We start from the raw sequence: 57671 nt of genomic DNA on the forward strand, positions 1-57671 counted from the left end.
CCGACGGCGCGGATCAACGTGCTGATCTGGGTTCTCATCTTCGTGCGTGTCGTGCCCGTGCCGGCAGGGATCGCGCTTGCCGCATGGATCGGTCTGCAATTCGTCAACGCCGCCGGTAACTCCAGCAGCGGCGGCGGGGTCGCCTTCTGGGCCCATGTCGGCGGGGCGGTCGCCGGCATGGTCCTAGTGCCCTTCTTCAAGCGCAAGGACGTTTCGCTACTGGCTGGCATCCGCGGCAGACCGATGCCGTCAACGGCCACGGACAGCCCGAAAATCCGTCTGCGCCGGCCCGAAACCCCACCGGTACGGCGGCCTTGGCGCTAGGTGCCGTGAATTAATCACGGGAATCCCCGCCGTTGGCCCCCTCCGGGCCGATAAAACATTGCCAAACGCCGGGGATTTGCTAAGAAGTCGGCCATGAACGCTCCCCAGAATTCCCCGGAAATCACGCCTGAAATCGTCGCCGAGCACGGCCTGAGCCCTGCCGAGTACGAAAAGGTTCTGGAAATCCTCGGCCGCGCGCCGAACCTGACGGAACTGGGCATCTTTTCCGTCATGTGGTCGGAGCATTGCTCCTACAAATCCTCGAAAAAATGGCTGAAAACCTTGCCGACCGAAGGCAAGCGCGTGATCTGCGGTCCCGGCGAGAACGCAGGCGTGGTCGACATCGGCGACGGCCAGGCCGCCATCTTCAAGATGGAAAGCCATAACCACCCCAGCTTCATCGAACCCTATCAAGGGGCGGCGACAGGCGTGGGCGGCATTCTGCGCGACGTGTTCACCATGGGCGCCAGGCCCGTGGCCAACCTGAACGCGCTGCGTTTCGGATCGCCCGATCACCCCAAGACCCGCCACCTTGTCGCGGGCGTCGTTGCCGGGGTCGGCGGCTACGGCAACTGCGTCGGCGTGCCGACCGTGGGCGGCGAATGCGAATTCCACCCGGGCTACAACGGCAACATCCTGGTCAATGCTATGACCGTGGGCGTCGCCGACCAGGACAAGATTTTCTATTCCGCCGCCACGGGCATCGGCAATCCGATCATCTATGTGGGCTCCAAGACCGGTCGCGACGGCATCCACGGGGCGACCATGGCCTCGGCCGAATTCACGGATGATTCCGATGAAAAGCGCCCGACCGTTCAGGTCGGCGACCCGTTCACGGAAAAGCTGCTGATCGAAGCCTGCCTAGAGTTGATGGCCACGGACATGATCGTCGCCATCCAGGACATGGGGGCGGCAGGGCTGACCTCAAGCAGCTTCGAGATGGCGTCCAAGGGCGGCACCGGGGTCGAACTCGACCTGGATCAGGTGCCGCAGCGCGAACAGGGTATGACGGCCTACGAGATGATGCTGTCGGAAAGCCAGGAGCGCATGCTCATGGTACTGAAGCCCGGGCGCGAGAACGACGCCCGCAAGATTTTCGACAAGTGGGAACTGGACTTTGCCGTGGTCGGCAAGCTGACCGACACGGGCCATATGGTGCTGCGTCACAAGGGAGAGATCGTCGCCGATCTGCCCATCGACCCGCTGGCCTTGGCCAGTCCCGAATACGACCGACCCTGGGTGCCGACGCCGAAACAGGCGGAGATTACCCACGGCGACCTAAAAAAAGACATCGCCCCCTTGGACGCCCTCAAGACCCTGATGGGCTGCCCCCATCTGGCGTCCAAACGCTGGATCTGGGAACAGTACGACCACATGGTCATGGGCGACACGATCGGGCGGCCCGGCGGCGATGCCGGGGTGGTCCGCGTGCACGGCACCAAGAAGGCGCTGGCCATGACCTCCGATTGCACGCCCCGTTATTGCCTGGCCGACCCCGTCGAGGGCGGCCGCCAGGCCGTGGCCGAAGCCTGGCGCAACCTGGTTGCCGTCGGCGCCAAGCCCATCGCCATCACCGACAACATGAACTTCGGCAATCCGGAACGCCCGGAAATCATGGGCCAGTTCGTGGGCTGCGTCGAAGGCATCCGCGAGGCCTGCGTGGCGCTCGACTTCCCCGTCGTCTCGGGCAACGTGTCGCTGTACAACGAAACCAACGGCACGGGCATTCCCCCGACGCCGACCATCGGCGGCGTCGGCCTGTTGCAGGACGCGGCCAAGCGGGTCAGTGCCGCCCTTCCGGGCGAAGGACAAACCCTGGTTCTGATCGGTGCGACCAAGGGGCATCTGGGCCAATCACTGTATCTGCGCGAGATCGAGGGCCGCGAGGCCGGATCCCCGCCCCCGGTCAATCTGGGGATTGAGCGGCGCACCGGCGATTTCGTGCGCTCGCTGATCGAAACGGGACAGATCACCGCCTGCCATGACCTGTCCGACGGCGGGCTGCTGGTGGCGCTGGCGGAAATGGCGCTCTCGGGTGACCTGGGCGCCCAGATCACCCTGCCTGACGGCGTCAATACCACCGCCTTCCTGTTCGGCGAGGACCAGGGACGCTATCTGGTCACCACCAGCGACGCGGCGCAGATTGCCGCCGCCGCCCGCGACACGGGCGTACCGGCGTTGGTCCTCGGCACCTGCGGCGGCGGCGAGATCATCGTTGACGGCCATGGCGGGATTGCCTTGGCGGACCTGCGAACCGTCCATGAAAGCTGGATGCCGGCCTATATGGCTCAGCCCTAAGGCTGCGGCGGCGGAATTTCCGCACACTCGGACTGTTGACCTTGGGCCGCAGGCACGCCATATCTTCACCCAATGGATTGCTGAATTTGGGGACCCAACCATGGCCATGGCCGCAGGCGAGATCGAAACGCTTATCCGGGAAGGAATTCCGGGCGCGGAAGTGACCATTGAAGACCTGCGCGGTGACGGGGATCATTACCTCGCCGTCGTGGTGTCCGAAGCCTTCCGGGGCAAATCCCGCGTTCAGCAGCACCAGATGGTCTATCAGGCGCTTCAGGGCCGCATGGGCAACGAACTGCACGCCCTTGCCCTGCAGACATCGGCCCCGGCCGGCTGAACTTCAGGCCGTCTCAGGAGATTCGCCCGGAAATTTTACGCCGGGCCCAACGAAAGGACACACAGATGAGCGAGAATCCCGTTTTCGCCCAGATCAAGCAGGAAGTAGACGACAACGACGTGGTGCTGTTCATGAAGGGCACGCCCATGTTCCCGCAGTGCGGTTTTTCCGCCGCCGTGGTGCAGGCGCTGTCGACCATCGGCGTCAAGTTCAAGGGCGTCAACGTCCTGGACGACATGGAGATTCGCGAGGGCATCAAGGCCTACACCAACTGGCCGACCATCCCCCAGCTTTACGTGAAGGGCGAATTCGTCGGCGGCTGCGACATCATCCGGGAAATGTATGAAACCGGCGAGCTGAAGCAGCTGTTGGACGAAAAAGGCATTGAAAACGCCGCTTGAATTTCGTCTTATTTGTTCGGGTTTAATCACCCCATAAAAATGAGGCCCCCGAGTTTCCAGGGAGGGCTTGAGGGAAGGGCCGCCGTTTGGCGGTCCTTTTCGTTTGGGTATCCATTCGCGGCTCTCGGGGCCCGCCCAGCTAAAAATCGTTATTTTGTCATTCAAATTTAAATTAATCGTATTTATCGATTTAATTTAATCAGTAAATTCATTTTAATAGTCATTCGCATTTGGCTATCTAGGGGGTGTACCAACAACACCAACCAACGGAGCCGATATGTCTCTCATCAATACCGAAATGAAGCCGTTCAAGGCCGAAGCCTTCAAGGACGGCAAGTTCGTCACCGTCACCGATGCCGACGTGAAAGACAAATGGGCCGTCTTCTTCTTCTATCCGGCCGACTTCACCTTCGTCTGCCCGACCGAGCTCGAAGACCTGGCCGACAATTACGCCGAATTCCAGAAGATGGGCGTCGAGATCTATTCGGTCTCCACCGACACCCATTTCTCGCACAAGGCTTGGCATGATTCCTCGCCCGCCATCGGCAAGATCGCCTTCCCCATGGTCGGCGATCCGACCGGCACCATCACCCGCAACTTCGAGGTGATGCGTGAAGGCCAGGGCCTCGCCGACCGCGGCACCTTCGTGGTCGACCCGGACGGTGTGATCCAGATCGTCGAGGTGACCTCCGAAGGCGTCGGCCGCAACGCGACCGAGCTTCTGCGCAAGATCAAGGCCGCCCAGTACGTGCGCGCCCATCCGGATGAAGTCTGCCCTGCGAAATGGGAAGAAGGCGCCGAAACGCTGGCCCCCTCCCTGCAGCTGGTCGGCAAGATCTAAGCCCGACCCGGCAAGCGGGCGCGTCTCCCTTCTCCTCCCTGGGGCGACGCGCCCCGTCCGCCGGACCCCGCGACACGAAGAAACGACCCCAGACGAAAATTCAAAGAACGAAAGACAGGACCATGTTGGACGATACCCTGAAGACCCAGCTGAAAGGCTATCTGGAGAACCTACGCGCGCCCATCGAGCTCGTCGCGACCCTGAACGACGCCAAGGCGTCAGGGGACCTGGAAACCCTGCTGGGCGACATCGCCCAATTGTCGGACAAAGTCTCCTGGCGGCGCGCCGAAGGTGCGGAAGCCGACGACCGCGTGCCGTCCTTCACGATCCTGCGCGGCGGCGTGGAAACGGGCCTGCGCTTCGCCGGTATCCCGCTGGGCCACGAATTCACGTCCCTGGTGCTGGCCCTGCTGCATTCGGGCGGCCACCCGCCCAAGGTCGCACCCGAGGTTCTGGAACAGGTCAAGGGCCTGAGTGGTGAGTTCCATTTCGAAACCTATTTCTCCCTGTCCTGCCAGAACTGCCCCGACGTGGTCCAGGCGCTGAACGTCATGGCAGTGTTCAACCCAGGCGTCACCCATGTCGCCATCGACGGCGGCCTGTTCAAGGACGAGGTCGAGGCCCGCAAGGTCATGGCCGTGCCCTCGGTCTACCTGAACGGCGAGCCCTTCGCCCAGGGCCGCATGGAACTGGAACAGATCCTGGCCAAGTTGGACACGGGGGCCGCAGACCGCGCCGCCGAAGCCATCGACGCCAAGGACCCGTTCGACATGCTGATTGTCGGCGGTGGGCCGGCCGGTGCCGCGGCCGCGGTCTATGCCGCGCGCAAGGGCATCCGCACGGGCGTTGCGTCGGAACGGTTCGGCGGCCAGGTGCTGGACACCATGGCCATCGAGAACTTCATCTCCGTGCCGCATACGGAAGGCCCCGCCCTGGCGGCGTCACTGGAGGCCCATGTGCGGGATTACGACGTCGACATCATGAACCTGCAGCGCGCGACGGCCCTGACCCCCGCCACGCAGCCGGGCGGCCTGCACCGGATCACCCTGGAAAGCGGCGCCACGCTGGACGCCCGGTCGATCGTGCTGAGCCCGGGAGCCCGCTGGCGGCAGATGAACGTGCCCGGTGAGGACGAATACCGCAACCGTGGTGTCGCCTACTGCCCGCACTGCGACGGCCCCCTGTTCAAGGGCAAGCGCGTGGCCGTGATCGGCGGCGGCAACTCGGGCGTAGAAGCGGCGATCGACCTTGCCGGGATCGTCGCCCATGTCACCCTGATCGAGTTCGACAAGCAACTGCGGGCGGACGAGGTCCTGCAACGCAAATTGCGCAGCCTGAACAACGTCACCGTCATCACCCAGGCCCTGACCACGGAAGTGCGGGGCGACGGCGGCAAGGTCACCGGCCTGACATATCAGGACCGGGCGACCGAGCAGGCGCACACGATCGAACTGGAAGGCATCTTCGTGCAGATCGGCCTGGTGCCCAATACGGAATGGCTGAAGGGTGCGCTGGACCTGAGCCCGCGCGGCGAAATCGAGGTCAACCAGCGGGGCGAGACCTCCGTCCCCGGCATCTTCGCCGCCGGCGACGCGACGACCACGCCGCACAAGCAGATCATCATCGCCATGGGCGAAGGGGCGAAATCAGCCCTCTCCGCCTTCGATTACCTGATCCGCCAGGCGCCCGCCGAAGAAGCGGCCGCAGCCTGACCCAATGGCCCGCCGCCCCCTGCTCCGGGGCGGCGGCGCCCACGGTCACGCCCAAGCGCTTTCCGTCAGGCCCAATTGACGCTTCAGGCCGTCAATATCACCCAGCACCCAGAGGCGCTGAATCTGATCCTCCGATATCTCGAAGAACGCTGCGCCCATCCAGTGCAGCGTTCTTCCCGTGGCCGGCACCCCGAAGAAGTCGTCCTGATGGACGCCTTCAAAGTACATCTGAGCGGCGATACGTCCCCCTGCCGCCACCATGTCGCGGATGGTGCAGGTATAGCCGCCGAGCGCTTTGTGAACGCCTTTGTTGTAATCAATGAAGCCCTCGACGCCCTGACGTTCATCGTCGAGGGAGCCGCGGAATTTAAAGTCCTTGGCGATGATGCGCCTTGCCTGGTCGTAATCCCGGCGGTTCCATACATCGGCATAGAAACTTTCGACGATTTCGGTTGGTGTCATGGCTGGTTTCCTTCCCGTTCCCAAGCAACAAAAAAGGGGCACCCGATGGTGCCCCTTTTCCGGCGCGGAGAAAACCGCGCCAATCCGTGAATCCCCTTAGCGGGAATAGAATTCGATGACCAGGTTCGGTTCCATCTGAACCGGATAGGGCACATCGGCCAGCTTCGGCGTGCGCAGGAAGGTACCGGCCAATTTCTTGTGGTTCACTTCCATGTAGTCGGGCACGTCGCGTTCGGACGATTCGATGGCCAGCAGCACCAGGGGCATTTCCCGGGACTTGTCCTTGACCTCGATAAGATCGCCTTCGCTGACCTGATAGGAGGAGATGTTGACCTTCTTGCCGTTCACCTTCACATGGCCGTGGTTGATGAACTGGCGAGCGGAGAACACCGTCGGCACGAATTTCATGCGATAGACGACGGCGTCCAGGCGGCGCTCCAGCAAGCCGATCAGGTTTTCCGAGGTGTCACCCTTGCGGCGCGAGGCTTCGGCGTAATACTTGCGGAACTTCTTTTCCGAGATATTGCCGTAGTAGCCCTTCAGCTTCTGTTTGGCCATCAGCTGGGTGCCGAAGTCGGACGGCTTCTTGCGCCGCTGACCATGCTGGCCGGGGCCGTATTCGCGGGTGTTGACGGGGCTTTTCGGGCGACCCCAAAGGTTTTCGCCCAAGCGGCGGTTAATCTTGTACTTCGAGGCAAGACGCTTCGACATGACTTATCAGTCCTTTTTGCTTTGCCGGCGGCCGGTTTTTATCGCCGCGGCGGTCTACGTTGTCCCGGTAGGCCTTGATCCCTCCCTGGCCCTTGTGGGCTTCAGGAGGGGGCGGGATGGGCCCGATATGCAGCGACATCCACGTTCCCGGAAAGGAAGCGCGGGAGTATAGGCATTACGCCCCCTTTGTCAACGCATGTGGCGGATTTCCGCGCCCTGTACCCGTTTTCTCCCGGCGGGCGGTTGCGGGGTGCCGCCCGGTCCTCTACCTTGGCCAGGATCACGGCACGTATAATGTTTTAACCGCGGAAACAGACCGTACGGATCGGTATTGAATATTCAACGCAGCAGCGAACCGACAGAGACAATTGCCCCCGCCACCGGCGGCACGGGCGCCAGTGTCCGCTTTGAGAACGTTCAGAAGAGCTATGACGGCGAAACCCTGGTCATCAAGGATCTGAACCTGGACATCGCCCGGGGCGAATTCCTGACCATGCTGGGACCATCGGGATCGGGCAAGACGACCTCCCTGATGATGCTGGCCGGGTTCGAGCCTGCGACCCACGGCGAAATCTACCTGAACGACCAGCCCATCAACGCCGTACCGCCCCACAAGCGGGGCATCGGGATGGTGTTCCAGAACTACGCCCTGTTCCCGCATATGACCGTGGCGGAAAACCTGGCTTTCCCCTTAAGCGTGCGCAAGATGCCCAAGGCCGAGATCGCGGCCAAGGTCGCCCGCGCGCTGGAGATGGTCGAACTGCCCGATTTCGGCAGCCGCCGCCCGGCGCAACTGTCCGGCGGCCAGCAGCAGCGCGTGGCCGTCGCCCGTGCCCTGGTGTTCGAGCCGGACCTGATCCTGATGGACGAGCCCCTGGGCGCGTTGGACAAGCAGCTGCGCGAGCAAATGCAGTACGAGATCAAGCATATCCACGACAATTTGGGCGTCACCGTGGTCTATGTCACCCATGATCAGGCCGAGGCCCTGACCATGGCCGACCGCATCTGCGTGTTCGACCAGGGCGTGGTGCAGCAGTTGTCGACGCCGGACGAACTTTATGAAAAGCCTGCCAATTCCTTCGTCGCCCAGTTCATCGGTGAGAACAACCGCCTGTCCGGGCGTATAACGGACATCCAGGGCGGTGAATGCCGCGTCGATCTGGACGGCGGCGGCAGCGTTACCGCGCTGGCCGTCAATGTCGCCGGCGCCGGCGAACGGGCGACCCTGTCGATCCGCCCGGAACGGGTGGCGCTGGTCGCGCCCGGGGACGACAGCCTGGCCAACCGCCTGATCGGCCGCGTCGAGGAATTGATCTACCTCGGCGACCATATCCGCGTACGCATGACCGTGGCCGGTAACGACGGCTTCGTGGTCAAGCTGCGCAACGACGGGGAACGCCCTTCCGTCAAGATGGGCGACACCGTCGCCATCGGCTGGCAGGCCGCCGATTGCCGCGCGCTCGATCCCATCGACACTTGAAACGAATGACTTAACGGATGCAGGAGAAGACCAAGATGACCGCCTTCAAACCGATTGCCGTCGCTACCCTTGCCGCGGGACTGGTGCTGGCCGGCCAGCCCGCAACCGCCGGAGAAATCACCGTCGTGTCCTGGGGGGGCGCCTATACAAAAAGCCAGGTCGAGGCCTATCACAAACCCTGGATGACCCAGACAGGGCACAAGATCAAATCCGTCGATGCCCCCAACCCGGCCGCCCCCATCAAGGCGCAGGTCAAGGCGGGTAACGTGTCCATCGACGTGGCCGACGTGGAATATTCCGATGCCGTGCGTTACTGCGACGAAGGTCTTTTGGAAACCATCGACCCCTCGGTCCTGCCGCCGGCCCCCGATGGCACGCCCGCGACCGAGGACTTCATCGAAGGTGCCTTGACCGATTGCGCCGTCGCCAACATCGTGTGGTCGACCGTGTTCGCCTATGACGCGGCCAAGTTCAAAGGGGCGGAACCCAAGACCATCGCCGACCTGTTCGACGTCAAGAAATTCCCCGGTAAGCGGGGCCTGCGCAAAGGTGCCAAGCCGAACCTGGAAATGGCATTGATGGCCGACGGCGTGCCGGCGGCCGAGGTCTACAAGCTGCTGACCACGGATGCCGGCGTTGCCCGCGCGTTCAAGAAACTGGACACCATCAAGAAACACGTCGTGTGGTGGGAAGCAGGCGCCCAGCCGCCGCAGCTGCTGGCCGACGGCGAGGTTTCCATGACCACCGCCTATAACGGCCGCATCTTCAACGCCGCCATCGGCGAGGACAAACCCTTCAAGATCGTGTGGGACGGCCAGGTGTTGGACTTCGACCTGTTCGTCATCCCCAAGGGCGCCCCCAACAAGGACCTGGCCCTGGAGTTCATCAAGTTCGCCACGGACACCCAGCGCCTGGCCGATCAGGCCAAATACATCGCCTACGGCCCGGCGCGGAAATCGTCGGGCAAGCTGGTCGGCCTGTACCAGGACGGCAAGACCCAGATGGCCCCGCATATGCCGACGGCGGCGGCCAACATGGGCAATGCGCTGGTCAACAATTTCGAATTCTGGGCTGATCGGGATTCGGAACTGAACGAACGCTTCAACGCCTGGATCGCCTCCAACTAGGCGGCAAGGGCAGGAACCGGGGATGCCGACGGCAACCGACACCGTGGCGGCGGGCGACCTTGGCCCGCTGACCACCGGCGACGGCACGCCGCTGAAGACCGCCCTGGCGCGGGCGACCCGACGCGCGCGCCTGAAGGCCTTGTTCCTGGTCGCGCCCCTGCTGCTGTTCGTGATCGTGACCTTCGCCGTGCCGATCGGCCAGATGCTCTATCTCAGCATCTACAATCCCGTGTTTTCCGACAACATGCCGCGCCTGTCATCCTGGTTGCGCGCCCATGACGTGACGCAGGTGCGGGGGGAAGACGCCTTCAAGGCCCTGGTCCTCGACCTTACGGAAGCGCGCGCCAACCGCACCCATGCCCAGGTCGGCACGCGCATCAATTACGAACGCACGGGCGCCACCAGCCTGTTCAAGTCGACCGCGCGCAAGATCAAGCGGATCAAGGGCCCGCCCTACAAGGATCAGCTTCTCGCCCTCAACGAGGAATGGGGTGAATTGCACCTTTGGACCGTAATGACCCGTGCCGCCGCGCCACATACCGCCGCCTTCTACGCCCAGGCCCTGGACCTTTCCTATGACGCCGAAGGCGATATCGTCCGCGCACCTGAAAACCGGCGCATCTATGGCCACCTGTTTTTGCGCACCCTGCTCCTGTCGGCCCTGGTCGCCGGGCTCTGCCTGATCCTGGGTTATCCGGCAGCGCATCTTCTGGCCAGCCTTCCGCTCAAGTATTCCAACCTGCTGATGGTCATGGTGCTGCTGCCGTTCTGGACGTCTCTGCTGGTGCGCACGACGTCCTGGATCACCTTGCTGCAAAGCCAGGGAGTGCTGAACGACATGCTGGTCTCGGTCGGTATTCTCAGCGACAACGGGCGGCTGGAGCTTATGTACAATCAATGGGGCACGGTCATCGCCATGACCCATATCATGCTGCCGTTCATGATCCTGCCGCTCTATTCGGTGATGAAGACCGTGCCCAAGGACTTCGTGCGCGCCGCGCGGTCGCTGGGCGCCGGGCCGGTGACGGCGTTTCTGCGCGTTTACCTGCCGCAGACCGTGCCCGGCATCGGCGCCGGCATCCTGTTGGTGTTCATCATCAGCGTCGGCTACTACATCACGCCGGCCCTGGTCGGCGGCTCGTCCGGGCAGCTGATTTCCAATCAGATCGCCTTCCACATGCTGCAAAGCCTCAACTGGGGTCTGGCGGCGGCGCTCGGCGCCTTGCTGCTCGGCGGTGTGATCCTGCTGTACTGGCTGTATGACCGGCTGGTCGGCGTCGACAACATGAAGCTGGGATAGGTCCAGAAAATGCCCATGCCTCCGCACGCAACGACGTTCGAGCGCATCTGGCGACGCCTCTACCTGGCGTTCTGCGCCGGGGTGTTCCTGTTCCTGATCGCCCCCATCATCGTCATCGTGCCGCTGTCGTTCAATGCCGAGCCCTATTTCACCTTCACCCGCGACATGCTGGCGCTCGACCCCGACGGCTTTTCCCTGCGTTGGTACGACCGGCTTTTGACCTACGGCATGACCGCGCCCGACGCGGTGCGTGACGGGGCCTGGTGGGCGGACGCCTGGGCCAATTCGCAATGGATCCACGCGGCCAAGAATTCCTTCGTCATCGGCATCTCCTCGACCCTGATCGCGACGGCGCTGGGCACCCTGGCCGCACTCGGCCTGTCGCGCCCGGAAATGCCGTTCCGCCGCGCGATCATGGCGTTGCTGATCTCGCCCATGATCGTGCCGATGATCATTTCCGCGACGGGTCTGTTCTTCTTCTATTCAAAGGCCGGGCTGGCCCATACCTACATCGGCATCGTGTTGGCCCATGCCATGCTGGGCATCCCGTTCGTCATCATCACCGTGACGGCGACCCTGTCCGGCTTCGACCGCTCGCTGATCCATGCCGCGGCCAGCCTGGGGGCATCACCCGTGACGACCTTCCGCAAGGTGATCTTGCCGCTGATCCTGCCTGGGGTGATTTCGGGGGCGCTGTTCGCCTTCGTCACCTCGTTCGACGAGGTTGTCGTGGTCCTGTTCGTCGCATCCTACGATCAGCAGACCATCCCGTTGCAGATGTGGAACGGCATCCGCGAACAGATTTCACCGACCATCCTGGCGGCGGCGACGATCCTGGTCTTGTTCTCGATTGCCTTGCTGACGACGCTGGAACTGCTGCGTCGGCGCACGGAACGCCTGCGCGGGCTGACCGGCTAGACGGTCAGCCGTCTTCCCGCTTGGGCTGAACGCCCAGGGGCAGGGTCGCGTCCCGGTCCCGGCTTTGCTTTTCCGCGGCATCCTCGATCAGGCGGCTTTCCGTGAGTGCGCCCATGCGTTCCAGGATCGGATAGGCGACCGAGGTCAGATGGCTGTTGACCCGTTTGAGGTCGCGCAGCACGTCCAGATGCAGGGCGCTTGAATCCAGGGTATCCGGACGTCGTTCGCCCATGCGGCGGAAATGGTTTTCCACATAGCGGCGTTCCAGATCTCGGATTTCAGTCTTCTCGTGCAGCAGCCGGCGCGCGGCATCCTCATCGGCCGACACGAAAACATGCAACGCCAGATCCAGGTTCTGCATGATGCGGTTGTGGAAGGCTTCCAGCTCCCGATAACCTTCATCGGAAAAGTTGATATGGCCCTTGATCTTCTTACCCGCCAGTTCCATCAGGTTCTTGTCGATGATGTCGCCGACATGTTCCAGATTGGTGGTGAAGCTTAGAATTTCGATGCTACGCTGGCTTTCCGCCTTGTCCATTTCCTCTTCGGTCAGACGGGTCAGGTAAAGCTTGATCGCCTCATGCAATCGGTCGACCACGTCGTCCTGGGCTTCGACCGTCTTGCGCAGGCCCGCGTCGTTGGTGCGCAGTACGTCGCGCGTGGCGGACAGCATGGATTTCACGGCATCGCCCATGCGCAAGGTTTCGCGCGCCGCCCCGGTCAAAGCCACGGAGGGCGTATCGAGCGCCCCCTCGTCGAGATAGCGGGGGCTGCCGGGATCGTCGGTCGCCGGGCGGTCGGGGGCGATGCGCCGGGCAGCCCAATCGACCAGGGCCAGCGCCGGCAGGAACACCACGACCAGGGCCAGGTTGAACCCCGTGTGGAAATTGGCGAGCAGGCGCGCCGGCGTGTCGCCGGCCACCGCCAGATAGGGTTGCAGGTAGGGCACCAAGGGCAACACGGCGAACACGCCGATCATGCGCATCAACAAATTGCCGAGCGGCACGCGGCGCACCGCCGGCAGGGACTTGGCCGTCAACCCGACCGCGGCCAAAGCACCGCCCAGGTTAGCGCCCAGAACCATGGTCATGGCCAGCTGCACGTTCAGGACCTGCATGCCCGCCAACGACAGGATCAACAGCACCACGGCGACGGACGAATGGGACGCCCAGGTCAGGGCCGCCGCGAACACCACGGCCAGCAGCGGTTCGTTGGTCAGGGGATGGACCAGCACCGCCATGGCCTCGCTTTCGCGGAACGGCAGGGAGCCCATGGCGATCAGACGCAGGGACAGCAGCATCAGACCGAGCCCGAGAAGAGCGCGGGCAATGGCGCGACGGCGGCTATTTTCCGTGGACAGGAACAGAAATACGCCGGCCGAAATCAGCACCGGCGACAGCCATTCCAGATCAAGTGACAGGGCCTGCACGATCATGGTCGAGCCGACGTCGGCGCCGAGCATGATGGCCAGCGCCGCGACGCCGCCCAGCAGCCCCTGCCCGGCGAAGGACGAAACGATCAGCGCCGTGGCGGTCGAACTTTGCAGGATGGCGGTGACGCCGAACCCGGCGGCCAGGCCCGTCACCCGGTTGCGGGCCGACGCCGCGAGCGCATGGCGCAGGTCCGCGCCGAACGACCGGGTGATCCCCGTGCGCACCATGCGGATGCCCCACAAAAGCAGGGCGACGCCGCCGACGATGTTGATGATGGTTTCCACGTGCCTTCGCGCTTTCCGGTGCAGGTTTCAGACGCGGGGCCCCGGACGGACTCCTCGCCCGGCGGCCGCCATGATGCTCGCCCACCCCTCAATAGACGCACTGAGTGCGCTTATAATCCGAAAATCCAGCCCCGACAATCGGATGATCTGGGAAAAAGGTCTATCAGCTGAGCCACGGCATGGAGAAGGTCTTCACGTTGGTGAAGCTCTTCATGGCCTCGATCACGCCTTCCTTGTAGCCCAAGCCCGAATCCTTGATCCCGCCGAACGGCGACATTTCGATGCGGAAGCCGGGAACCTCCCAGACGTTGACCGTGCCGACGACCAGATCGTCGATGAACCGGGTGATGTACTCCATGTTGTTGGTGCACACGCCCGACGACAGGCCGAAAGCCGTGGAGTTCGAGATCTTGATGACCTCGGCGATGTCGTCGGGGCAGCGGATGATCGGCACCACGGGGCCGAAGGTTTCCTCGCGCACCAGTTCGCAATCGAAGGGCACGCGGTCGACCAGGGTCGGGGAATAGAGCGCGCCGTCCCGTTTGTTGCCGTAAAGAAGTTCCGCCCCGTTGGCGACGGCGTCGTTGACCCGCCGTTCGAACTGCATGGCCGCCTTCTCGTCGATCACCGTGCCGACGTCCGTCGCCGGGTCCATGGGATCGCCGTACTTGATGGCCTTGACCTTTTCCAGGGCGATCTTGACGAATTCGTCGGCGACCGCGTCGACCACCAGGATGCGTTTCACCGCCGTGCAGCGTTGACCCGAGTTCTTGGTGGCACCCGCGACGGCCAGGGTCGCGGCTTTTTCCAGGTCGGCGTCTTCCATGACGATCAGGGGGTCGTTGCCGCCCAGTTCCAGCACCATGCGGCGATAGCCCGCGTGTTCGGCTATGTACTTGCCGACCGCCACGCCGCCGGTGAAGGTCACCAGGTCGGCATGCTCGTTGGTGATCATCTCGTCGGCGATCTCCGCCGGATCACCGGTGATGACCTGGAACATTTCCGGCGGCAGGCCCGCTTCGTACAGAACGTCGGCCAGAAGCAGCGCCGTCAGCGGCGTCTTTTCCGTCGGCTTCAGGACCATGCAGTTGTTGGTCGCGACCGAGGGTGCGATCTTATGCGCGACCTGGTTGAGCGGATGGTTGAACGGCGTGATGGCGCTGATCGCCCGCAACGGCTGACGCGTGGTGAAAATCTTACGCTTCGGGCCCGAGGGCGAGACGTCGCAGGAAAACACCTCGCCATCGTCCATCAGGGTCAGGGCGGCGGACAGGTTGAACACACTGTTGGAGCGCCCGGCTTCATACATCGAATCCTTTTTCGACAGGCCGCATTCGGCGGTGATCAGGTCGGACACCTGTTCACGGCGGGAATAGAGGATTTCGCCGGTCTTCTTGAGGATTTCCGCGCGCTCGTGACGGGTCAGGGTCGGCTTGTATTCAGCAGCCGTCTTGAACGCCTTCTTGACATCGGCGACCGACGCCTTCGGCACCGTGCCGACGACCTTGTTGGTGTAAGGGTTCATGACCTCGATGCGCTCGTCGCGCACGCCGCTGTCTCCGACAATGCGGAGCTTTTCGTGGATCACTTCGTCCTTGAGGTCGGTAACGGCGCTGTCCATGGAATTATCCTCCAAACGTCCCCTGGCGGGGTGTTGTTTAATGCTGTGTTGTTTCAGGCGGCGTTCATCAGGCCGCGTTTTGGGCGAGCGCCGTGTGATTCAGCGCCACGTCGAAGATGTCGAAATTGCGGAGCCGCCGGTTGTTGTCGACGGAGGCCGTGCGGGTCACGATCAAGGGGACTTTCTGTTCCGTCACCCCGCCGTGGGAGCGCAAGGGCTCCTTCAGTTGGCTGAGGTCGTGACGATCGGACGAGGTGCCCAGAACCTTGGCTTTGTCGGACACCACGATCAGGTCGCCCAGGCGGTCTTCCGGCAGTTCGAACTCGGCGCAGCCGTGTTTCTTGTCGTAGACCTTCTGCACGCCGGAAACCGCGGCCAGCTTGGAGATGACGGTGGATGTATCCGCGTCCGGCGGCAGGTAGACGGTGGCGAAGGAGCCCAAGGCCCCGTGGTGCACGACATAGGGGTCGGTAATCGGCAGGATCACCCGCGCCTTGCCCGCCCCCAGGATACCGTCGAGCACTTCCTGCAGATAAATCACGTCGGGCTGGCCGTCGCTGCCGAACTTGGCGTTCATGCCATGGTCGGCGGTCATCGCCAACACGGCGCCGAGCGCATCCAACTTGGCCCAATAACCGTCCATCATGGCGTAGAAGGCATTGGCCACCGGCGTGCCGGGGGCGTGCTTGTGCTGGATGTAATCCGTTGTCGACAGATACATGATATCGGGGCGCATGGTTTCCATCAGCTTGACGCCCGCATCGAAGATGAATTCGGACAGGTCCGCCGAATAGACATCCGGGATCGGCCGCCCGACCAGGGCTTGCGCGTTGTCGATGCCGTTTTCGGCCTTATTGGTCTGGTCCGCCTTTTCCGACGAGAACGACACGGCGCGGCCCGAGGTAAAGTCGAGGCCATGACCCAACAGGCGGCGCAGCTTGTCCTTGGCGGTGACGATGGCGATCTTGGCGCCGGCGTCGTGGAAGGCCTTGAAGATGGTATCCGTGCGCAGGAACTTGGGATCGTTCATCATCACTTCCTCGCCCGTGTCCGGATCGAGGAAGAAGTTGCCGGAAATGCCGTGCACCTTGGGCGGCACGCCGGTGACGATCGACAGGTTGTTGGGGTTGGTGAAGCTGGGCACCACACATTCGGCGCGCAGGTCGGACCCACCCTTCAGCGCCTTTTCCAGGAACGGCATGTGCCCGCCGGCGATGGCCTGTTCGATGTAATCAGGCTCCGATCCGTCGATGCAGACGACCACCAGGGGCTGGCTGGGCCAGGCATAGGTACGGCTGTTGACGGAAACGCTCTGAGGATGGGATGGGGTCTGGTCCATGATGCTGCTCACCTTTGAAATCGTCCGGCACGCGGGGACGTGCCCTGGTTTCGGGAATTCTCGTGACCAGCCAAGGATATGTCAAATCGCTAATAACTATGTGATTGATAGGTTAAATCAATATGACGACACGCCCGGCCCGGGCCTGGGTCAGGCATCGACTTGACGCATTAACCTGGGAAATCAGCCGCGCAGGCGAGATGACGCGGGATCGTAGAGAGGCTTGAGCGACGCCTGTGCCGGATACCGCACCCCGGCGATCTCAATCTCGTAGGCATGGTCGTCGATCCCCGTCTGGCCGCTGTCCGGTACGCTCACATAGCCCATGCCGACAGCACCACCCAACGTATGGCCGTATATGCCGGAGGTCACTTTGCCGACGATCTCCCCGTCCCGCCAAATCGGCTCGTTGTGATAGAGCAGCGGATCGGGATCACGGACCAGGAACTGCAGCAAGCGGCGCGTGCTCCCCGCCTCCCGCTGCTTCAGCAGCGCCTCGCGGCCGATGAAGCCTCCGGGTTTGTCCCAGGCGACGGCGAAACCGAGACCGGCCTCAAGCACAGTGTCCTCATCGGAAATGTCATGACCCCAATGGCGGTAGGCCTTTTCGATGCGCAGGGAATTCATGGCATGCATGCCCGCGTGGACCAGGCCAAAGTCCCGGCCCGCCGCGGTGACGGCTTCATAGACATGGGCCGCGAATTCGGTCGGCACCATGATTTCCCAGCCCAGTTCGCCCGCATAGGAAATACGGGTCATGCGCGCCATCGCCATCGCGAATTCAACCTCGCGGCTGGCACCGAAGGGAAAGGCGTCGTTGGCGAGGTTTTCCGGCGTCAGCACCGCCAACAGATCACGAGATTTGGGCCCGGCGACGCCGATCACCGCATGGCCCGAGGTCACGTCGGTGACGGTGCAGCGCTCATGAGCCTGCACATGGCCCTTGAGCCAATGAAAATCGCGCACCTGACAGGCACCGGAGGTGACGACCAGGAAGGCATCCTCGGTAAGGCGCGTCACGGTCAGGTCAGCCTCGATCCCGCCCCGGTCGTTCAGCCATTGGGTATAGACGGCGCGGCCCGCGCCGCCCGCGACGTCGTTGGCCGACACCCGCCCCAGAACCTTGGCCGCGTCCGGGCCCTCAACCCGGAACTTGGCGAAAGACGTCAGATCGAACAGGGCGACACCTTCCCGCGCCGCGCGGTGCTCGCCAGCGGAGGCATCGAACCAGTTCTGGCGGCCGTAGCTGTATTCGTATTTGGGCTCCGTCCCTTCCGGCGCGAACCAGTTGGCGCGCTCCCACCCGGCGCTTTCGCCGAAGCAGGCATTGGCCGCCTTCAGGTGTTCGTGGAGCGGCGAGCGGCGCAGGCCGCGCCCCGTCGTGTACTGCTGGAACGGCCAATGGGTGGCGTAGAGCAACCCTAAGCTTTCCGACACCCGATCGCGCAGATAGGCCCGGTTGGCCTGGAACGGCATTTGGCGTCGGATGTCGACTTCCCACAGATCCATGGGGGCATGACCCGACTTGATCCAGTCCGCGACCACGCGGCCGATGCCGCCCGCCGACTGGATGCCGATGGAATTCAGCCCCGCCGCGATCATCAGGCCGTCCAAGCCCGGGGCGGGGCCCAGGTTGTAGCGGACATCCGGCGTGAAGCTTTCCGGGCCGTTGAAGAAAGTCTGGATACCGGCATTTTCCAACGCCGGCAGGCGCGCCATGGCGGCTTCCAAAATCGGCTCGAAATGATCGAAATCGTCAGGCAGTTGATCGAATTCGAAGTCGTCGGGAATACCGTCCATGCCCCAGGGCTTGGCCTTGGGCTCGAACGCGCCGATCAGCATCTTGCCGGCGTCTTCCTTGTAATAGGCGCATTCGTCGTAAACCCGCAGCACCGGCAGGTCCGGCGTCATGCCCTCGAAGGGTTCGGTGACGATGTAGAAATGCTCACACGCATGCAGCGGCAAGGTCACGCCGACCTTTGCCGCCATGTCACGGCCCCACATGCCCGTAGCCAGAACGACCCAGCGGGCGTGGACCTCGCCCGCCTCTGTCCGCACGCCGACGGCGCGGCCGTTCTCGACGATGATGTCATCGACCTTGGTGTCCTCGAACAGACGGGCACCGCCCATGCGCGCCCCCTTGGCCAGGGCCAGGGTGATGTCGGCCGGATTGCCCTGCCCGTCCGACGGAATCCAGGTGCCGCCCAGGACATCGCCGGTTTCCACCAGGGGATGACGTTCCTTGACCTCTGCCGGCGAAATGATGTCGACCTGCAGGCCGAATACCTTGGCCATGGAGGCATTGCGGCGGAATTCCTCCATCCGCCCTTCGTGGAGTGCCACGGAGACGGATCCGTTCTGCTTCAGGCCCGTGGCCTGGCCGGTCTCGCCCTCCAGCTCGCGGTAAAGCTCTGCCGTGTATTTGGCCAGCCGCGTCATGTTGGCGCTACCGCGCAACTGTCCGATCAGCCCGGCCGCATGCCAGGTGGTGCCGGAGGTCAGCTTGCGCCGCTCCAGCAGCACCACGTCGGTGATGCCGATTTTGGTCAGATGATAAGCGATGGAACAGCCGATGACCCCGCCGCCGATGACGACGACCTCACAGGTCGCGGGTGGCATCTTGGCGGCGTCGGTCACCGATGCGGCCTATTCGGCGGCCTGAGGGGCGCCTGTCTTGACCCCCATTTCGGCCAGCACTTCCGACATGGCCTTGAGCGCCGCCTTCATCTCGGCCGCCCCCAAATGCCCGATGCAGCCGACGCGGAAGCTGGGCGCCACGGTCAGCTTGCCGGGATAAAGCACGAAGCCCCTGTCCTTGACCTTGTCGTAGAACACCTGGAAATCGAAGTTCGGGGCCGACGGCATATGGAAGGTGACGATGATCGGCGCCTGCAAGCCCTGGGGCAGCAGGGTTTGGAAGCCCAGTTCGGCCATGCCGTCGATCAGAATTTTGCAGTTGTTGGAATAGCGCTTGAAGCGGCCCGGCTGACCGCCCTCGGCCTCGAACTGCTCAATTGCCTTGGCGAAGGCGAAGATGACATGGGTCGGCGGGGTGAAGCGCCACTGACCGTTGGCCTCCATCGCCTTCCACTGGTCGTAGAGGTCAAGCGCCAGGGAATGAGAATTGCCTTCGCAGGCTTCCAACACCGTCTTGCGGATCAGGGCGAAGCCCATGCCGGGCACGCCTTCCAGGCATTTGTTAGACGACGCCATGACGGCGTCGAAGGGCACCTTGGCGAGATCCAGTTCGATCGCGCCGAACGCGCTCATGGCATCGATGATCAGCGAACGGCCGGCGTCCTTCACCACATGAGCGATGTCGGCGATGGGGTTGAGAATGCCCGAGGTGGTTTCGCAATGAACGACCAGGACATGGGTGATGGCGGTGTCAGCGGCCAATTTGGCGGCCAGGGCGGCGGCGTCCGGCGGCACGTCCTCGGCGGTTTCGGAAATCTCGAACGGACGCCCCGCGTATTCCAAAATCTTGCCCATGCGCTTGCCGTAGGCGCCGTTGGCCAGGATCAGCGCCTTGCCGGTCTTGGGGATCAGGGTGCAGAGCGCCGCCTCGACCACGAAGGTGCCGGAACCCTGCAGGGGCACGCAGACATGGGTCGCGGCGGCATTGGCGATTTCCAAAAGCTTGCGGCGCACGGCGGCATTGGCGTCGATGAAGGCCTGATCGCGCGAGCCCCAATCGTGGCGCATGGCGTCGCGGGTTTCGGCGGCCGTGGTCAGCGGGCCGGGCGTGAGGAGAAGAGGGTCACCGGGTGTCAACGTCATGGTTGGGCCTTTCCAACTTTGTCATTAGGGCCGCGGCCGGGCCGTTCGGGCAGCCGGTCGCGCGGAGTTTCGGGCGGGATGGGTCAATTCGTCAAATCGTTAATTTGGATATCATCCATAGACCTGAGCGATGAAATGCCTGCGGGCGGATTGCCCGCTCAGCGCTTTCGCCAAGCCTGGGTGCGCGAGAGAATACCGCGTGTCAGTCCCGCATGCACCAGCCGAACCGCCGCCGCCGTGCCGACGATCATCATGCCCATGGCGGCGGCCGGCGCGACATCGCCGGCATCGTCCATGTTGAGAATCGCGACCGAGGCCAGGGCCGTGTCCGGCGAATAGAGGAACACCACCGCTGAGACGGTCGTCATGGCGTTGACAAACAGATACATGGAGATGTCCAGGATCGCCGGCATGCAGACCGGCACGGTGATGCGGAAGAAGGTCTTGTAGAACGGCACCTTGAGCGACTGCGACACGCTTTCGAATTCGCCGTCCAATTGCTTCAGCGCCGTCGCCGCCGTCAGATGCGCGACCGTATAGAAATGGGTGACCGTGCAGATCACCAGGATCGGCATGGTGTGATAGAGAAAGCCCAGCGGGTTGTTCGGCGCGTTGAAGAAAAACACATAGGCCAGACCCAGCACCAGCCCCGGCACCGCCATGGGAATCATGCACAACAGCTGCATGGCGGCGCGGCCGGAATGGAAGCCTTTGCTTTTTTCCACCAGATAGGCACCGGTGAACACCATCGCCGTTCCGATCACCGCGGTCCAGGCCGCCAGTTCGATGGAATTCCAATAAGCATCCCAACTGCCGCCGTCCATCAGGTCGAAGTTGTAATGCTTGAGCGACAGGGTCAGGTCATAGGGCCAGAACTTGGCGAAGGAGGCGAAGCAGGCCATGCCCAGGATCGACACCATGATCAGGCCGATCAGGCAGCAGAAGATCAGCATGCCCGTATCAATGACCGTGTTTTTCTTGGGCTGATACGGCACCGCGCGGGCCGACAGCAGGGCGACCTGGCGGCGCTGCACGATGCGGTCGGCGGCAAAAGCGAACAGGGCCGGCAACAGCAGGACCATGGAAACCACCGCCCCCATTTCGAAATCCTGACGCCCGACCACCTGCTTGTAGATGTCGGTGGCCAGCACGTTGTACTTGCCGCCGACGACCTTGGGCACGCCGAAGTCGGTGATGACCAGGGTGAAGCAGACGAAGAAGGCCGAGACCACGCCGTAGCGCACGCTGGGCAGGGTCACCGTGAAGAAGGTCTTGATCCTGGAAGCACCCAGCGCGTCCGACGCCTCATACAGGCGCGCATCCGAATTGGCCATGGCGATCAGCATGATCGTCAGCACATGGGGGAACACATAGAAGCATTCGCCCATGACGATGCCGATGGGGCCGTAGATTTCGTAGCCGAACAGCCAGTCCTTGATGATGCCCTGGTTGCCGAACAGATAGACCAACGCGATCGCCGGCAGCAGCGACGGCATGAGGATCGGCAGCAGCGCCACGCCCTTGAACAGCGACTTGAACGGGATGCAGGTGCGGGTCAGGGCATAGGCATAGATGAAGGCCAGCGTGACCACGATGACGCAGCAGATCAGCGTCACCGTCAGGCTGTTCTCGATCGACCAGAACAGGGCCGGGGTGGAAAAGAAATTGACGTAGTTGGCCAGCCCGACGAACAGGCCGTCGGCGTTCTTGAAGCTTTTCGACAGGATCGCGTAAAGCGGCAGCAGGATCGAGACGGTGAGGTACAGCGCGATGCCGACCAGCACCGCGCGCATGATCCAGTCTTCGCTGCTGACCTTGGGCGTGATCTTGGGCGCTTCGGCGACGACGGCGGCCTCCCGCATGGCTCAGCCTCCGCCCACGGGGCGGTAGATGCGCACGAATTCGGGCGGCAGGGCCGCCTGCACGGCCATGCCCTCGCGGATGCCCAGGTCGCGGGCGCGGCCCGCCGACAGGTCGATCATGAAATCGATGTCCTTGCCGAAGGTCTGCCCCGCACCGTTGACCGGCATCACGTGGCAGCGATGGAAGGAGCCCAGGAATTCAACGTCGGTGATGGTCACCGGAATACCCGCGCCGCCGCCGTCGGTCGACACCTGCACGTCCTCGGGCCGGATGCAGACCGTGACCATGTCGCCGGGGTTGAGCCCGTCCAGGGCCGCACCGCAGTCGATGGCGACACCGGCGACGGAGACCCGCCCGCCGGCCTGAACCTCGCCGTCGACGAAATTGGTCGTGCCGATGAAATCAGCGACGAAGGGCGAGGCCGGGTCGGCGTAAATATCCTCGGGCGAGCCGACCTGTTCGATCACGCCGTGATTCATCACCACGATGCGGTCGGCCATGGCCAGCGCCTCTTCCTGATCGTGGGTCACCATGATGGTGGTGATGCCGATCTTTTCCTGCAGTTCCTTGATCTCGTGGCGCAGGTGAACGCGCACCTTGGCGTCGAGCGCCGACAGCGGTTCATCCAAAAGCAACAGGCCCGGCGAGGTCGCGAGTGCCCGGGCCAGGGCCACGCGCTGCTGCTGGCCGCCCGACAGCTGCGACGGATATTTGGTTGCATGGTCGCGCAGGCCGACGAGGTCCAGAAGGTCGGACACCCGGGCCACGATATCGGCCTTCGGCATGTTCCGGTTTTCCAGGCCATAGCCGATGTTGCGGGTCACGCTCAGGTTCGGGAACAGGGCATAGGACTGGAATACGATGCCGAAATCGCGTTCGTTGGGCGGCAGCGCGGAAATGTCGCGGCCGGCCTGTTCGACCGTGCCCATGGTCTGAATGTCCAGGCCCGCGATGGCGCGCAGCAGGGTCGTCTTGCCGCAACCGGACGGCCCCAGGAAACAGACGAATTCACCCTCGCTGACGTCCAGCGACACGTTCTTCAGCGCCGTGAACTCGCCGAATTTCTTGGTCAGGTTACGGACCCGAAGATAGGCCTCGCCGTTATTGTCGTTCGCCATCCCTGCCCTCCATGGCTGAATTCTATCAGACCGCGGCCCGCGGGCACACGGCCTCAAAGATGCTGAAATAGCAAGCCCCGGCCCCATACGCGGGAGCCGGGGCTTGCCGTTCAGATCAGTCGAGAAAAGATAACCTTACTACTTCGGCTCGGACTTTCCGTCGTAGCGCTTGCGCCACTCGTCCAGGATGCGGATGCGGTTGGCGGCCGCCCACTTGAAGTCGTTCTTGATCATCTTGTCTTCGATGCCGACGGGGAAGTTCTTCACGGGCTTGGCGACGCCGGGCATGGCGACGACCGCGTATTCCTCGTTGTAGATTTCCTGCGCCGTCTTGGACACGGACCAGTCGGCCAGCGCCTGGGCGGCCTTCAGGTTCTTGGTGTTCTTGACGATGCCGAAGGATTCCAGATCCCAGCCCACGCCTTCGGACGGCGCGATGACTTCGAGCGGCGCCCCTTCGTTCTTGGACTTGGCCCCCCGATAGGCGAAGGAAATGCCGATGGCGATTTCACCCTTGGCCGCCAGCTTGCAGGGCTTGGAGCCCGAATGCGTGTAGCGCGCGATGTTTTCGTGCAGGGCATCCATGTACTTCCAGGCCTTTTCCTCGCCCTGGATCTGGATCCACGACGACACGTCGAGGAAGCCCGTGCCCGAAGAGTTCGGGTTCGGCATGATGACATGGCCCTTGTAGACCGGCTTGGTCAGGTCTTCCCAGGTCGCGGGGATCGGCAGCTTGTGCTTTTCGCCTTCGACCGTGTTGAAGCAGACCGACGCGATCCAGGCGCGCTGCCCGACCCACAGCGGCGGGGTGTTGGTGGTGTCGTAATACTTCTTCGACAGCTTATCCAAGCCCTTGGGCGCATAGCCCTGGAAATAATCGTAATCGGCCAGCAGCAGCAGGCTGGTCGCCGCCACGCCCCAGACGATGTCCGCCTTGGGGTTTTCTTTCTCGGCCAGCAGCTTGGAGGTGATGATGCCCGTGGAATCGCGGACCCACTTGATGTTGACGTCCGGATTGTCTTTTTCGAAGGCGGTTTTGAACTTCTTCAGCTCATCCGCCTCGACCGCCGTGTAGACCAGAAGATCGGTCTTCGCCTTGGCGGGCGCGGCACCCAGGATGGCGGCCGTCGCCACCGTCGCCAGCCCCAAGCCGAGGCTGCTGAACCATGTTGATTTCATCGAAATACTCCCTGTTTGATCGCCGGATTATCAGGATGTGCTGTTACCGGCATGTGACAGTTTTAACCAATTCTGCGGTGACGTGACAGGATTTGTTCGGCACTGCACCAAATCCCCCTGGTGTCCGTGCCTTCGTCGGCGCCGACCCTGAACCCCGGGCAAATTCGCCGTTATGCGGGGTTCATGTAGACTCAATCGCATTGGGGAAATATAAGTCAAATCGTCAGTTTATATAGATCGTATAGGCTTCATCTATGTACTATTCGCAACTGCGCGCGTTCCATGCGGTCGCCACGCAGGGCGGCTTCTCCAAGGCCGCCGAACACCTGCATCTGACCCAGCCGACCCTGTCCGACCAGGTCCGCAAGCTGGAAAAGGATTTCGACGTTCTGTTGTTCAACCGCACCTCGCGCTCGGTCGCCCTGACCGATGCCGGGCGGCACCTGCTCGCCATCACCAACCGGATGTTCGAATGCGAGGGCGAGGCGCTGGAATACCTCAAGGAATCGCAGAACCTGCTGGTCGGCTCCCTGACGCTCTCGGCCGACGCGCCCTTTCATGTGCTGCGCATCGTGCGCGCCTTCCGCAACCGCTATCCGGGCGTGACCGTGAACCTGAAGATCGGCAACTCGGAAGACATCCTCAATCAGCTTTACGATTTCGACGCCGACGTCGGCGTGTTTTCCCATGTGCCCGACGACGCCAGGCTCAAGGTGCTCAGCCTGCGCGACGACCCCCTGGTCGCCGTCATCAACCGCGACCACTCCTGGGCCGGGCGCGGCGCGGTCAAATTCAAGGAACTGGCCGGCGAGCCCCTGGTGCTGCGCGAACGGGGCTCGACCACCCGCCGGCTGGTCGAACAGGAATTCGCCCGGCTGGAGCTACAGATGGGCACGGTGATGGAGGTCGAAGGCCGCGAAAGCATCCGCGAGGCCGTCGCCACCGGCAACGGCATCGGCTTCGTCTCCAAACCCGAATTCGGCTTCGACTCGCGCCTCGTGATGATCGAGCTCAAGGACTGCAAACTGCCCATGCACGAATACATGGTCTGCCTGGAAAACCGGGCCGAAACGCGGGTGGTTCGGGCGTTCTGGGAGCTGGCGGTGACGGAGCGGGATTAGATCAGCTTGGACCTTAGCCTTGTTATTGAATGATACGACCGCTAGCAGCCAAAATCCGGGGCTCATTCCTCACGCTTTCTAGCGGCTGGAAATGGGTCGATCCGAGCCCAGCGCACTAGGGAATTCTTTACCTAGCGCTAGGTAAAAAGGTAAAAGCGGTCCGGGAGACAAATATGCGCGGCCAAGACTTCGACATGATTGGGGTGGGGCTCTACACGATCCCTGAGGCTGCCCGCTTAGTTGGGGTAAGTTCTCAACGAGTACGCCGCTGGGTTTCTGGTTATAGATTCCGCACTAGGGACGGTCGCGAAGGTGCGTCCTCTCCAATCTGGAATTCAGATGCACCCTCGACAGACACTACTGTCGGCCTAAGCTTCCTCGATATGATGGAAGTTCGGATGGTCGATGCATTCCGAGCGCATGGCGTGTCATTTAAAGCGATTCGTGAGGCGGCATCTTATGCCTGTCACGTCCTTAACGACCCGCATCCCTTCACGATGAGAGAGTTCTCGACAGACGGTAACCGTATCTTTGCCGAAGCGTTGGAAGGCAAAGACGAGCGGGTGCTCGATATGAACCGGGGGCAGTACGTCAGCAAAACCATCGTACAGCAGAGCCTCTTTAAAGGGATAGAATTTGAACACGGGCAAACAGCCCGGTGGTTCCCGGTTGCGAGCAGAAAGATTGTCATTGACCCTGATCGCAGCTTCGGGCGGCCGGTTCTCGCTCGTTCCGGTGTGCCGACAGAGGCACTGTTCGCAGCGTACGAAGCTGAGGACTCAATTGAGACCGTGGCCAATTGGTACGAGGTTTCAAGAGCTGAAGTCCGCGCTGCCGTCGACTTCGAGAAGAAAGCGGCAGCTTGAGGTTCTTCATCGACAATAACCTACCACCACAATTTGCCAGGGCTCTGGACGCCCTAAGTCACGCTGAGGGGCACAGCGTCCAACATCTTAGAGATCTATTCCCTTCTGACACGCCAGATCATGTCTGGCTTAACGTTCTCGCTGACGAAGGTAATTGGATCATCATCACGCAAGACCGCATCCGAAAAAATGACCTGGAAAAGATGGCTCTCCGGCGCACCGGAATCGTCACCTTCATGCTAAAAAAATCATGGAGTGACCACAAATTCTGGGAGAAAGCACAAAACTTAGTGAAATGGTGGCCACGCATTATGGAGCATGCGGAAGGGGTGACGAATGGTGTGTTTCTCGTCGACTGGCGTATGTCCGGGAAGGGTAAGTTCGAGACCGTCACGGTTTAGTCGAATTCTGAACGTCCCTCATCTTTAGTCCTCATACATAACGACTGTCGCGCTCCCGGCGCTCGGGCCTTGCGCTAAATAATCTCGAAATACCGCTCCATCTCCCAGTCGGTGATGGCGCGGCGGAATTCGCGTTCTTCCCATTCGCGGGTCGCGGCGTAGTGGTCGACGAAGGCGTCGCCGAACAGGCCGCGCGCGGGCTTCGACGTCTTGAGCATCCCGGCCGCGTCCATCAGGGTGCGCGGCAGGTTGAGGCGTTTGGGGAAGGTCTTGTCATAGGCGTTTCCCTCAACCGCCTTGTCGGGCTCGATCTTGTTTTCGATCCCCCACAGCCCGGCCCCGATGCCGGCGGCCAGCGCCAGATAGGGGTTGGCGTCGGCGGCGGCGATGCGGAATTCCACGCGCTGCGATTTTTCCGAGCCGGGGATGATGCGGATCGCGCAGGTCCGGTTGTCGACCCCCCAGGTCGAATCCGTCGGCGCCCAGAAGCCCGGCACCAGGCGGGTGTAGCTGTTGACCGTGCCGGCGATCATGGAAAGGAATTCGGGCAATAATTTCTGCTGCCCGCCGACGAAGTGGCGCATGGTGTCGCTCATGCCGTGCGGCTTTTTCCGGTCCAGGAACACCGGCTTGCCCGCCTTGGTCGTCAGCGACATGTGGATATGGCCCGACTGCCCCGGCCAGTCCGGCGACCAGCGCGCCATGAAGGTCGCCATCAGGCCGCGCTTCTGCGCCATGATCTTGGCAAACGTCTTGAACAGCACGGCCTTGTCGGCGGCCGCGAGCGCCCCGTCGACCTGAATGGCCGCTTCGAGCACGCCCGGCCCCGTTTCCTCGTGCAGGCCCTCCAGCGCCATGTCCATCTTCAGGCAGCCGTCGAGGATGTCGCGGTACAGGTCGCTTTCGACCGTGGAGCGCAGCATGGAATAGCCGAAGAAGCCCGGCTGGATCGGCTTCAAATCGCGGTAGTTCTTTTCGCGCACGGTTTCGGGTGTTTCCTCGAACATGAAGAACTCGTATTCGAGGCCGGCCAGCACCTTGAAGCCCATCTTCTCGGCCTTGGCCAGGGTCCGGCGCAGCACGGCGCGGGGGCAGACTTCTTCATACTTGCCGTCGAATTCGCCCAGGAAGAACAGCATGTCGTCTTCCCAGGCGATCTCGCGGCAGCTTTCGGGGATGACGCGCACGGGGGCATCGGGATAGCCCGTGTGCCAGCCGGTGACGGAGACATTGTCGTACAACTGATCCTTGGAATCCCAGCCCAGCACCACGTCACAGAAGCCGAAGCCCTTATCGAGGGAGGAGATGAACTTGTCGGCCTTCATGTATTTGCCGCGCATGATGCCGTCCATGTCGACCACGCCGACCTTCACGTATTCGCATCCGCGCTCGGCGATGATCTTCTTGGCGTCTGCCGCCGTCTTGACCTGTCTCGGTTTCATCTGCCTGTCCCCCTTATTGGAAATCGTTCGGCCCTAGAATTCCAGACGCCCCCCATGGGCGTCCAGGAACAATGCCGCGTATTGGTCCTTGGTGAATGGGATCGGGTTGCCCCCCGCCGTCGGATCCTCGACCGCCATGGCGCCGACCGTGTCGGCATCGTCGCCGGGAATGTTCATCTCGGCCAGGGTGTGCGGAATGCCGATCTCGGCCCGCAGGTCCAGGATCCAGCGGATCACCCCGGCGGGCGAATGCTCGGCAAGATCGAGGGCGCGGGCCAGGTCCGTCAGGTCCTTTTCAATCGCCGCCTTGTTAGCGTTGACCACATAGGGCATGAGCACGGCGTTCAAGAGCCCGTGGTGGGCGTCGTAAAGTGCCCCCAGCGGATGGGCGAGCGCATGAATGCCGCCGAGGCCGCGCTGAAACGCCGTCGCCCCCGCCATGGCCGCCGCCATCATGTGGGAGCGGGCCTCGATATTCTTGCCGTCCGCAACCGCGGTCGGCAGCCAGTCCTTGACCAGCCGCATGCCCTCCAGCGCCACACCTTTCGCAAACGGGTGATAGAACGGCGCCAGATAGGCTTCTAGATTGTGCGAGAGCGCGTCCATGCCCACCGCCGCCGTGACATGCGCCGGCAGGCCGATGGTCAGGGCCGGATCGGCGATGGTCACGCTCGGCATCATCTTGGGATGAAAGATGACCTTTTTCACGTGGCGGGCACTGTCCGTAATGACCGAGGCGCGGCCCACGTCCGATCCCGTGCCGGACGTGGTTGCGACGCAGACGTTGGGGGCGATCCCGGCCGGGTCGGCGCGGGCCCAGTTGTCGCCCACGTCCTCGAAATCCCACAGCGGCCGGGTCTGACCCGCCTGAAAGGCGATGGCCTTCCCGGCGTCCAGCGCGCTGCCGCCGCCGAAGGCGATGACGCCGTCGTGATTGCCCGCCTTGAACGCGGCGACCCCGGCCTCGACATTCTCCAGCGTCGGGTTGCCCTTGATGGCGGAGAACACCTGGACCGAAAGCCCGGCCCCTTCGACTGCGGATACGGCCTCGGCCACCATGGGCAGGGCCGCCAGGCCCGGGTCCGTCACCAAAAGCGGATTGGCCATGCCCGCCTGGGTGCAGGCCTCGCCCAGTTCCGCGAGGCGCCCGGCGCCGAAGCGGATGGCCGTGGGGTAGTTCCAGTTTCCTTTAAGGGGCATCGTTGTCATGGGGGTCAGACCTGCGTGCGAAGGTGAAAGGACATGGGCCGGGTCAGGTGATCGTAGCCCAGGGGCGACAGGGTGCAGCCCCGGCCCGAATTCTTGACCCCGGTCCAGGCCAGGGCCGGGTCCAGATAGTCGGCCCGGTTCATGAAGAGCGTTCCCGTCTCGACGCGGGCACCCAGCGCCAGGGCCGCGTCCGCATCCGCCGTCCAGATGCTGGCGGTCAGGCCGAAGTCGCTGTCGTTCATCAGGGCCACGGCCTCGTCGTCGCCGGAAACCTTCATCACGCCGACCACGGGGCCGAAGGATTCTTCCGTCATCACCCGCATGCCGTGGTCGACGCCGACCAACACCTGCGGCGCCATGTAGGCGCTGCCCGCCCCGTCGCGCGGAAAGGCCTTGGGATCGATCAGGGCCTGGGCCCCGGTCTGGACAGCGTCGGCGATCTGGCCGCGCACGAAGTCGGCGGCCTTGGGCCGCACCATGGGGCCCAGGGTCGTGGCCGGATCAAGCGGGTCGCCCAGGACATAGCCCTTGGCGATCTCCACCATGCCCTGAACGAAGTCGTCATAGACGTCGGCGTGGACATAGACCCGCTCGATCCCGCAGCAGCTTTGCCCGGAATTGAAGAACGCCCCGTCGGTCACGTTCTCGATGGCGTGGGGCAGGTTGGCGTCGGCCCGCACATAGGCCGGATCCTTGCCGCCCAGTTCCAGCCCGATGCCGATGAAGCGGCCCGCCGCCGCCTGCTCCATGGCCGCCCCGCCGGGGACGGAGCCGGTGAAGGCGACGAAATCGATCTCGGGGGATTCCACCACGCGGGCGGTCTGGTCGTGGGTCAGGTGCAGGACCTGGAACAGGCCATCGGGGGCCCCCGCGGCCTCGAACGCGCGGGCGATGCGCTCCCCACACAGCGGCGTCTGCGTCGCGTGTTTCAGGACCACCGCGTTGCCGGCCATGATCGCCGGGACGATGGCGTTGACCGCCGTGAGGTACGGATAGTTCCAGGGGGCGACGACCAGCACGACGCCCAAAGGCATGCGGCGGATGAAGCGGGTGAAGCCGGGCTTGTCCGGGGCCGGCCGGTCGGCAAGCACGTCTTCCGCAATCGCGATCATGTGCTGTGCCCGTTCCGCGAAGCCGTTGACCTCGCCCGCGCCATAGCGCGCGGGCCGGCCCATCTGGCGGGCCAGTTCCTCGGAAATGTCTTCGGGGTCTTTGATGAAGGCATCGACCATGGCCGTGCACAGCGCCGCCCGCTCGGCGACCGGCACATGGCGCCAGGCGACCTGACAGGCCCGGGCGCGGTCGAGCGTGGTCTGAATATGGGCATCGGCGGCGGCGGGACGTTCGGCGTAAACCGCGCCATCGACGGGAGAAATGCATGTAAGGGTTTCGGTCATGGAGCACTCGGTCTGTGGGCCGGGGAAAGGCGGACGTTAGCCCGCCGGTCCGGCGCGCGCCAGGGTGTTTCTAGCCCTCGAACCGCACGCCCTGAGTCTGAGCGCGCAGGCGCGGGTCGGGCGATTTCACGGTCACGGGCCGTCCCTCCAGAACCTCGCGGCAGCGCTCCAGGGTCTCAAGCTCCAGGCGCTCCATGGCCTCATGGGTGAAGAAGGTCAGATGCGGCAGCAGGATCACGTTGTCCATGCCGAACAGGGGGCTTAGGGGATGGCCTTCGAGCATCAGCGGCTCCTGGCTGTAGACGTCGAGGCCGGCACCCGCGATGCGGCCTTCCAGCAAGGTGCGGACCAGGGCCGCCTCGTCGATGACCGCCCCCCGCGCCACGTTCAAAATGATCGCCGTCGGCTTCATGGCCGCCAATTCCTTGGCCCCGATCAGGCCCCGCGTTTCGTCGTTGAGAACCGAATGGACAGAGACGACATCCGATCGCGCCATCAGGTCCATCAGGTCCGCCACGGGCTCGATCCCGATGCGCATCAATTCGGCGGGCGGGGTATGGGGGCTGTAGGCGATGACATGCGCGCCGAACCCCGCCCCGGCCATCTGCGCGAAGGCGCGGCCGATGCGCCCGGCCCCCACGATGCCCACGGTCTTGCCCGCGATGTCATTGGCCAGCCATTTTTCCTCGGGCCAGGCCCAGCCGTCGGCCCGCATGGCGCGGTCCAGCGGGATCAGCTTTTTCGCCAGCGCCAGCATCAGGGTGAAGGCCCCTTCGGCCACCGTGCGTTCGGCATATTCCGGGATGTTGACCACGGGGATGCCCCGCGCCCACGCGGCCGCCATGTCGATGGCGTCGATACCGACGCCGTATTTGACGATGCCCTTGAGTTTCGGGGCCGCCGCGATCACCCGTTCGGTGATCGGCGTATAGCACATGAGGATCAGGTCCGCGTCGGCGACAGCGTCGAGCAGAACGTTCTCCCCCGCCCCGTCGGGCACCAGAACCAGATCGACGCCCATGTCGCGCAGGCCTGCGTCGATCACTGGGCATTGCAATTCGCGGTCCGTGCGGACGACCTTGACCATCTGTGTTCCTTCCCTTGCCGGGTTGTTGTCGTTCAAGCCAGGCCTGCTTCGCGGGTGGCATCCGTGATGGCGCGTTCCAGCACGTCGAGGGCCTGATCCATCTGGTCCCGCGTCACCACCAGGGGCGGCGTCAGGGTCAGCGTGTTGCCCATGGAGATTTTGAACGACAGGCCGCCGTCCAGGCAACGGTAGAGAACGTCTTCAACAAGATCCGCCGCCGGCGCTTTCCCGGCCTTGTCCATGACCAGTTCGACCCCCATCAGGAACCCCCGCCCGCGCACGTCGCCGATGACGCCGATGCGCCCCTTCATGTCATGCAGGCGGCCGAGAGCATAAGCCCCCAGGGTCGCCGCGTTCTCGACCAGGTTTTCGTCCTCGATGATCTCGATCGTGGTCAGCCCGGCCCGCGTGGTCACCGGGTTTTTCTCGTGCGTGTAATGGCCAAAGGCGTAATCGCCGGCGACGTCCAGGCCCGGCCGGGCGATGACGGCGGCGATGGGCAGGATGCCGCCGCCGAGCCCCTTGCCCATGACCAAGATGTCCGGCACGACATCATCATGGTCACAGGCGAACATGCGCCCGGTCTTGCCCAGGCCCGTGGGGATTTCGTCGAAGATCAGAAGCGCGCCGACGTCGTCGCAGGCCTGGCGCACGGCGGCCCAGAACCCGGGCGGCGGCACGAAGGGCACGGCGCGGGCCGGTTCGGCGATCACGGCGGCGACGTCGCCTTCCTTTTCCAGCACGTAGCGCACCATGTTGGCGCAGGTCATCTTGCACAGGTTCAGGTCCGGCTGGCCGTCCGTTTCGGGATATCCATAGGGGCAGCGGTAGCAGGCGAAGGGGGCGACGTGCTCGGTCCCCGCCAGCAGCGGGCCGACCAAGTTCGATCTGAACAACTGTTCCCCGCCGACCGACGACGCCCCGAATCCGGCGCCGTGAAAAGCGTCCCAGAACGACACGGTCTTGAACCGCCCGGTGGCCGCGCGGGCCAACTTCAGCGCGACCTCGACCGCGTCGGACCCGCCCGTGGTGAACAGCACCTTGGACAAATCGCCCGGCGCGATGTCGGCCAGTTTGCGCGCCAAGGCCGTCGCGGGCGCGCACGCAAACCGGCGGGGCGCGAACGGCAAGGCGTCCATCTGATCGGCGATGGCCTTCTTCAGGCGCGGATGGCCATAGCCGATGTGATGCACGTTGTTGCCGTGGAAATCGAGATAGCGCCGTCCTTCGGCGTCCTCGATCCACGGCCCCTCGGCCTTGGTGATCACCGACAGGCAGGGCGTGGACACGGACTGGTGCAGGAACAGGTCTGCGTCCTCGGCAAGTTGTGTCTGCGACGCCGCCCCCAGGGCCCCCGCCGCCCATTCCCGGCGCCGGGGCGAGGCATTGCTTTCGCCCTCGGACGGGGCCGGAATGGCGGGTTTCTCAATGGGCATGGACAGCACGCGTTCCCCTGGATTGGTCGACGGAGTGTCGCCAGGGGTCCCGGTATACGTCAAATCGTTAATGCCGATAGAATTTATCGGCAGGGCCTATGTAGGAACCATTCGACGACGGCGTGACGGCAGCCCTTGACCTTCCAGTAACTGGAAGCCTTATGTAGAAGGCCATGATGACCGCCGCGGGCCTGCCGCCCGCGCCGAAACCGAAGGTTTTCCGCCATGTCCGCACATTCACACGCTCCTACCGACACACCGAAAAGCGGTGGTTCCTGCTGCGCCGGGGGGCACGATCATGGTGCCGAGACCGCCAAGGACCCGGTCTGCGGCATGACCGTGACCTTGGGTCAGGGCAAGCCGACCTTCGACCACGGGGGGGAGACCTATCATTTCTGTAACCCCGGCTGCCGCACCAAGTTTCAGGCCGACCCCGATCATTACCTGTCGGGTGCCCACAAAAAGCAGGCCGAGGCCATGCCCGCCGGCACCCAATACACCTGCCCCATGCATCCGGAGATCATCACCGACAAGCCCGCCGACTGTCCGATCTGCGGCATGGCTCTGGAACCCATGGGCATCCCCACCGGCGACGCAGGCCCCAATCCCGAACTGGTCGATTTCACGCGCCGCTTCTGGGTCGGCGCGGTGCTGACCCTCCCGCTGCTGGTCCTGACCATGGGTCCCATGCTGGGCCTCGGCATCCGCCAGACGATCGGTGAGGGGACGGCGCAATGGGCCGAACTGATGCTCGCGACCCCGGTCGTGCTGTGGTCGGGCTGGCCGTTTTTCGTGCGCGGCGTGAAGTCCGTCATTACCGGCAATCTGAACATGTTCACCCTGATCGCCATGGGCGTGGGGGCATCCTTCCTGTTCAGCATCGCCGCCGTGCTGGCCCCCGGCATCTTCCCCGACGGCTTCCGCGACGCCGGCGGCCATGTCGGCGTGTATTTCGAGGCCGGGGCCGTAATCGTCGTCCTGGTCCTGCTGGGTCAGCTGATGGAACTGGGAGCCCGCGACCGGACCGGCGCGGCGATCAGGGCATTGCTGGACATGGCCGCCAAGACCGCCCGCGTCATCCGCGCCGACGGCCGGGAAGAGGAAATCCCCCTGGAAGACGTCAAGGTCGGAGACCATCTGCGGGTGCGGCCCGGCGACAAGGTGCCCGTGGACGGCGTGGTCCTGGAAGGGCGCTCGTCAGTCGATGAAGCGATGATTTCCGGCGAACCCCTGCCCGTCGAAAAAACCGCGGGCGACGAACTCACCGGCGCCACGATCAACGGCACCGGCAGCCTGATCATGGAGGCCCGGCGCGTCGGAGCCGACACCATGCTGAGCCGGATCGTCGAAATGGTCGCGAGCGCCCAGCGGTCGCGCGCCCCCATTCAGAAGGTCGCCGACAGCGTCGCCGGCATCTTCGTGCCGGCGGTGGTCGCCGTCGCGGTCATCGCCTTCATCGCCTGGTCGATCTGGGGACCGGCTCCGGCCCTGGCCTATGGGCTGGTCGCCGCCGTGGCTGTGCTGATCATCGCTTGCCCCTGTGCCCTCGGCCTGGCGACACCGATGTCGATCATGACGGCGACGGGCCGGGGGGCGCAGGCAGGCGTGCTGATCAGGAATGCCGAAGCGCTGGAGCGCTTCGCCAAGGTCGACACCCTGATCGTCGACAAGACCGGCACCCTGACCGTCGGCAAGCCGAAACTGGTCGCCGTGCTGCCCGAGCCAGGCCATGACGAGGTCGAGGTGCTGCGCCTGGCCGCCAGTCTGGAGCGGGGATCGGAACACCACCTGGCCGAGGCCATCGTCGCCGGTGCAGAAGACCGCAACATCACCCTTGCCAAGGCTGACGACTTCGCGGCCGTCACCGGCAAGGGCGTCACCGGCGTGATCGACGGCAAGCGGGTCGCCCTCGGCAACGCCCGCCTGGCGGCCGACCTGGGCCTGGACGGCGATGCGTTGTCGGCCACGGCGGACGCCCGGCGCGATCAGGGCGAGACGGTCATGTTCGTGATCATCGACAAGGAAATCGCCGGCCTGATCGCCGTCGCCGACCCGGTCAAGGAGACCACCGCGGATGCCATCAAGGCGCTGCACGCCCAGGGCTTCCGCATCGTCATGGCGACGGGCGACAACGAACGCACGGCCCGCGCCGTGGCGTCGAAGCTCGGCATCGACGAGATCCGCGCCGACGTCCTGCCCGAGGACAAGGCGCGGATCGTCAAGGACCTGCAGACCGAGGGCCGCAAGGTCGCCATGGCGGGCGACGGGGTCAACGACGCGCCCGCCCTGGCCCAGGCCGATGTCGGCATCGCCATGGGCACGGGTGCCGACGTGGCCATCGAAAGTGCGGGCACCACCCTGATCAAGGGGGACCTGAACGGGATCGTCCGCGCGCGGAACCTGGCCCGCGCAACCATGCGCAACATCAAACAGAACCTGTTTTTCGCCCTGGTCTATAACGCGCTGGGCGTGCCGGTGGCGGCAGGGGTTCTTTATCCCGTGTTCGGCATCCTGCTGTCGCCCATGTTCGCCGCCGCCGCCATGAGCCTGAGTTCCGTTTCCGTGATCACCAACGCGCTGCGCCTGCGCAGGGTCAGGATCGAGGAGGAATAAGCCCATGAACATCGGTGAAGCAGCGAAGCATTCCGGCCTGCCGGCCAAGACCATCCGCTATTACGAGGAAATCGCGCTGGTCGTGCCGGGACGCAGCGACAACGGCTACCGCACCTATTCGCCGACCGACGTGCACAAGCTGCAGTTCGTGCAGCGGGCGCGCGGGCTCGGCTTTTCCGTCGAGGACTGCCGCGCCCTGCTGTCACTGTACGAAGACGACCACCGCGCCAGCGCCGATGTGAAGGCGATCGCCACGGAACACCTTTCGGAAATCGAAGCCAAGATCGCCGAGCTCAAGGCCCTGCACAAGACGCTCAAGCATCTGGTCGATCATTGCCACGGCGACGATCGCCCCCATTGCCCGATCATCGACGACCTGGCGGGACCGGACCATTGACCGCGGGGCGCACCAAGATTTTGGGGGCCGGCGCCATCTTGGCCGCCGTCGCGCTCGGCAGTGCCGTCTGGCTCGGCTTGGCCCCAGACGACGGCACGGTCGAACTGCGGCCCGACGACGCGGCGACCGTCGCCACGGGCAAAGGCATTTACGAAGAACATTGCGCAAGCTGCCATGGCGCGAACCTGGAAGGTCAAGTGAACTGGCGCGAGCGCCTGCCCACGGGCCGCCTGCCCGCCCCGCCCCACGACCGCACGGGCCATACCTGGCACCACCCGGACGCCCAACTGTTCGACATCACCAAGCGCGGCCCCGCCGCCGTGGTCGGCGGCAGCTATGAAAGCGACATGCCGGGTTTCGACGGCGTGCTGAGCGACGCCGAAATCATCGCCGTCCTGTCCTATATCAAGAGCACCTGGCCCGCGGGCATCCGCGCCCGCCACGACGACCTGAACCGCCGCGCCCAGGCAGACGGAAAATAAGGCACCTGGAACAAACCGTTTCACCTTGACCTTCCTGCAGGTGGAACCTTTAAAATTCTACGTAATGCCGCAAGACATGAGCCAATCACCGGACCAAAGACCCATGGCGCGCACAAACCCAGGAACAGCAGTTACAGAACGGCGCATGCGCCGCGTGTGCTGTGTGTTTCTGGCCATTGCCGTCCTGTTCTCCGGCTTCGGCGCCGGCCATGCGGCCATGGCGATGTCCGCGGATGGGGCACATCAGGCCCATAACGCCTCGGCCTGGGTGCAGACCGCCGCACCCGACCATCAGAAGTGCCACGATCAGGCACAGCCGCAGGAACAGACCCCGCCGCCGTCACAGCACGACATGGGCGGCTGCTGCGTCAACGCCTGCTTCTCACCGGCCCTTCCCCGCGATGTGCTCAGCTTCACGCCCCCTGCTTTTGAAATTCAGAAGGTACAGCCAAGCACCGATCAAGCCCCCGCGCTGACCGCCCCCGCCGGCCTGTTCCGGCCACCGCGAGATCGCGCCTAGCCTCCGCTCGGCCGATTTCACCTGCACCTGCGCGGACCCCAGGTCCGGTCCACCCAATACGATCCCCGAGCGGAAATCCGACAAGGCGGCGAAGCCTTAAGTCTTCGCCATGGCCGCGTCACAGACGCGATCCCCGATCAAAAGGATATTCCGATGAAAGTCTCTCAAGATTTCACCTTTCCCACGTCCATCCGTTCCGCCGCCGTCGCCCTTGCCGTGTTGGCGGCGGCATCCCCCGCCCTGGCCGGATCCGGCCAACCCGGCCACGGTCACAGCGACATGCCCATGCAGGGCCATATGAAGGAAGGCATGAAAATGGGCGGCCACGGTTCTCCGGGCCACCACCGCGGCATGGCCGCCATCGGCGAACCCGGCAAGGCAGCGGACGTCACCCGCACCATCGACATCACCATGCAGGACAATTTCTATGAGCCGGAGAGCATCTCGGTAACCGCCGGGGAAACCATCCGTTTCAAGATCACCAACAAGGGTGCTTACCTGCACGAATTCGGCCTGGGCACCGCCGCCATGCATGCCGCCCATCAGAAGCAGATGATGACGATGATGGAGCACGGCATGATCGAAGCCGACCGCATCAACCATGAGAAGATGAAGATGGACCATGGCGACGGCCACATGATGAAGCACGACGACCCCAACAGCATCCTGCTGGAGCCGGGCAAGTCGGGCGAGATCATCTGGAAGTTCACCAAGCCGATAAAGCTGGAATTCGCCTGCAACGTCCCGGGGCATTACGAATCCGGGATGATGGGCAAAATCCGGTTCAAGTAGCGGCACAGGGAACGGGAGAGACCCATGCGACATTCAATCCATTCCCTGATCGGGTTGGCGGCCGTCCTGGCCGCCACCCTGGCGGGGGCACCGCCGGCACAGGCCGGCACCTACAACCTGGAAATCGCACGCGGCGCCATCGACGTCGCCGGCCGGCCGCAAGACGCCATGACCATCAACGGCGGCATCCCCGGCCCGGTCCTGCGCTTCACCGAGGGCGAGGACCTGACCATCAACGTCACCAACAAGATGGACGTGGACACCTCGATCCATTGGCACGGCCTGATCCTGCCCTATCAACAGGACGGCGTGCCGGGCATCAGCTTTCCCGGCATCAAGCCGGGCGAGACCTTCACCTATACCTTCCCGGCGCAACAAAGCGGCACCTACTGGTATCACAGCCATTCGGGGCTGCAGGAACAGTCAGGGGTCTACGGCTCGATCATCATCGATCCGAAAACCCGCGAACCCTTCCGTTATGACCGTGAATACGTGGTCGTTCTGTCCGACTGGCACAAAACCGACACGCCCAAGACCATCCTGTCCAACCTGAAGATCATGGCGGACTACTACAACTATCAGCAACGCACCCTCGGCACCCTGCTGGACGACGTCAAAAAGATGGGCTTCGGCGCGGCCCTGGCCGACCGCATGGCCTGGGGCGACATGCGCATGATGCCGTCCGACATCGCCGACGTCTCGGGCTATGTGTTTCTGATGAACGGCCGTAACCCCGACCAGAACTGGACCGGCCTGTTCAAACCCGGCGAGCGCGTCCGCCTGCGCTTCGTCAACGCCGCCGCCATGACGTTCTTCGACGTGCGCATTCCGGGATTGAAAATGACCGTGGTGCAGGCCGACGGCAACAACGTGCGCCCGGTCCCCGTGGACGAATTCCGCATCGCCGTCGCCGAAACCTATGACGTCATCATTCGCCCGACCGAGGACAAGGCCTATACCCTGTTCGCCGAAAGCATGGCCCGTACCGGCCATGCCCGCGGCACCCTGACCCCGGAAATGGGCCGGACGGCGGCGGTCCCCGATGCCCGCCCGAAACAGTTTCTCACCATGGCCGACATGGGCATGGCCCACGGCGACATGCCCGGCATGGATCATGGGGCGATGAAAATGGATCATGGAAAAATGAGCCATGGCGCCATGAAGATGCCCGGGGGCGACCACATGATGCCCGACGGCACCATGATGAAGGGAATGGACCACGGCAAAATGGGCCATGGGGCCATGGCGTCGAACCCCAAGGACGACCCGTTCTATGCCCCCGGCAGCGGGCTGATGCCCAAGGCAGCCGAGGGCGGCAAGTTCCTGTCCTATGCGGACCTGAAGGCGTTCAGGCCGCTGTATCCGGACCGCGAAGCCACACGGGTCATCGAAGTCCGCCTAACCGGCAACATGGAGCGCTACATCTGGTCCATCAACGATGTGAAGTATTCCGATGCCGAGCCGATCAAGCTCAAGTTCGGCGAACGGGTGCGCTTCAAGTTCATCAACGAAACCATGATGACCCATCCCATGCATCTGCACGGCATGTGGCAGATCCTGGACAACGGATCCGGTAAATACAATCCGGCCAAGCACACCATTTCCATTGCGCCGGGCACCACGGTGGAGGCCGATATCGAGGCCGACGCCGAAGGCCAATGGGCCTTTCACTGTCACCTGATGTACCACATGGCGTCGGGCATGTTCCGTAAGGTCGTGGTCGAACGTGAAACGGCGGAGATTGCCCGATGAATTACTCAAACAGCTTCCTCCCTGCCGCCATCCTGGCGACCGCCGTTTTCATCCCGACATCCATCGCTCGGGCGGCGGAGATGGACGATGCGATCTATTGGCAATTTCAGGTCGATCAATTGGAGTCCCGGGCAGGCGACGGTGCCGATGTCGTCGCCTGGGACGCCAACGCCTGGATCGGCAACGACGACCATCGCCTGGCGTTCAAGTCGGAAGGGGAGAACCCCATCGGCAAGCGCCTGGAAAAGGCGGAGCTACAGTTTCTGTACCGCCGACCGATCTCCACGTTCTTCGACCTCAACGCCGGCATCCGCCACGACCTCAGGCCGGACCCGGACCGCACTTATGCTGTGATCGGCGTCCAGGGTTTGGCCAAGCAGTTCGTGGAAACCGACGCCAATCTGTTCCTCAGCGAAACCGGCGACCTGTCGGCCCGGCTGGAAGCCGAGGTCGACTGGCGCCTCACCCAACGCTTGATCCTGCAACCAACGGCGGAGATCAACGTCGCATTCTCCGAGGACCGGCGCATCCATTCCGGGGCCGGGATCAACACCGTCGAGGCGGGCCTGCGTCTGAAGTACGAAATCCGCCGCGAATTCGCCCCCTACGTCGGCCTGCATTATGAACGCAAAGTCGGCGCCACCGCCAATTTTGCCCGCGGAGAGGGCGAGGATACGGACAGCCTGCGCTTCGTCGCGGGTGTCAGCTTTTGGTTTTAAATGGAGGAGACATTCATGCGCCTATACAAAACCCGCGCCGTACTGGTGGCGATCCTGCTTCTTTTCCCCGCCGCCGCCTTCGCCGCTGAAGTCACGGTCTACAAGTCGCCCTACTGCGGCTGCTGCGGCGCTTGGGTCAAACACATGAAAGACCACGGCCACGACGTGAAAACGATCGAGATGGAAGACCTGACGGCGATCAAGAAAATGACCGGCGTCACCGAGCCCCTGCAGTCCTGCCATACGGCGGTGGTCGACGGATACGTCATCGAAGGTCACGTCCCGGCGATGGATGTTGCACGGCTGCTTCAGGAAAAACCCCAGGCCAGGGGGCTTGCCGTTCCCGGCATGCCCATCGGTTCGCCGGGCATGGAAGGACCCGACCCGCAAGCCTATGAAGTGCTGTTGTTTCAGGCCGACGGAACGTCGGCGGTCTATGCCCGTCACCAGGGCAAGCCGACGCCGTAGCCTCTAAGGTTCCAGTTCCGTATCCCAGTACAGGAAATCCCGCCAGCTTTCATGCAGATAGTTCGGCGGGAAAGCGCGGCCGTTTTCCTGCAACAGGAAATTCGACGGCTGTTCCGGTTCGCGCAGGGGCACCATCCCACATTGCCGGGGCAGGCGGTGGCCTTTCTGAAGATTGCAGGGCGAGCAGGCGGTGACCACGTTGGACCAGGACGTGCGCCCGCCCCGCGCGCGCGGGATGACGTGGTCGAAGGTCAGATGGTCAGCCGGAAAATGTTCGCCGCAATACTGGCAGTGGAAGGCGTCGCGCAGGAACACATTGAACCGGGTGAAGGCCGGGCGCCTGCCCATGGATACGTATTCCTTCAGCGCGATGACGCTGGGCAGGCGGAATTCCTGGCTGGGGGAATGGACGATCCGGTCGTATTCGGAGACCACGTTGACCCGGTCGAGGAACACCGCCTTGAGGGTGTCCTGCCAGGACCACAGGGAAAGGGGGAAGTAGCTCAACGGCCGAAAGTCGGCGTTGAGAACGAGAGCGGAACAGCTTTCGGCGGAAGCGCTCACGGGGTCGAAACCTCATATCTCCTACCTGATGGCGCGGAGGATACTACATATTGCGATTCCGCGCCAAATGTTCCCGCCGTGAACCTTTTCTGACAACCGCCTGCATGATCCGGTTACAGATTTGCGGCGTCGGGGCCGGTCCCGAAGATTATTTGTAGAGGTCGGCGACGACACGCACGGTCGTCATGCGTTCCGGCACCTTGGGCCGGTTGGCGGGCTTCAGCGCCTTCAGGTACTGCATCCCGGCGACGACCCGGCCCCAGGCCGTATACTTGCCGTCGAGGGTCCGCGCCGTCGGGCCCAGGGCGAAGAAGAACCGACTGTCGGCGCTGTCGGGATCATTCTTGAGGCGCGACATGCCGACCATCCCTTCGCTAAAGGGGGTGGACGAGAATTCGGCGGCGATGGCCGTGCCGCTGCCCCCCGTTCCGCCCCCGCCGCCCGGCGTGAACGACGGATCCCCGGTTTCTGCGACATAATCCTGACGCACGAAATGAAAGGCGAGACCGTCATAGAATTGCTGCCGCACCAGTTGCTTGATCCGCCGCACATGCACAGGTGCCAGCCCGGGCAGCAGTTCGACATAGACCTTGCCCGCAGGCAGATCCACGACCAGCAGGTTTTCCTTATCCTTGTTCGCCAGGAACGGCGGCAGGATGATCACCCGGGTTTCTTTTTGCGGGTACGGGGCGGCCTGAGGAGCGATGCCGCCACCGTCCGCAAGCATGGTGACCATGAACTCGATGGCTTGGCTCATGCCGGGCGAGCGCGCGTCGGCAAAGGCCGCGCGTCGGGTCGTGACCTGATAGACTTGACCACTGCGCACGTCGGCGATGCCGAACTGGGACTGCACGACGACCACGCCCTCGACCACAGCGACCTCGGTGCTGCCGTCCTTGACCAGGACGTCGAACTGCGTGCCGCGAATGCCGATGGTCGCCGTCGGCGTCTTGATCAGGAAATCCATGGGCACGCCGGCGGAAGCGAAGCGGATGACCCCCGACATCATGCGGAAGGCCCCGGTGACCTTGTTCTGATCGCGGCCGTAGACGAGGTCGTCCAGGATCAGTTCGGAATTTTCGCCGATGCTCAACGACGACTGGTCGGCCAGCCGGATGTCGATGGCGCTGCGGTCTTTTGTAATGACGGTTTCGTTGGCGACCAGGCCGTCGCCGGTCTGCACCGACTGTCCGAACGACCGGGTGACGACGTCATTGACCACGCGTTTCGCCGTGCCGACGTTTTCCGCCGCCATGGCCGTGCCTGGAATGGCCGCCGCCCAGCACAGCGCAAGCGACAGACAAAGAACGGCGAAAAAACGGGAGATGTTCATAAGGCGGTCTTGGGCGCGGGCGACGTCTAGGACGTGCGGCCGGCAACCTCGAGAACGTCTATGCCGAACATTTCGGCCAGGAATTCCATGCCCAGCTGGATGCCCATGTCGTCGAGACCGTGGCCCAGGTTGGGCGACAGATAGGCCGCCACGGGCACACCCGCCGCCTTCAGGGTGTCTTCCGCATGGTACATCAGGTCGGGCGGCACGATAGGATCCGCCTCGCCGTGCATGAGCAGAACCGGCGGCTTGGACTTGATCTCGGACGCCAAAAGCTCATCGCCAACCAAGGCACCGGAATAACCGATGATTCCGGCCAGCGGTTTGACCCGCCGGGGGCCGACATGCAGCGCCATCATGGTGCCCTGGGAAAAGCCGATGATCGCCATCTTGCTTTCGTCCAGGCCCAGTTCGGCCAACAGATGGTCGATCAGCGCGTTCAGGATGGGGGCCGCCATCTTCACGCCCTCAAGTTTCTTTTCCTTGGACGGATCGGCAAGGGAGAACCACTGGAAGCCCATGGGCCCGCCGTCGAATCGGAAAGGCGCGTTGGGCGCGATGAACACCGCCTTGGGCAGCACCCGCCCGAAATAGGTCGCCAGATTGATCAGGTCGTCGCCGTCGGAGCCAACGCCGTGCAGCAGCAGAACCACCTGTTCCGGCTTGGAGCCGTCACGCGGCAGCACCATGGGGCCCGTCAGATGCGGGATATCCTCTTCCTTAGGAAGGTCGGGGGCGAGTTTTGCGGGCTTCTTGATTTTGCTCATGGCGGCGGGCTCGTCTATTCCATTACGTGAACGGTATTATGGCTGGTACCGGTTCACCTTGTTACCCCAGAATGGTTAACGAATGGTGCCATAGGGCGCCAAATCCCGCAGAAAGGGCCGATAGATTCCCCATGTCCGCAGATACCACCGTCACCCGTTTCGCGCCGAGCCCGACCGGCCGCCTGCACCTGGGCCATGTCTATTCGGCCTGGGTCGCCTGGAACCAGGCAGCCGCCGACGGCGGACGGTTTCTGCTGCGGATCGAGGACATCGACCAGGGCCGCTGCCGGCCCGAGTTCGAGGACGGCATTGTCGAGGATCTACGCTGGCTGGGCCTGACCTGGGAAGCCCCGGTGCGCCGCCAGTCGGACCACCTTGAAGACTACGCAACGGCCCTGGGCCGCCTCCGGGACCGGGGGTTGATCTATCCCTGCTTCTGTACCCGCAAGGACATCGCGGCGGAAATCGCCGCTGCCGGGCACGCGCCGCACGGTCCCGATGGGCCGCTTTATCCCGGCACCTGCCGTACCCTCGACCCGGCCCGGGCCGAAGACCGCATGGCCGCGGGCGAGGCCTATGCTCTGCGCCTCAAGATGGATGCCGCGGCGGCGATGGCCGGCCCCCTCACCTGGGTCGATCTGGACCAGGGCGAACAGACCGCCCGGCCCGAATTGTTCGGCGACGTGATCCTCGCGCGCAAGGACACGCCGACCAGCTATCACCTGTCCGTCACCACGGACGACCACATACAGGGCGTGACCTGCGTGACCCGGGGTCAGGACCTGTTCGAGGCGACCCACGTTCACCGCCTGCTGCAGGCGCTGCTCGGCCTGGACACGCCCCTCTACCGCCATCACGGCCTTCTGACGGGGCCGGACGGCAAGCGCTTGGCCAAACGCGATAAGGCCGAAACCATCGAAAGCCTGCGGGCAGGCGGCCATTCACCTGCTAATGTATGGGCCATGGCGGGCGTGTCGGCGGAGGCAATGCCATGAAGTTCACGGCCATCCTGATCGGACTTGTTCTATGGGCCGCCCCGGCGGCGGCGCAGGATTCATTGACCCCCGGCGAACAAGCCGTGGTCACCGCCGTGGTCGACGGCGACACGGTGTTCCTCGACCGGGATATCGTCGGTGCCTCGCAGGTTCGCCTGACCGGCATCCAGGCGCCCAAGCTGCCTTTGGGCCGCGTCGGTTTCAAGGAATGGCCGCTGGCCAAGGAATCCAAAGCCGCACTTGAAGATATTCTGTTGAACCAGCCCGTGCAGCTGTTTTACGGCAATGCCCGAATGGACCGTCATGGGCGGCTTTTGGCCCATCTGATCGGACAGAACGGTATTTGGGCCCAGGGCGAGATGCTGACGCGCGGTATGGCCCGGGTCTATACCTTCCCCGACAATCGGGAACGCGCAGCCGAGATGTACCGCCTGGAAGCCGTCGCCCGCGCCGCCGGGCGCGGCATCTGGGCAGATCCGTACTATGCCGTCCGCGCCGCCGATCCCGAAGCCCTGGCCCGCGACATCGACACCTTTCATGTCGTTGAAGGCCGGATCATCGACGCAGCCGATGTGCGCGGCGTGATCTACCTGAACTTCGGCGCCAACTGGCGCACGGATTTCACGGTGCGCATCGACCGCAAGGCGGCCCGCCGGTTCAAGCGCGCGGGTCTGGGGCCGGATGCCTATCAGGGCCGTGAGGTGCGCGTGCGCGGCTGGCTCAAGAACTGGAACGGCCCGATGATCGAGGCCAGCCATCCGGAACAAATCGAGGTTCTGGCAAAGTAGTGCCGTTCCTCCCTATATTGCTGACATGCGCCCGCTGATTTCCGCCCTCGCCCTGATCGCACCGCTGCTGTTCGCCGCGGCCTGCTCGACCAATCCGGCAACGGGGGAGCAAAGCTTCACCGCCTTCATGTCGGAAACCGACGAGCTTCGCGTCGGCGCCGAGGAACATCCGAAAATCCTCAAGGAAATGGGCGGGACATACAAAAACCCGACGATCCAGACCTATGTCGACTGGGTCGGCGAGAAACTGGCCAAAGCCTCGGACCGACCCGACCTGAAGTTCACCTTCACGGTCCTCAATGATTCGAACATTAACGCCTTCGCCCTGCCCGGCGGCTATGTCTACATCACCCGCGGCCTGATCGCCCTGGCGGAAAACGAAGCGGAAATGGCCGGTGTCCTGGCCCATGAGATCGGCCATATCACCGCGCGCCACACGGCGCAGCGTTATTCGGCCGCCATGGCGACCAACCTGGGATTGATCGGCGCCAGCATCCTGGGATCGGTATTCGGCGTGCCCGGCGACTTTAACCGTCTGGCCGGACAGGTCGGGCAGCTCTACCTGCAGTCCTATTCCCGCGAACAGGAACTGGAGGCCGACATGCTGGCCGTGCGCTACATGTCCAAGGCCGGCTACGATTCCAGAACCCTCGAAACCTTCTTCCGCAAAATGGCGCAGCACACCTCGATCACTCAGCGCGTGCGCGGCCGGCCCGACGAAGACCCTGCGGACAACATCATGTCGACCCACCCGCGCACGTCGGACCGCATCGCCCAGGCCATCACCCTGGCCCGGGTGCCGCCCAACGCCGACCCGCGCGTCGGGCGCGGGGACTATCTGGCCCGCATCGACGGCATGCTGTGGGGCGATTCGCCGGAGGAAGGCGTGGTCCGCGGCCGGGTGTTCGAACACCCGGAACTGCGCATCCACTTCGAGGTACCGCCCGGTTTCTACCTGATCAACTCACCGTCCCAGGTCTCCGCCCACGGCCCGGACCGCACGGTCATCCTGTTCAACCAATTGAACCAGAAGGAAGTTGCCCAGGTCCGCGACATGCGGGGATACGTATCGTCATGGGGCGGCGGGCGCCTGCGCGGGGTCGAACGGATCGACGTCAATGGGCTGGAGGCCGCCACGGGCAGCGCGCGCGTCGATACCTCGGAAGGAGTCCGGGACGTGCGCCTGGTCGCCATCCGCTTTGCAAAGGACCGTATCTATCGCTTCCTGTTCCTGACCCTGCCCGAAGCAACGCCACGTCGCAGCGAAGACCTGCGCCGCGTGACCTACAGTTTTCGCGCCCTGACGGAGGCCGAGGCCAAGGCGGTCAAGACCCTGAAACTGCGCGTGCTGACGGTGAACCCGGGCGACACCCCCGACAAGCTGGCGAACATCATGCCGCTGGAATCCTACAAGCTGGATTGGTTCCTGGCGCTTAATGGTCTCGCGCCGGGGGACAATCTGGCGCCCGGCGCCAAGGTCAAGGTCGTCACACCCTGAGCCGGACTTGCGATCCCGGCTGATCACAGGATCAGATAGAGTGGGTCCGTTTCTGTCCGCACCGATCCGAAAATAACCACACCGATCCCGTAATTGACGGCCTTGCCATCCGGCGAGCAGGGAAAATACAGCGTCGTCGACTGCTTGAAGCGCTCCCTCGGCCCGTCTTGATCGAACACGACCGAGCGGCGGGCGAAAAACGGACGACATTCAGAAATCGCCCGGTAATGAAGCGGGAAATAATGCGCGGCGCCGTCACTGCCGGTGTAGACGTCCTCGACATAGCGGCCCTGAAGAACCTTGCCGTAATGTTCGTCGATGGCGGTGCCGGAAAACTTCACCAGCATGCCTTGCTCGATCCCACCGCGATAATCGTGGACGAAGACATGCGGGGCGAGGTGCGGGACCTTCATCAGGTCGATGGTTTCGTATGCCGGCAACGCACGACCGTCCAGACCCGCGATGATGAAATCGCAGAATTCCCGCACCATGGACAAATCCGTCAACGCCGCAACACGGTCGCGGACGGCGGCAAGCCCTATCCTATCGGGTGGCGTCTCCATCACTGGCAAGCTCTCCCCATTCCCCGGAATGAGCATATCTTTTTATGTCAAAAGGTGGAGAACTTATTGGTCTGTGCACGCGACTTTTCACCGCCGGCATCACCCGGAAACGGAAAACGGCCGGGAATCCGTCTCCGCGAGGAGATCAGAAACTCCGGCCGTTTGCCTTAACGGTCGCCCGACGCGCGGGCAACGCCCTGCCTGAAATCAGGCGGCGCGTAGAACTTTTTCCAGCTTTTCCGTCGCTTTTTCCACGTCCGTCTTGTCGACGGCCGCCAATTCCGCGGCCAGACGGTCGCGGGCGGCTTCGTAGATCTGGCGTTCGGAGAACGACTGGTCAGGCTGGCCCACATTGCGGTGCAGGTCGCGCACGACCTCGGCAATGGACACGGGATTGCCCGAATTGATCTTGGCTTCGTATTCCTGGGCCCGGCGGCTCCACATGGTGCGTTTGACACGCGCCCGGCCTTTGAGGGTGGTCATCGCCTCTTCCATGATCTTGCGCGTCGACAGCTTGCGCAGGCCCGAGGTCGGGGCCTTGGACACGGGCACCCGCAGGGTCATCCGGTCCTTATCAAAGGAAATGACGAAAAGATCGAGCTTGTGGCCCGCAATTTCTTCGGTTTCGACGCCGATGACCTTGCCGACGCCGTGCGTCGGGTAGACGACATAGTCGCCGGTATCGATCTGCAGTTCTTCTGGTTTGGACATAGGTGAGGTCAACTCCGATATTACCCTTCTTGTCATTGGGCGGCCCAGGCCCGCCACGGCCCGCTCTCCCTGACGATTACGGTCCGGCGGCATGCTTCAGAGAGTACAAAAACCGTCCGGCGGCACTGACCGTGGCCGCTGACCGATCCAATCCTGAAGCGGGCGACTGTCTTCCCCGGCAGGCGCTTTGGCGCCTATCCCACGGCCGAATGTTGGCCGTAAAAATCCCCCCGGACGGACAGATGGGCGTTTCCGAGGGGACATAGACCTTAGGGCCAACAATTGACGACTGTAACACAAATGGTGGGTAAAAACCACCCTCAGGTTCGCAAGTGCACAAATCCCGTGCATTCGGCGGGAATCCCCCCGAATTAAAAGCGAACAGCACCGCGCGCCCATTGGGCGCGCGGGGTGTGCCGGATCAGGAACCTTGGCCGGGATTCGGGCTCAGCAGTTCTTTCTTGCCGTCCTTGCCGTTCCAATCGTCGGCATCGGCCGGACAATCACCCTTGGAGGTGATGTTGGGCCATTGGGCCGCGAACTTGGTATTGATCTCCAGCCAGTCCTCGACGCCGGGTTCCGTATCAGGAACGATGGCTTCGGCCGGGCATTCGGGCTCGCAAACGCCGCAGTCGATGCACTCGTCGGGATGGATGACCAGGAAGTTTTCACCTTCGTAGAAGCAATCCACGGGGCAGACTTCCACGCAGTCCTGGAATTTACATTTGATGCAGTTTTCTGTGACGATATAGGTCATTGCGGGCTCCATAAGGTCGATGAGTTCGATAAATCCAGAAAGCCGTTAGGCCAAGCAAGCAATAAGTTTGCGAAATACCGGCAAGGGCATCTACTTACGCCCTATCCACGCCATGCTCAAGGCGCGCCCGGGCGCGTTTGCGGGCGGCGCCGTTGTCGCGGTCGGATACGTGCAGAAGCCCGGCAACCCGGCGTGCCAGGCTCGCCTCGAAGTCGTGAAGTTCACCGTCCGCATAGGCCACGGCCCAGACCATTTCGAGAACCCGGGCCCGATCCTCGGGCGCCATGCGCTCCTTGATGGTGCGGGTCATACCGTAAAATTCGACCGAGGTGTCGGCGTGTGTCTTGGCATCGGCGATCAGGGTATCGGCCTCACCGTCATCCAGATTGAATTCCTCGGTCAACAGGCTGCGGATCGCCGCTTCCTCGCCGGCGTCGAAATCGCCGTCAAGGGACGCCGCCTCGACCAGCAGCAGGGCCGTGGCGGCTTCAAGTTCGCGGGTCTCGGCTGCGGGGGCCGTGGACGCATCCGTGGAAAGGCGGTCGGCCCAGGATTTCAATTTGGCAAGCATGAAAGTCAGTTAGCACGCACGGGCGATCCCCTCAACCACAGCAAAGTTGCGGGTTTTCCTTGCCCCCGCCGATTGCCCCTCCTAAACCTCGGGGCCATGACCTCATCGCCCGACGATCCTCGCCTGAATTTTCCCGCGACCGGCCGCAACCAGGCCGCGATCCTGGAGGTTCTGACCCGCGTGCTCCCGGCCGAAGGCCGGGTGCTGGAGATCGGATCCGGCTCTGGCCAGCATATCGCCGCCTTCGCCCAAGCCCTGCCCCGTCTGGACTGGCAGGCCTCGGACCCGGACCCGGCGTACCGCGCCTCCATCGACGCCTGGGCGCGCCACGCCGGACTGGATCTGCCGCCGGCCTTCGACCTTGACGCGACCCGCCATCCCTGGCCGGTGACCGATGCGGCGGCGGTGATGTCCGTGAACATGATCCATATCGCCCCCTGGGCCGCCTGCCTGGGATTGCTGACCGGCGCCCGGGACATCCTGCCCGAAGGCGGGGTGCTGTACCTGTATGGCCCCTTCACCGTGGGCGACATGCATACGGCCGAAAGCAACGCCCGTTTCGATGCCAATCTGCGCGCCGAAAACCCCGACTGGGGCGTGCGCAACCTGGACGACGTGGCTCTGGAAGCCCGCGGGCGCGGCCTGCATCTGGTCGAAACGGTGCGGATGCCCGCCAACAACCTGTCGGTGATTTTCAAGAAACGCGCAGGCATGGCCTAGGCACCTTTGCGCTCAGGCGTCCGCGTCCTCGCCGCGCAGGCGGTCCGTTTCCCGCCGCTCACGCTTGGTCGGCCGTCCGCTGCCGGCATCCCGCAGGGCGACCTTGCCCGGCCGGTCAATGTCGGTGGCATCCTTCGCCGGCGGCGGGGGTGACAGATCCTCGTACAACGCCTGGGCTTCCGGTGCCGGGCCGCGCCGCGTCCCCAGGTCCAGGACCTTCACGACCTTAACCCCCGCCCGCATGGGAAAGGTCAGCACGTCGCCGATCTTCACGGCATAATGCGGCTTGGCGATGATCGCCGTGTTGACCCGCAATTTGCCCGACTGCACGTACTTAGTCGCCAACGACCGGGTCTTGAAAAACCGCGCGAACCACAGCCATTTGTCCAGGCGCAGATTGCCGCCGCCATCCGTCATGACAGGACCAGATCCTTCAGCTTGGCGAAGGGGGAATGGGGATCGACCTTGGGCGCAGCCGGCGGTGCCGGGGTTTTCGTTTTCGCCCGGCCTTTGGCCTTACCGCCGCCGGGCGCGTTGTGCGCGTCCCGGCGCGCCGCCGGGCGGAACCGCAGGACACCCTCGACCTCCCGGCCCTTGAAGCCAAGGCCCCGGAGAATCTGCGCCATGTCGGCGGCGGTGCAGCCGGCCAGGGACAACAGGTCCGGCGAAATCTCGAACCCGGCCTTGCCGCCCTCCTTGGCCATCTCCCAGGCCTTGGCGGCGATACGTTCCACCATGTCGATGCGCAATGCGACCTTGCCGAACCGCCGGAACCCGACCTGTTCCCAATAGTTCCCGGGCAAGCGCCCGGCGGGCAGGGACACCCGGCCCGGCAGGGGCGGCGGCACGGGCCGGCGTCCCTCGGCCAAACACCACAGGAACCCCCGCATGGACGCCGGCGCCGGGCGCACCAGGGCCGGCAGGAATACCGTTTCGCGGCCGATGCGGATGCCGGCGGCACGCAGATCGCGCCGCACCTCCTTGACGATCAGGGCCAATTGATCGTCGACCGCCGCGCGGGGCAGCGAGCCATGGGGTTCGCGCAGACGGAACGCCAGGCCCTTGGCCGGGCCTGTGAGGACCGCCTTGTCGAGGGCAAGAAGATCACGAAACAGGCTTGCCAGATGATCCGCGATCCAGCGTTCCAACCGCCGGGCAACCCGGTCGCGGCCCTGGGCGTCCAACAGGTCCGACGCCGTCACCCGCACGGCGGGCCGCAACAGGGCCTCACCCTTGATCAGCCGCCCGACCGGAACACCATCCCACAGGATCGTTCCCGCATCAGGACCGTCAAGCGGCGCCAGCGCGATATCCTTATCGGCGGCCTGCTCCAAGGCCTGGACCCGGCGACGGAATTCGCCCTTCAGCGCCCGGCCCGCCGCCGCCGCGATGGCCTTTCCGGCGGCATCCCCCCCGGCCCCGCCGGCGTCGAACAGGAAGCCTTTCAGATGGCCCACGGGATGGCCCTCGACCACCACGTCGCCCGATACCGTAACGGCGGCCATCAGATCCGGCGTGTCCTTCAACTTCATCATCAGATGCGCCGTGCTTTTGTCGACGAAGCGCTGGGTCAGGCGGTCGTGCAGGGCATCAGAAAGCCGGTCCTCGATGGCGCGGGTGCGGTTCTGCCAATGCAGCGCATCGCCGAGCCAATCACCGTGGAACGACACATAAGTCCAGGTGCGGATATGGGCGATGCGCTGGGTCAGGGCATCGATGTCGCCGTCCATGCGGTCCAGGCGCTTGACGTGGCCGGCCATCCAATCCTCGGGAAGGCGACCTTCGGGGCCAGTCAGATATTTGTAAATGGTCGCCAGCAGGTTGGCATGGGCGTCGGTCATCACGCCCTGGAAATCAGGCACCTGGCAGACATCCCACAACAGGCGCACGGCCTCGGGCGTGACCGCCCGATCCTGCACCGTCTCGTCGCGCAGCAACAGGGTCAGGGCCTGTTCATCCTCCGCCGCGCGGGCGCGGATCAACCCGCCCTTGGGCGCCGGGCGAGTCAAGGTGTGCCTCAATGCATGGACCGAGGCGAAATCCAGGTCGCCGTTGCGCCAGTAGATTTTGGTCAGGGGATCGAATTTGTGGCCTTCGATGGCTTCGGCCAGGTCCGGGTCGAGAGGCCGTTGATCCGCCGTCGTGCCGAAGGTGCCGTCGTTCATGGCGCGCCCGGCGCGCCCGGCGATCTGCGCCAGTTCGGCCGGCGCCAGGTTGCGGCGATGGCGGCCGTCGAATTTGGAAATCCCGGCGAAGGCGACATGGTCGATGTCCATGTTGAGGCCCATGCCGATGGCGTCGGTGGCGACCAGGTAATCGACCTCGCCCGCCTGATACATCGCGACCTGGGCGTTGCGGGTGCGCGGGCTGAGCGCCCCCAGCACCACGGCAGCACCCCCCCGCTGCCGGCGCACCAGTTCGGCCAGGCCGTAGACCTGAGCCGCAGAGAAAGCGACGACGGCGGAGCGCGGCGGCAGGCGGGTAACTTTCTTGTGCCCCGAATGACGCAGGACGCTCATGCGTGGGCGGGTCATGAATTCGGCATCGGGCACCAGTTGTTGGATCAGCGGGCGCACGGTCTCCGCCCCCAGAAACATGGTCTCGAACCGTCCCCGCGCCTTCAGCAGCCGTTCCGTGAACATATGCCCCCGGTCCGGATCGGCGCACATCTGGATTTCGTCGACGGCAAGAAAATCGACCGGCCGGTCGAGCGGCATGGCCTCGACCGTGCACAGGAAATAGCGCGCCCCTTCGGGCAGGATCTTTTCCTCGCCGGTGATCAGCGCGACCTGGCCCTTGCCTTTCTGCTTAACCGCGCGGTCGTAATTTTCCCGCGCCAGCAGACGCAGGGGAAAGGCGATGATGCCGGACGGATAGGCCAGCAGGCGGTCCATCGCCAGATGGGTCTTCCCCGTATTGGTCGGGCCAAGGACGGCGATGATGCGCTGGCGCTGTGTGGAAAGTTCCATGGTGCATTAAATGTCGCCCCGTCGGCGGCCCGGCGCAAGAGCGTTAGTCCGGCTGTTTTCCCTTCACCATGGGCACGAAGGCGACGGGCAGGACGCTGTCGACGGTGACCTTGCCGTCCGCGCCCTTGACCACCAGGGTCAGGGTCTGGCGGTCATGGGCGCGGCCGATGGGAACGATCATGCGCCCGCCGGGGCGCAACTGGGTGAGCAACGCTTCGGGGATTCGCTCCGGCGCCGCCGTCACGATGATTGCGTCGAAGGGCGCTTCCTCGGGCCAGCCTTGATAGCCGTCGCCGATGCGCACGAACACGTTCCCGTAATGCAGGTCCTTGAGCCGGTCCGCCGCCGCCCGGCCCAATTCCTCGACGACCTCGATCGTGAATACCCGGGCCGCGGCATGGGCCAGCACGGCCGCCTGATAGCCGGACCCGGTGCCGATCTCCAGCACCTTTTCCGTGCCGTCGAGATCCAACAGGTCGGTCATCAATGCCACGATATAAGGCTGGGAAATGGTCTGGCCGTGGCCGATCGGCTGCGGGCGGTTGATATAGGCCACGACTTCGTCCCCATCCCGCATGAATTCATGGCGGGGTACGGCGGCCATGGCCGCCATGGTTCTGTCTGAAAAAGCTTTGCGCCCGGTCCAGAATGCCGTGTCGCGGGCATCTTGTGCGATTTCGTCCAGCAGGCGCCGGTGCTTTTCCGCGAAGGAATCGTGTTCCGCCATGGTGCCGCCGCCTTCGGGGGTTGCAAACTTCGGCCCAGCGTCACATATCTCGCCCTCCAAGAGCAAGACGCGCCGAAACCGGCGCCCCGCGACCACGAATTGGGGGTAAATGCGCCATGACCACGGAAACCAAAGTCGAAACCCATGCCTTTCAGGCGGAAGTGGGCAAGCTTCTCGATATCGTCGCCCACTCGCTGTACAGCCAGAAGGAAATCTTCCTTCGCGAGCTGATTTCCAATGCGTCCGACGCCTGCGACAAGTTGCGCTACCGGGCGCTGACCGAACCCAAGCTGATCGAGGGCGATCCCGGCTTTCGCATCACGCTTTCGCTGGATGAGAAAGCCAAGACGCTGACCGTTTCCGACAACGGTGTCGGCATGGACAAGGACGAGTTGACCGGCATCCTGGGTACCATCGCGCGGTCGGGCACGCAGGCTTTCGTCGAAGGACTTTCCGGTGACAGCAAGAAAGACAAGGACAAGGCCGTATCGCTGATCGGTCAGTTCGGCGTCGGCTTCTATTCCACCTTCATGGTCGCTGATTTGGTCGAAGTCGTGACCCGCAAGGCCGGCACCGACACGGCCTTCAAATGGGCATCCGACGGGCGCGGCCAGTTCACCATCGAGGATGCGGCGCGCGATACCCGCGGCACCGACGTCATCGTGCATCTGAAGAAAGACGAAAAGGAATATCTGGAACCTGCCCGCATCGAACACATCGTGCGGACCTATTCAGACCATATCGGCATTTCCATCGTTCTGGCCGGCGACGGCAAGGACGCCGCGGAAAAAACCCTGAACACGGCGTCGGCGATCTGGACTCGCGACAAGAAGGACGTGACGGACGAACAGTACACGGAGTTCTACCACCACGCGGCCCATGCCTTCGACGACCCCTGGATGACCCTGCACAACCGGGTCGAAGGCGTGGTCAGCTATACCAACCTGCTGTTCATTCCCTCCATGCGGCCGTTCGACCTGTTCAACCCGGACCGCGCGGGACAGGTGAAGCTGTACGTCAAACGGGTGTTCATCACCGACAACTGCGAGGGACTTTTGCCGCCTTACCTCCGGTTCGTGAAGGGGGTCGTGGACTCGGAAGACCTGGCGCTCAACGTCAGCCGCGAAATGATGCAGCACAATCCCGTGGTCGCGAAAATCTCCCAGGGTCTGACCAAGCGCATCTTCGGCGAACTGAAGAAGTCGGCGGAGAAAAAGCCCGAGGACTATCAAAAATTCTGGGAAACCTTCGGCCCCGTGCTGAAGGAAGGCCTGTACGAAGACGGCGACAACCGCGAGAAGATTTTGGAGCTTGCCCGCTTCAGAAGCTCGGAACGCGACGGCTGGATCAGCCTGGCCGACTACGTCGCCGCCATGAAGGACGGCCAAGACGCGATCTTCTATATCTCCGGCGAAGACCCGGAAGCGGCCCTCGCCAGCCCGCAACTGGAAGGCTTCAAGGCCAAGGGGGTCGAGGTCCTGCTGATGACCGACCCGGTCGATGAATTCTGGCTGTCCCATGTCGGCGCGTTCCAGGAAAAAGCCTTCAAATCGGCAACCCGGGGCGGCGCCGACCTGGCCAAGATCGCCAAGGGCAAGGACGCCGATACGGACGCGGCCAAGGACGATGCGGACAAATCCAAGGATGACGCCCAGAAGCCCGGCATGGATCAGCTGATCGCCGCGTTCAAGGTGGCGCTGGGCGACAAGGTCAAGGACGTGCGCCCGTCGGAACGCCTGACCGACAGCGCGGTCTGCTTGGTCGCCGACGACGGCGACATGGACATCAACCTGGAACGCCTTCTGAAACAGCACAAGCAACTGGACGGGCGGAACCTGTCGCCGCGCATTCTGGAACTCAACCCGGATCACGCCCTGGTCACCAAGCTGGCCAAACTGGCGGAGGACAAGAACGCCAAGGACCCGGCCCTCGACGACGCGGCCTTCCTGCTGCTCGATCAGGCGCGCATCCTGGAAGGCGAGCCGGTGATCGACTCCCAGGCCTTCGCCAAACGGCTCAGCAACCTGATGGCCAAGGGCTTGGCCTAAGACCGAACGACCGACGGCCCGGCGGTTTTCCCGCCGGGCCGCAGGGCCGTGTTCCCAGGGGAGTTTTAGAAGGAACTTTCCGCCGCAAGCATCTGGCGGAACAAAAGACGCGCGCGCGCTGACGACACCACGTCGCGCATGTCGTCCAGGGTCACGCCATCACGCGCCATGACCAGATGGACCAGGGGATCGCTCAGGACATCGTCCATCTGCGGTTCGCGCCGGGGGTTCAGGTAATACCGGGACATCATTGCCACTTCGTTCATCGCGTGGGACTCCTCATTGGCCGCACAGGGGTTTGAGATCGGCGTCAGGCGTCCCGCATCCCCGCGTCCCCCCGGGTCCGGCCGCCATCGCCGCTTGCCGGGACCATAGATTTGCAAGATGAACCGGGGATGACAGGCCGGTGAAGGTCGCACGGCAATTTGATGCCCCCGCCATACGAAAAAGGCCGGCCCAATCGGGCCGGCCTTCTCTGTTCGAAGGATCGAACCCTTAAGCGGCGAGGCGCTTCAGCACGTACTGCAGGATGCCGCCGGCGAGGAAGTAATCGACCTCGTCAACGGTATCGATGCGGCACAGCACCGGCACTTCTTCCGTCGTGCCGTCCTTGCGGTGGATCTTCAAGGTCAGGGTCATGCGCGGCGTGATGCCGGCGTTGAGCCCGACCACGTCATAGGTTTCCGAACCGTCGAGTTTCAGCGTCTGCCGCGTCACGCCCGAGGGGAACTGCAGCGGCAACACGCCCATGCCCACCAGGTTGGAGCGATGGATGCGCTCGAAACTTTCGACGATCACCGCCTGGATGCCCAGAAGGCGCGTGCCCTTGGCCGCCCAGTCGCGGGATGATCCCGTGCCGTATTCTGCCCCGCCGATGACGACCAGCGGAATGCCCATGGCCTTGTAGCCCATGGCGGCCTCGTAGATCGTCGTCGTTTCGCCGGTCGGCTGCAGGGTGGTGAAACCGCCTTCCGTGCCCGGCGCCATCTCGTTCTTGATGCGGATGTTGGCGAAGGTGCCGCGCATCATGACTTCGTGATTGCCGCGGCGGGAGCCATAAGAGTTGAAGTCCATCGGGCGCACCTGATGCTCCATCAAATAGGTCCCGGCCGGACTGTCTTCCTTGATGTTGCCGGCGGGCGAGATGTGGTCGGTGGTCACCGACTGGCCCAGGAGCGCGATCGGGCGGGCGCCGATGATGTCTTCGGCCTTGCCTTCGTCGTCGAGGGAGATGTCTTCGAAGAACGGCGGGTGCTGAACGTAGGTCGAACCTGGGTTCCAGTTGTAGGTCAGCGACTTGGTGGTCTTGATCGCCTTCCAGTTCGCGTCGCCGTCCAGCACGTTGGCATAACGCGCACGGAACATTTCCGGCGTCACGCAAGAATCCATGACCTTCTTGACCTCGGCGTTCGACGGCCAGATGTCCTTCA

The 57671-nt window shown here is 63.6% G+C and carries 53 protein-coding genes (2 of these 53 only partly in view); 26 read left to right on the plus strand and 27 right to left on the minus strand.

Going from position 1 to position 57671, the window contains the following annotated elements; all coding sequences use genetic code 11:
• The 6 genes from KFF05_15035 to ahpF all read left to right on the plus strand — a co-directional run.
• On the plus strand, positions 1–324 hold the 3' portion of the coding sequence (locus KFF05_15035; GenBank protein ID UTW51212.1) for a rhomboid family intramembrane serine protease. The gene continues 465 nt to the left of window position 1, outside the view; 324 of the gene's 789 nt are visible here — the last part of the coding sequence; its start codon lies off the left edge, out of view; its stop codon occupies positions 322–324.
• A gap of 93 nt (positions 325–417) precedes the next feature.
• Positions 418–2622 carry a phosphoribosylformylglycinamidine synthase subunit PurL gene (gene purL, locus KFF05_15040; protein ID UTW51213.1) on the plus strand — a complete coding sequence of 735 codons (2205 nt, stop codon included), beginning with the start codon at positions 418–420 and terminating at the stop codon, positions 2620–2622.
• 100 nt (positions 2623–2722) lie between these two features.
• A complete protein-coding gene (locus tag KFF05_15045) occupies positions 2723–2959 on the plus strand; it encodes a BolA family transcriptional regulator (GenBank protein UTW51214.1) in 237 nt (78 codons plus the stop codon).
• A gap of 65 nt (positions 2960–3024) precedes the next feature.
• The gene (grxD, locus tag KFF05_15050; GenBank protein ID UTW51215.1) at positions 3025–3360 is read left to right on the plus strand and encodes a Grx4 family monothiol glutaredoxin; all 336 of its coding nucleotides are present in this window, start codon (positions 3025–3027) and stop codon (positions 3358–3360) included.
• Between the two features lie 277 nt (positions 3361–3637).
• Positions 3638–4201: an alkyl hydroperoxide reductase subunit C gene (gene ahpC, locus KFF05_15055; protein ID UTW51216.1), complete on the plus strand. Its 564-nt coding sequence runs from the start codon at positions 3638–3640 to the stop codon at positions 4199–4201.
• Between the two features lie 122 nt (positions 4202–4323).
• The gene (gene ahpF, locus KFF05_15060; GenBank protein ID UTW51217.1) at positions 4324–5913 is read left to right on the plus strand and encodes an alkyl hydroperoxide reductase subunit F; all 1590 of its coding nucleotides are present in this window, start codon (positions 4324–4326) and stop codon (positions 5911–5913) included.
• A 45-nt stretch (positions 5914–5958) separates the two neighbouring features.
• Here the strand turns inward: ahpF and KFF05_15065 are convergent, their stop codons facing one another.
• Positions 5959–6375, minus strand: coding sequence for an ester cyclase (locus tag KFF05_15065; GenBank protein UTW51218.1), 417 nt, complete (start codon positions 6373–6375; stop codon positions 5959–5961).
• Between the two features lie 96 nt (positions 6376–6471).
• Positions 6472–7086 carry a 30S ribosomal protein S4 gene (gene rpsD / locus KFF05_15070; GenBank protein ID UTW51219.1) on the minus strand — a complete coding sequence of 205 codons (615 nt, stop codon included), beginning with the start codon at positions 7084–7086 and terminating at the stop codon, positions 6472–6474.
• Between the two features lie 367 nt (positions 7087–7453).
• Here rpsD and KFF05_15075 point away from each other — a divergent pair, with 367 nt between their 5' ends.
• From KFF05_15075 to KFF05_15090, 4 genes are read left to right on the plus strand one after another with little or no spacing between them, the layout of a single operon-like run.
• The gene (locus KFF05_15075) at positions 7454–8566 is read left to right on the plus strand and encodes an ABC transporter ATP-binding protein (protein ID UTW53740.1); all 1113 of its coding nucleotides are present in this window, start codon (positions 7454–7456) and stop codon (positions 8564–8566) included.
• A gap of 17 nt (positions 8567–8583) precedes the next feature.
• On the plus strand, positions 8584–9693 hold the full coding sequence (locus KFF05_15080; GenBank protein UTW51220.1) for an ABC transporter substrate-binding protein: 1110 nt from the start codon (positions 8584–8586) through the stop codon (positions 9691–9693).
• 22 nt (positions 9694–9715) lie between these two features.
• Positions 9716–10993: an ABC transporter permease gene (locus tag KFF05_15085; protein UTW51221.1), complete on the plus strand. Its 1278-nt coding sequence runs from the start codon at positions 9716–9718 to the stop codon at positions 10991–10993.
• 9 nt (positions 10994–11002) lie between these two features.
• A complete protein-coding gene (locus KFF05_15090; protein ID UTW51222.1) occupies positions 11003–11911 on the plus strand; it encodes an ABC transporter permease in 909 nt (302 codons plus the stop codon).
• Between the two features lie 4 nt (positions 11912–11915).
• Here the strand turns inward: KFF05_15090 and KFF05_15095 are convergent, their stop codons facing one another.
• The 8 genes from KFF05_15095 to KFF05_15130 form a co-directional block, all read right to left on the minus strand.
• Positions 11916–13628, minus strand: a complete 1713-nt coding sequence (locus tag KFF05_15095; protein UTW51223.1) for a Na/Pi cotransporter family protein — start codon at positions 13626–13628, stop codon at positions 11916–11918.
• A 163-nt stretch (positions 13629–13791) separates the two neighbouring features.
• Positions 13792–15249 (minus strand): phosphonoacetaldehyde dehydrogenase, encoded by a 1458-nt coding sequence (phnY, locus tag KFF05_15100; GenBank protein UTW51224.1) that lies wholly within the window; start codon positions 15247–15249, stop codon positions 13792–13794.
• 67 nt (positions 15250–15316) lie between these two features.
• Complete coding sequence (gene phnA, locus KFF05_15105; GenBank protein ID UTW51225.1) at positions 15317–16588, minus strand: phosphonoacetate hydrolase; 1272 nt, start codon at positions 16586–16588, stop codon at positions 15317–15319.
• 183 nt (positions 16589–16771) lie between these two features.
• On the minus strand, positions 16772–19207 hold the full coding sequence (locus tag KFF05_15110; protein ID UTW53741.1) for an FAD-dependent oxidoreductase: 2436 nt from the start codon (positions 19205–19207) through the stop codon (positions 16772–16774).
• Between the two features lie 27 nt (positions 19208–19234).
• Entirely contained in the window at positions 19235–20362 is a 1128-nt protein-coding gene (locus KFF05_15115; GenBank protein ID UTW53742.1) for a 2-aminoethylphosphonate--pyruvate transaminase, read from the minus strand.
• Positions 20363–20526: 164 nt separating this feature from the next.
• Positions 20527–22230, minus strand: coding sequence for a putative 2-aminoethylphosphonate ABC transporter permease subunit (locus KFF05_15120; GenBank protein UTW51226.1), 1704 nt, complete (start codon positions 22228–22230; stop codon positions 20527–20529).
• A 3-nt stretch (positions 22231–22233) separates the two neighbouring features.
• Positions 22234–23349, minus strand: a complete 1116-nt coding sequence (locus KFF05_15125; GenBank protein ID UTW51227.1) for a putative 2-aminoethylphosphonate ABC transporter ATP-binding protein — start codon at positions 23347–23349, stop codon at positions 22234–22236.
• A 138-nt stretch (positions 23350–23487) separates the two neighbouring features.
• Complete coding sequence (locus tag KFF05_15130) at positions 23488–24528, minus strand: putative 2-aminoethylphosphonate ABC transporter substrate-binding protein (protein ID UTW51228.1); 1041 nt, start codon at positions 24526–24528, stop codon at positions 23488–23490.
• A 254-nt stretch (positions 24529–24782) separates the two neighbouring features.
• On the opposite strand from KFF05_15130, the gene KFF05_15135 reads away from it, so the two are divergent.
• The 3 genes from KFF05_15135 to KFF05_15145 all read left to right on the plus strand — a co-directional run bounded on the left by KFF05_15135 (position 24783) and on the right by KFF05_15145 (position 26916).
• Entirely contained in the window at positions 24783–25649 is an 867-nt protein-coding gene (locus tag KFF05_15135) for a LysR family transcriptional regulator (GenBank protein UTW51229.1), read from the plus strand.
• Positions 25650–26047: 398 nt separating this feature from the next.
• The gene (locus tag KFF05_15140) at positions 26048–26515 is read left to right on the plus strand and encodes a DUF433 domain-containing protein (GenBank protein UTW51230.1); all 468 of its coding nucleotides are present in this window, start codon (positions 26048–26050) and stop codon (positions 26513–26515) included.
• A complete protein-coding gene (locus KFF05_15145; GenBank protein ID UTW51231.1) occupies positions 26512–26916 on the plus strand; it encodes a DUF5615 family PIN-like protein in 405 nt (134 codons plus the stop codon). The genes KFF05_15140 and KFF05_15145 overlap by 4 nt, the downstream gene beginning before the upstream one ends.
• Before the next feature lie 74 nt (positions 26917–26990).
• Here the strand turns inward: KFF05_15145 and KFF05_15150 are convergent, their stop codons facing one another.
• The 5 genes from KFF05_15150 to KFF05_15170 all read right to left on the minus strand — a co-directional run bounded on the left by KFF05_15150 (position 26991) and on the right by KFF05_15170 (position 33487).
• Positions 26991–28358 carry a glutamine synthetase gene (locus KFF05_15150; protein UTW51232.1) on the minus strand — a complete coding sequence of 456 codons (1368 nt, stop codon included), beginning with the start codon at positions 28356–28358 and terminating at the stop codon, positions 26991–26993.
• Positions 28359–28391: 33 nt separating this feature from the next.
• On the minus strand, positions 28392–29567 hold the full coding sequence (locus KFF05_15155; protein ID UTW51233.1) for an iron-containing alcohol dehydrogenase: 1176 nt from the start codon (positions 29565–29567) through the stop codon (positions 28392–28394).
• A gap of 5 nt (positions 29568–29572) precedes the next feature.
• Positions 29573–30964, minus strand: a complete 1392-nt coding sequence (locus KFF05_15160; GenBank protein ID UTW51234.1) for an aldehyde dehydrogenase family protein — start codon at positions 30962–30964, stop codon at positions 29573–29575.
• Between the two features lie 70 nt (positions 30965–31034).
• A complete protein-coding gene (locus KFF05_15165) occupies positions 31035–32051 on the minus strand; it encodes a C-terminal binding protein (GenBank protein ID UTW51235.1) in 1017 nt (338 codons plus the stop codon).
• Between the two features lie 32 nt (positions 32052–32083).
• Positions 32084–33487, minus strand: coding sequence for an aspartate aminotransferase family protein (locus tag KFF05_15170; GenBank protein UTW51236.1), 1404 nt, complete (start codon positions 33485–33487; stop codon positions 32084–32086).
• Between the two features lie 225 nt (positions 33488–33712).
• Between KFF05_15170 and KFF05_15175 the strand changes: the two genes are divergently transcribed.
• The 8 genes from KFF05_15175 (at position 33713) to KFF05_15210 (ending at position 41230) form a co-directional block, all read left to right on the plus strand.
• On the plus strand, positions 33713–36100 hold the full coding sequence (locus tag KFF05_15175) for a heavy metal translocating P-type ATPase (GenBank protein UTW51237.1): 2388 nt from the start codon (positions 33713–33715) through the stop codon (positions 36098–36100).
• A gap of 4 nt (positions 36101–36104) precedes the next feature.
• Positions 36105–36497, plus strand: a complete 393-nt coding sequence (gene cueR, locus KFF05_15180) for a Cu(I)-responsive transcriptional regulator (GenBank protein ID UTW51238.1) — start codon at positions 36105–36107, stop codon at positions 36495–36497.
• 20 nt (positions 36498–36517) lie between these two features.
• On the plus strand, positions 36518–36979 hold the full coding sequence (locus tag KFF05_15185; GenBank protein ID UTW53743.1) for a cytochrome c: 462 nt from the start codon (positions 36518–36520) through the stop codon (positions 36977–36979).
• 103 nt (positions 36980–37082) lie between these two features.
• Positions 37083–37499: a hypothetical protein gene (locus KFF05_15190; GenBank protein UTW51239.1), complete on the plus strand. Its 417-nt coding sequence runs from the start codon at positions 37083–37085 to the stop codon at positions 37497–37499.
• Between the two features lie 279 nt (positions 37500–37778).
• On the plus strand, positions 37779–38291 hold the full coding sequence (locus KFF05_15195) for a cupredoxin domain-containing protein (GenBank protein ID UTW53744.1): 513 nt from the start codon (positions 37779–37781) through the stop codon (positions 38289–38291).
• A gap of 24 nt (positions 38292–38315) precedes the next feature.
• On the plus strand, positions 38316–40043 hold the full coding sequence (locus KFF05_15200) for a copper resistance system multicopper oxidase (protein UTW51240.1): 1728 nt from the start codon (positions 38316–38318) through the stop codon (positions 40041–40043).
• Positions 40040–40762, plus strand: a complete 723-nt coding sequence (locus KFF05_15205; GenBank protein ID UTW51241.1) for a copper resistance protein B — start codon at positions 40040–40042, stop codon at positions 40760–40762. The genes KFF05_15200 and KFF05_15205 overlap by 4 nt, the downstream gene beginning before the upstream one ends.
• A gap of 15 nt (positions 40763–40777) precedes the next feature.
• Positions 40778–41230 (plus strand): DUF411 domain-containing protein, encoded by a 453-nt coding sequence (locus KFF05_15210; GenBank protein ID UTW51242.1) that lies wholly within the window; start codon positions 40778–40780, stop codon positions 41228–41230.
• A gap of 3 nt (positions 41231–41233) precedes the next feature.
• On the opposite strand, the gene KFF05_15215 is transcribed toward KFF05_15210, so the two are convergent.
• The 3 genes from KFF05_15215 to KFF05_15225 all read right to left on the minus strand — a co-directional run bounded on the left by KFF05_15215 (position 41234) and on the right by KFF05_15225 (position 43816).
• Positions 41234–41794, minus strand: coding sequence for an HNH endonuclease (locus KFF05_15215; GenBank protein ID UTW51243.1), 561 nt, complete (start codon positions 41792–41794; stop codon positions 41234–41236).
• A 148-nt stretch (positions 41795–41942) separates the two neighbouring features.
• The gene (locus KFF05_15220; GenBank protein UTW51244.1) at positions 41943–43127 is read right to left on the minus strand and encodes a peptidylprolyl isomerase; all 1185 of its coding nucleotides are present in this window, start codon (positions 43125–43127) and stop codon (positions 41943–41945) included.
• Positions 43128–43153: 26 nt separating this feature from the next.
• Positions 43154–43816, minus strand: a complete 663-nt coding sequence (locus KFF05_15225; GenBank protein ID UTW53745.1) for a dienelactone hydrolase family protein — start codon at positions 43814–43816, stop codon at positions 43154–43156.
• A gap of 209 nt (positions 43817–44025) precedes the next feature.
• Between KFF05_15225 and gluQRS the strand changes: the two genes are divergently transcribed.
• From gluQRS to KFF05_15240, 3 genes are read left to right on the plus strand one after another with little or no spacing between them, the layout of a single operon-like run.
• The gene (gluQRS, locus tag KFF05_15230) at positions 44026–44889 is read left to right on the plus strand and encodes a tRNA glutamyl-Q(34) synthetase GluQRS (protein ID UTW51245.1); all 864 of its coding nucleotides are present in this window, start codon (positions 44026–44028) and stop codon (positions 44887–44889) included.
• Positions 44886–45677 carry a thermonuclease family protein gene (locus KFF05_15235; protein UTW51246.1) on the plus strand — a complete coding sequence of 264 codons (792 nt, stop codon included), beginning with the start codon at positions 44886–44888 and terminating at the stop codon, positions 45675–45677. Before gluQRS ends, KFF05_15235 begins: the two co-directional genes overlap by 4 nt.
• 25 nt (positions 45678–45702) lie before the next feature.
• Positions 45703–47175, plus strand: coding sequence for a M48 family metalloprotease (locus tag KFF05_15240; protein UTW51247.1), 1473 nt, complete (start codon positions 45703–45705; stop codon positions 47173–47175).
• A 23-nt stretch (positions 47176–47198) separates the two neighbouring features.
• Here the strand turns inward: KFF05_15240 and KFF05_15245 are convergent, their stop codons facing one another.
• From KFF05_15245 to KFF05_15260, 4 genes are all read right to left on the minus strand, one after another.
• On the minus strand, positions 47199–47666 hold the full coding sequence (locus KFF05_15245) for a hypothetical protein (GenBank protein ID UTW51248.1): 468 nt from the start codon (positions 47664–47666) through the stop codon (positions 47199–47201).
• A gap of 279 nt (positions 47667–47945) precedes the next feature.
• Complete coding sequence (locus KFF05_15250; protein ID UTW51249.1) at positions 47946–48449, minus strand: CarD family transcriptional regulator; 504 nt, start codon at positions 48447–48449, stop codon at positions 47946–47948.
• Positions 48450–48870: 421 nt separating this feature from the next.
• Complete coding sequence (locus KFF05_15255; GenBank protein UTW51250.1) at positions 48871–49206, minus strand: ferredoxin family protein; 336 nt, start codon at positions 49204–49206, stop codon at positions 48871–48873.
• A gap of 94 nt (positions 49207–49300) precedes the next feature.
• The gene (locus KFF05_15260; protein UTW51251.1) at positions 49301–49777 is read right to left on the minus strand and encodes a TerB family tellurite resistance protein; all 477 of its coding nucleotides are present in this window, start codon (positions 49775–49777) and stop codon (positions 49301–49303) included.
• 96 nt (positions 49778–49873) lie between these two features.
• Here KFF05_15260 and KFF05_15265 point away from each other — a divergent pair, with 96 nt between their 5' ends.
• The gene (locus KFF05_15265) at positions 49874–50497 is read left to right on the plus strand and encodes a DUF938 domain-containing protein (protein ID UTW51252.1); all 624 of its coding nucleotides are present in this window, start codon (positions 49874–49876) and stop codon (positions 50495–50497) included.
• Between the two features lie 12 nt (positions 50498–50509).
• On the opposite strand, the gene KFF05_15270 is transcribed toward KFF05_15265, so the two are convergent.
• The 3 genes from KFF05_15270 to KFF05_15280 are packed head-to-tail and all read right to left on the minus strand — an operon-like array spanning position 50510 to position 54193.
• Entirely contained in the window at positions 50510–50914 is a 405-nt protein-coding gene (locus KFF05_15270; protein UTW51253.1) for an RNA-binding S4 domain-containing protein, read from the minus strand.
• Positions 50911–53466, minus strand: coding sequence for a disulfide oxidoreductase (locus KFF05_15275; GenBank protein ID UTW51254.1), 2556 nt, complete (start codon positions 53464–53466; stop codon positions 50911–50913). The genes KFF05_15270 and KFF05_15275 overlap by 4 nt, the downstream gene beginning before the upstream one ends.
• Before the next feature lie 43 nt (positions 53467–53509).
• Positions 53510–54193 carry a protein-L-isoaspartate(D-aspartate) O-methyltransferase gene (locus tag KFF05_15280; GenBank protein UTW51255.1) on the minus strand — a complete coding sequence of 228 codons (684 nt, stop codon included), beginning with the start codon at positions 54191–54193 and terminating at the stop codon, positions 53510–53512.
• Positions 54194–54309: 116 nt separating this feature from the next.
• Between KFF05_15280 and htpG the strand changes: the two genes are divergently transcribed.
• Positions 54310–56241, plus strand: coding sequence for a molecular chaperone HtpG (htpG, locus tag KFF05_15285; GenBank protein ID UTW51256.1), 1932 nt, complete (start codon positions 54310–54312; stop codon positions 56239–56241).
• A 65-nt stretch (positions 56242–56306) separates the two neighbouring features.
• Here htpG and KFF05_15290 read toward each other — a convergent pair whose 3' ends face one another.
• Together KFF05_15290 and acnA are read right to left on the minus strand one after the other, a co-directional pair.
• The gene (locus tag KFF05_15290) at positions 56307–56507 is read right to left on the minus strand and encodes a hypothetical protein (protein ID UTW51257.1); all 201 of its coding nucleotides are present in this window, start codon (positions 56505–56507) and stop codon (positions 56307–56309) included.
• Between the two features lie 229 nt (positions 56508–56736).
• On the minus strand, positions 56737–57671 hold the 3' end of the coding sequence (acnA, locus tag KFF05_15295; GenBank protein UTW51258.1) for an aconitate hydratase AcnA. It continues 1753 nt past the right edge of the window; 935 of the gene's 2688 nt are visible here — the last part of the coding sequence; the start codon falls outside the window, past its right edge — the gene reads right to left on this strand; it ends in the stop codon at positions 56737–56739.

This window comes from bacterium SCSIO 12827 (genome assembly GCA_024397995.1).
In the GTDB taxonomy this organism is placed as follows: Bacteria; Pseudomonadota; Alphaproteobacteria; order Rhodospirillales; family Casp-alpha2; genus UBA1479.

Excerpts from the sequence above, each read along its gene's own strand:
- KFF05_15150 (UTW51232.1), bottom strand. The coding sequence starts at position 28,358 with ATGAAACCGAGACAGGTCAAGACGGCGGCAGACGCCAAGAAGATCATC.
- KFF05_15225 (UTW53745.1), bottom strand. The coding sequence starts at position 43,816 with ATGGTGCTGCCGCGTGACGGCTCCAAGCCGGAACAGGTGGTTCTGCTG.
- KFF05_15045 (UTW51214.1), top strand. The coding sequence starts at position 2,723 with ATGGCCATGGCCGCAGGCGAGATCGAAACGCTTATCCGGGAAGGAATT.
- KFF05_15125 (UTW51227.1), bottom strand. The coding sequence starts at position 23,349 with ATGGCGAACGACAATAACGGCGAGGCCTATCTTCGGGTCCGTAACCTG.
- KFF05_15090 (UTW51222.1), top strand. The coding sequence starts at position 11,003 with ATGCCCATGCCTCCGCACGCAACGACGTTCGAGCGCATCTGGCGACGC.
- KFF05_15245 (UTW51248.1), bottom strand. The coding sequence starts at position 47,666 with ATGGTGCGGGAATTCTGCGATTTCATCATCGCGGGTCTGGACGGTCGT.
- KFF05_15160 (UTW51234.1), bottom strand. The coding sequence starts at position 30,964 with ATGACCGAAACCCTTACATGCATTTCTCCCGTCGATGGCGCGGTTTAC.
- KFF05_15165 (UTW51235.1), bottom strand. The coding sequence starts at position 32,051 with ATGGTCAAGGTCGTCCGCACGGACCGCGAATTGCAATGCCCAGTGATC.
- KFF05_15140 (UTW51230.1), top strand. The coding sequence starts at position 26,048 with ATGGTCGATGCATTCCGAGCGCATGGCGTGTCATTTAAAGCGATTCGT.
- KFF05_15255 (UTW51250.1), bottom strand. The coding sequence starts at position 49,206 with ATGACCTATATCGTCACAGAAAACTGCATCAAATGTAAATTCCAGGAC.
- KFF05_15290 (UTW51257.1), bottom strand. The coding sequence starts at position 56,507 with ATGAACGAAGTGGCAATGATGTCCCGGTATTACCTGAACCCCCGGCGC.
- KFF05_15120 (UTW51226.1), bottom strand. The coding sequence starts at position 22,230 with ATGCGGGAGGCCGCCGTCGTCGCCGAAGCGCCCAAGATCACGCCCAAG.
- KFF05_15155 (UTW51233.1), bottom strand. The coding sequence starts at position 29,567 with ATGACAACGATGCCCCTTAAAGGAAACTGGAACTACCCCACGGCCATC.
- KFF05_15130 (UTW51228.1), bottom strand. The coding sequence starts at position 24,528 with ATGAAATCAACATGGTTCAGCAGCCTCGGCTTGGGGCTGGCGACGGTG.
- KFF05_15265 (UTW51252.1), top strand. The coding sequence starts at position 49,874 with ATGACCTCATCGCCCGACGATCCTCGCCTGAATTTTCCCGCGACCGGC.
- KFF05_15250 (UTW51249.1), bottom strand. The coding sequence starts at position 48,449 with ATGTCCAAACCAGAAGAACTGCAGATCGATACCGGCGACTATGTCGTC.
- phnA (UTW51225.1), bottom strand. The coding sequence starts at position 16,588 with ATGGACCAGACCCCATCCCATCCTCAGAGCGTTTCCGTCAACAGCCGT.
- rpsD (UTW51219.1), bottom strand. The coding sequence starts at position 7,086 with ATGTCGAAGCGTCTTGCCTCGAAGTACAAGATTAACCGCCGCTTGGGC.
- KFF05_15205 (UTW51241.1), top strand. The coding sequence starts at position 40,040 with ATGAATTACTCAAACAGCTTCCTCCCTGCCGCCATCCTGGCGACCGCC.
- ahpF (UTW51217.1), top strand. The coding sequence starts at position 4,324 with ATGTTGGACGATACCCTGAAGACCCAGCTGAAAGGCTATCTGGAGAAC.
- KFF05_15270 (UTW51253.1), bottom strand. The coding sequence starts at position 50,914 with ATGACGGATGGCGGCGGCAATCTGCGCCTGGACAAATGGCTGTGGTTC.
- KFF05_15235 (UTW51246.1), top strand. The coding sequence starts at position 44,886 with ATGAAGTTCACGGCCATCCTGATCGGACTTGTTCTATGGGCCGCCCCG.
- htpG (UTW51256.1), top strand. The coding sequence starts at position 54,310 with ATGACCACGGAAACCAAAGTCGAAACCCATGCCTTTCAGGCGGAAGTG.
- KFF05_15280 (UTW51255.1), bottom strand. The coding sequence starts at position 54,193 with ATGGCGGAACACGATTCCTTCGCGGAAAAGCACCGGCGCCTGCTGGAC.
- purL (UTW51213.1), top strand. The coding sequence starts at position 418 with ATGAACGCTCCCCAGAATTCCCCGGAAATCACGCCTGAAATCGTCGCC.
- KFF05_15085 (UTW51221.1), top strand. The coding sequence starts at position 9,716 with ATGCCGACGGCAACCGACACCGTGGCGGCGGGCGACCTTGGCCCGCTG.
- KFF05_15175 (UTW51237.1), top strand. The coding sequence starts at position 33,713 with ATGTCCGCACATTCACACGCTCCTACCGACACACCGAAAAGCGGTGGT.
- KFF05_15110 (UTW53741.1), bottom strand. The coding sequence starts at position 19,207 with ATGCCACCCGCGACCTGTGAGGTCGTCGTCATCGGCGGCGGGGTCATC.
- KFF05_15275 (UTW51254.1), bottom strand. The coding sequence starts at position 53,466 with ATGGAACTTTCCACACAGCGCCAGCGCATCATCGCCGTCCTTGGCCCG.
- KFF05_15080 (UTW51220.1), top strand. The coding sequence starts at position 8,584 with ATGCAGGAGAAGACCAAGATGACCGCCTTCAAACCGATTGCCGTCGCT.
- KFF05_15190 (UTW51239.1), top strand. The coding sequence starts at position 37,083 with ATGGCGCGCACAAACCCAGGAACAGCAGTTACAGAACGGCGCATGCGC.
- phnY (UTW51224.1), bottom strand. The coding sequence starts at position 15,249 with ATGGACAGCGCCGTTACCGACCTCAAGGACGAAGTGATCCACGAAAAG.
- KFF05_15220 (UTW51244.1), bottom strand. The coding sequence starts at position 43,127 with ATGAACATCTCCCGTTTTTTCGCCGTTCTTTGTCTGTCGCTTGCGCTG.
- KFF05_15135 (UTW51229.1), top strand. The coding sequence starts at position 24,783 with ATGTACTATTCGCAACTGCGCGCGTTCCATGCGGTCGCCACGCAGGGC.
- KFF05_15200 (UTW51240.1), top strand. The coding sequence starts at position 38,316 with ATGCGACATTCAATCCATTCCCTGATCGGGTTGGCGGCCGTCCTGGCC.
- KFF05_15195 (UTW53744.1), top strand. The coding sequence starts at position 37,779 with ATGCCCATGCAGGGCCATATGAAGGAAGGCATGAAAATGGGCGGCCAC.
- gluQRS (UTW51245.1), top strand. The coding sequence starts at position 44,026 with ATGTCCGCAGATACCACCGTCACCCGTTTCGCGCCGAGCCCGACCGGC.
- grxD (UTW51215.1), top strand. The coding sequence starts at position 3,025 with ATGAGCGAGAATCCCGTTTTCGCCCAGATCAAGCAGGAAGTAGACGAC.
- KFF05_15065 (UTW51218.1), bottom strand. The coding sequence starts at position 6,375 with ATGACACCAACCGAAATCGTCGAAAGTTTCTATGCCGATGTATGGAAC.
- KFF05_15170 (UTW51236.1), bottom strand. The coding sequence starts at position 33,487 with ATGCCCATTGAGAAACCCGCCATTCCGGCCCCGTCCGAGGGCGAAAGC.
- cueR (UTW51238.1), top strand. The coding sequence starts at position 36,105 with ATGAACATCGGTGAAGCAGCGAAGCATTCCGGCCTGCCGGCCAAGACC.
- KFF05_15240 (UTW51247.1), top strand. The coding sequence starts at position 45,703 with ATGCGCCCGCTGATTTCCGCCCTCGCCCTGATCGCACCGCTGCTGTTC.
- KFF05_15260 (UTW51251.1), bottom strand. The coding sequence starts at position 49,777 with ATGCTTGCCAAATTGAAATCCTGGGCCGACCGCCTTTCCACGGATGCG.
- ahpC (UTW51216.1), top strand. The coding sequence starts at position 3,638 with ATGTCTCTCATCAATACCGAAATGAAGCCGTTCAAGGCCGAAGCCTTC.
- KFF05_15210 (UTW51242.1), top strand. The coding sequence starts at position 40,778 with ATGCGCCTATACAAAACCCGCGCCGTACTGGTGGCGATCCTGCTTCTT.